Raw genomic sequence first — 57671 nt, 5'->3', positions numbered from 1 at the left:
CCATCGTCCTTTCCAGCGAAGCCTTGACCGCCTCCGCGGTCAGCGGAGAGCCGTCCTGGAACGTCACGTTGTCGCGAATGAGGAACTCCCAGCGCGACGCGTCGACGGCGGTCCAGCTGGCCGCGAGCCATGGCTTGACGCCGAGATCCGCATCCAGCCGCGTGAGCGTTTCCGCGATTCCCGCTTTGACCGTGATGATGTTGTCGGCGGGGTCCAGCGTGCTGCTCTTGACGTGAAAGAGCACGACGGCCCGCTTCGACGCCGCGGCTTCGGCCGCCGTCCGATCCTGATCGCCCGCTTTCGGCGCGGACGCGCCTCCGGAGCAGCCCGCCGACACGATCATGCTTGCCGAGATCGCCGTTGCCAGCGCGTATTTCTTCCATTTCTTCCATGCTGTAAGCGCCATGATGAATTCACCTTATCCGTTTCTGATAGTAATAATTACTGAATAAAACTATCATGAGGAATTCGATCGGTCAATCCTATCGGATGAAAAAAGAAAAAAGACCTTCCGCCTATGCGCGGAAGGTCGGATTTCCATTGGCGGGAGCTTTCTTTACCGCCGCTCCTTCCCGGAAGCCGTATTTCCAGCTGAAATGCTGTCCCGCCAGCAGCAGGACGGCGTAGAGCCATAAGCCGACCGGACCCGCAAGATTGGCGATCAGCACATGGAGCAGGCTTAGGCCGAGCAGCAGGAACATCAGCAGGAACGTGTGCCCCGCCCCGCCGACGTTGTTGCCGGTCGGAAAGGGCTCGGCGAACGGCAGCCGCCGCGGAATGACGCGGTAGCCGATGACGGCGAAGATCGACAGCGCCGGAATCAGTCCGGCCAGATGCGGCAGGATCGCCGTGCCGAAGAAGGCCAGGAACAGCAGCGTCGGCACGGCGAGCGCAGGCAGCCCAAGCCTCAGCAGCACGGCGGCGGCCGCGGCCCGGTGCACCTGCCCTTCGCGCAGGCCCGGAGCGGCGTGGAAGATCCATGCCGCCAGCGGCCGGCTCGAAAAGCGGAGCATCAAGAGCAGCATCGGCACCGCCAAGCCGGTGCCGTACAGCGCCAGGCTCCAATTCGGACTCAGCTCGTCCGTGCGGAATTCGTTGCTGGACAGCGTCGGCAGCACGAACAGCACCGGGATGATGACGGCGTAGCCGAGGCTCGGGTACACCTTGAGCTTGAAGTCCCGCTCCCGCGACAGCGACGCCAGAGAGAAGTCGAGCAGCGCCCGCTCGCGCGGGTCCCGCAGCAGCAGGCGGCCGAGCCGCGATGCCATCGGCATGCGGCGCCGGCGCTGCCGCGGACGGTCCGGGGCGTCCTTGGACGCCAGCTTGTGCAGGCTGCGCTCGAACGACGGCAGCAGCCGGAGGTAGAGCAGCAGGCCGAGCAGCGGCGCGGCCACGGACAGGACGGTACAGGCGATCAGCCAGCCGCCTCCCTGCCCGTCGATCAGCCCGTGCGGAGCGGCGAACCAGAGCGGCGGCACGAGCGTCCACCACCACTGCGCCTGCAGCGCCTGCTCGGCCAGGCTGAAGTTGAACAGCCGGACGGCGAGCTGGCTGCCGCCGAGCACGACGGCCGCGAGGAAAATCTGCACGTAGTTGATCATGTCTTTCAGCCGCTCGCCGTCCCACAGCCTCAGCACTCCGTAGTAGACGGCTGCCGTCAGGCTCATCAGCAGCGCCGCCTGCAGCGCCGCGTGGACCGCATAGACGGCCGCGGATGCCGGGCCGTGCGCCAGCAGCACCGCCAGCAGCGGCAGCGCCGTCAGCGCCGAGACCGTCCAGCCCAGATAGACGGCGGCGTGGAGCAGCCGCGCCATGCCCGCCGTCTTGGGCGAGACCGGCCGTACGCCGAGGATCGTCCGGTCCCGCGTGTCGAGCAGCGTGGTGGAGAAGTCGGACAGCAGCAGCGACGAGAGCAGCAGCATCTGGACCGCGGACAGCATTCCCATGCGCAGGATCGGCTGCTCGAGGAAAACCGCCATCGGGACGAGGAACAGGCTGATGCCGACGTAGATCCAGAGCGAGGAGAAGAACGAGCTGCGCAGCTCGTCTCCCTCCGTCTTCCTGGTCCCGCTGAACGCGTTCATCAGGCCGGTCGGCCGCCGCCGGCCCATCGTCAGCTTGGCCTGCAGGATGACGCGCAGCGCCGGGAAGTCATAGCCCGCGCGGGTGAAAGCGCCGCGGAAGCGGTCGAGCAGGCGGATCGAGAGGAACTCCTTCATAGCCACTTCGTCTCCTCGGACGCTTCTGCGGCGAGCTGCTCCGGCGTCATCGCGATCGTGCTGCAGAACTGCTCGGCGATCGCCTCCTGCTCGTCGAAGCCCGTCATCCGGTTGAAGATCCGCTCGAGGCTGCCCTCCTCGCTGCGGGCCTGCAGCTCGGCGAAGCTGCCGTCCGCCGCCACCTGGCCGTCGTGGAGCAGGACGATGCGGCTGCTGATCTTCTCGACGACGTCCATGATGTGCGACGAGTAGAAGATCGCCTTGCCCCGCGCGGCCAGCCGCGTGAGGATTTCCTTGACGACGGCGACGCTGCCGGCGTCGAGGCCGCTGAGCGGCTCGTCCAGGAAGATGACGTCGGGATCGTGCAGCACGGCGGCGGACAGCATCACTTTTTGGCGCATGCCTTTGGAAAAGGAATCGATCCGGCGGTCGACCATCTCCTCCAGCCCGAACAGCGCGAGCAGCCGCTCGCCCTTGCGCTCGGCCGCCTCGCGCGGCAAGCCGTACAGCTGGCCGCTGAACGCGAGATACTCGCGGGCGGTCAGCATGTCGTAGATCTCGGCCGTCTCCGGCACATAGCCGATGCGGGACTTGTACTCGTAGCTGCCGTACGAGATGTCCTGGCCGAGCACCTCGATATAGCCGTCATAGCCTTGCTCGAGGCCGAGCAGCAGCTTCTGGGTCGTGCTTTTGCCCGCTCCGTTCGGGCCGATGTAGCCGATGATCTGGCCGGGGTACGCCTCCAGGTCGATGCCCTTCAGCACCTGCTTGCTGCCGTACCATTTGCGCAGGTTCCGCACGCGGATGACCGGCTGCGCGGACTCGTCGAGCGGCTGGGCGGCAACGCCGGACAGCGGGGCGGAATCGCCGGACAGGGGAGCGGAGTCATGAGGCTGGCGCGCGGAGCCGTGGGGCGGCTGAGAGCGGTTTTGCCGGCCGTCCTGGACGGAGGATGAGTTCGTAGGATGAGTGTCGAAGGAAGACAAGCGGATACCACCTTTCGGATAAATGCATATCCCTCATTCTACCAGATTAGGCGATGTCCGGGGGATGGAAGTTGGAGCTGCATCGCGGGAAGCAGGGCCGCGCGCGAAAAAAGCGTCCCTCCCGCGAAGCCGCTCGTCAGCATGACGAGCCGCATCGCGGGCGAGGCGCCGGAGGCGGAGCCGCTATTTCATCTGGATGCGGATCTGGTTCGGGCCGGTGCGGCTCAGCACGCGGTAGCCGTTCGCGGCGGTCGTGGCGACGCCTCCGCTGCCCGGCAGGCAGTAGCCGTTCGGCGCGCAGCTGCCGTCGTCGCGCACGAGCAGCTTGCCGATCAGGCCGACCGGCGCCCAGCCCGGCAGCAGGCGCCGGGGCACGAACGGAACGGTCGGATCGTAAACCGGGTCGACGACCGGCTGCTCGACCGCATAGGCCGGCGCGATGACGGTGCCGTCCGGAGCGAGTTCGGCCGGGATCGTCACTGTCTCCAGCACGATCCGCCCCCACTCGTCGCGCAGGTAGGCATCCGGGCTGCGCAGCTCGGCGGCGTCGCCGACGAGCGTCGGCACGGCGCTCGTGACGCCGAGCACGTAGCCGTCGGCCGCCTCGGCCGGACGGATCTGCTCGCCCTCCAGCGTGACGAAATAGCCCGGCTCGATCGGGGCTCCGTCGACCGTCTCGTACAGCTCCGCATAGTCGGCCCCGCCGCTGAAATAAGAGCCGTCGATGTACATGTTGCCCGTCGAGCCCTGCAGGACGGCCGCGAGGCCGGGATTGGCCGCCGACGTGCCGTTGGCGACATGCCAGGAGTACGGATAGAGCGTCGTGCCGTAGCGGCCCATGATGTGGGAGCCGGCCTGGTCGGCCGTCGTCTGCAAGCCTTCGGCATGCGTATAGTTGCCGCTGGCGGTCGTATTGCCGCCCTCGGCATGGGCGCGGCTGCCGGAAGCGACCGTCGAAACGCCTTCGGCGTGGGAGCCGTAGCCCGAGGCTTCCGTCGTCAGTCCTTCGGCATGGGCGTAGCTGGCCGTGGCGGAGGAGCCGCTGCCTTCCGCGTGGGAGGCATAGCCGGATGCGGTCGTCTGATAGCCCTCCGCATGCGTGTTGAACGCGCTCGCCACCGTCAGCGAGCCTTCCGCATGCGCGTAGTTGTCCAGCGCCTGCGTCTGGTAGCCTTCCGCATGCGAGAAGTTGCCGGAAGCGGTCGTGAGCGATCCTTCCGAGTGGGCGGATGTGCCGGAGGCGATCGTATCCGCGCCTTCCGCATGCGAATTGTCGCCGCTCGCCTCCCCGTTGAAGCCTTCCGCATGCGAGTTGATGCCGAGCGCCCGCCCCGTCGAGCCTTCGGCATGGGAATTGGTGCCTTGGGCAAGCGTCGCGTTGCCTTCCGCATGCGAGTTGCCGCCGGAGGCGACGGTCGTGTTGCCCTCCGCGTGGGCGGCGAAGGCGCTGGCCGTCGTCGCGGCGCCTTCCGCATGCGAGTCGTTGCCGGAAGCGATCGTCGCGTTGCCCTCCGCATGGGCGGCGTAGCCGGACGCCTGCGTCTCGTAGCCCTCCGCGTGGGAGTTGAAGGCGGTCGCCGCCGTCAGCGAGCCCTCCGCATGGGCGTACGTGCCGGACGCGGTCGTCTGATAGCCTTCGGCGTGGGAGAAATTGCCCGAGGCGACCGTATTCGAGCCTTCCGCATGCGCCGTCGTGCCGCTGGCGAGCGTGGCCGCGCCTTCCGCATGCGAGCTTTCGCCGCTCGCCTCTGTGCTGGCTCCTTCCGCATGCGCGTAAGGGCCGAACGCGTCCGTCGACCGTCCCTCGGCGTGCGAGGCAAGGCCGGATGCTTCCGTGCCAAGGCCTTCCGAATGGGCTTGGTCGCCGGCTGCCCTCGTGCCGGAGCCTTCGGCGTGCGAGGCGGCGCCGATCGACCGCGTGCCGGTGCCTTCGGCATGCGACGATTCGCCTTCCGCCGAGCTCGATTCCCCCTCGGCATGAGCGGCCGGGCCGCTCGCCGTCGTTCCGGAGCCCTCCGCGTGCGAAGACGGGCCGGACGCCGTCGTTCCCGAGCCCTCCGCGTGCGCCGCATCCAGAGAGGCCGCCGTCCGGTAGCCTTCCGCATGCGAGGCGGAGCCCGACGCCGTCGTTCCCGAGCCTTCCGCGTGCGAGCTGTCTGCGGCGGCCGTCGTCTGGTAGCCCTCCGCGTGCGCCGCCGTCCCGAGCGCTTCCGTACCGCTCCCCTCCGCATGGGACACGTCGCCCGCCGCCAGCGTGCGCGAGCCCTCCGCGTGCGAGGCTTCGCCGGATGCGGTCGCATAGCTGCCCTCCGCATGGGCGGCGTCCGACAGCGCTTCGGTCGTGAATCCTTCCGCATGCGAGGCGGAGCCGGCTGCGACCGTCGTCGAGCCTTCGGCGTGGGAGCTGTCTCCGGCCGCATTTGTCCGGTACCCCTCCGCATGCGCCGCGCTTCCAGAAGCGACCGTCTCGCTTCCCTCCGCGTGCGACGCCGGTCCGCTCGCCGTCGTGTCCGCTCCGCCAGCATCCGAGCACGGTCCTATTGCCTGGCGGTTGCATTGCCCGTCCATATTCGTCTCCATCCTTCCTCAGCGTGTAGCCGCAAGTGAATTGTTGCATCTTATGCGAGTCAGCGTCCGAGGGGACGAAAAATGACGTAAAAAGGAAGCGATGCCGCAGCACGCTCCCTCGCTTGCGCCCGAATGAATGCAGTCCTCGCTCCGCTCCGCGCCTCCAGGCGGCTGCAACCCGATTTTTTCGGGCTGCAGCTTCTGCTTCGCGCCTCCAGGCGACTGCAACCCGATTTTTTCGGGCTGCAGCTTCTGCTTCGCGCCTCCAGGCGACTGCAACCCGATTTTTTCGGGCTGCAGCTTCTGCTTCGCGCCTCCAGGCGGCTGCAACCCGATTTTTTCGGGCTGCAGCTTCTGCTTCGCGCCTCCAGGCGGCTGCAACCCGATTTCTTCGGGCTGCAGCGCATCCCTTATTGCCTACTGGTAGCCCTCCTCGAACCCCAGTTACTCGGTTTTTCCGCGCATCTCCCTCGCCGGGGCCCTCCTTGAACCCCAGTTGCTCGGTTTTTCCGCGCATCTCCCCCGCCGGGGCCCTCCTCGAACCCCAGTTGCTCGGTTTTTCCGCGCATCTCCCCCGCCGGGGCCCTCCTCGAACCCCAGTTGCTCGGTTTTTCCGCGCATCTCCCCCGCCGGGACGCTCCTTGAACCCCAGTTACTCGGTTTTTCCGCGTATCTCCCCCTCCGGGGCCCTCCTCGAACCCCAGTTACTCGGTTTTTCCGCGCATTTCCCCCGCCGGGGCCCTCCTCGAACCCCAGTTGCTCGGTTTTTCCGCGCATCTCCCTCGCCGGGGCCCTCCTCGAACCCCAGTTACTCGGTTTTTCCGCGCATCTCCCCCGCCGGGACGCTCGTCCGAGCCCCGCTGCTGAGCCGCCCGCCCCGGTGGAGGCGAACTAGGGCCCTGGAAGCCCCGAAACGCCTCGCCGCAACGCGCCTAGTCAGACACGGCCGCTCCCAGCATCCCTTTTGGCGGCGGCTCGAACGGTCCGGGCCGCTGCCGGATTTTGGATAATGGCCCTCGCGGCTGGGCACACTTCTCACAGACCAGGCCGCAACGCTGCCTGGACGGAAACGCGTAAAAAGGCGGCGGTCATGGATGAAACCGACATTCAGCTGGGAAGGCACGGAGCCGGGCATGCTGCAGCCGCTGCCGCTCGATCCCGATGCCGGCCGGCTGCTCGAGACGATCCGCCAGGACATGGGCGGGAGCGGCGATCTCGTCATCCGACGGTTCGGCGATCCCGCCGCTCCGTCGCCTCCCGCCGCGCTCGTCTACATCGACGGCATATCCGATGAGGAGACGGCCGACCGCTACATCTCCGACGTGCTGCAGGCGGCCGGAGCGGAGGAGGACGGGCTCGCCCCTCCGGCAGCGGCCGTCGCTTCCGCCGCGCTGCGGCTGCTCGGCACGATCGGCAGCGGCGATCCGGTCCCCGACATGGCGGCGCTTTATGAGCGGCTGCTGAGCGGCAGCGCGATTCTCGTGCTGGACGGCAGCGAGCTCGCCTTTGCGGCTTCCAATGCGAAGTGGAAGAGCCGCGAAATCGCCGAGTCGCCCAACCAGACCGCGATCCGCGGTCCGCGGGAGAGCTTCACGGAGACGATGCGGGTCAACACGGCGCTGCTGCGGCGCAAGATCAAGGACCCTCGCCTGTGGATGGAGTCGATGCAGCTCGGGCGCATGACCAAGACCGAGGTATGCCTCATCTACATCCAGGGGCTGGCCAAGCCTTCGGTCGTGGAAGAGGCCCGCTCCCGGCTGCAGGCGATCGATATCGACGGCGTGCTGGACAGCGGCTACGTGGAAGAGCTGATCGCGGACGACCGGCGCTCTTTTTTTCCTACGATAAAAAACACCGAGCTCCCCGACAGCGTCGCGGGCGAGCTGATGGAAGGCAAGATCGCCATCCTCGTGGACGGCTCGCCGGACGCGTTGATCGCGCCGGCCCCGTTCTTCACGTTCATGCAGTCGGCGGAGGACTACTATCAGGCCGCGCTTTACTCCAGCCTGCTGCGGATGCTGCGCCTGCTCGGCCTGTTCATCGCGCTGCTGCTGCCGTCGATCTACATCGCGATTACGACGTTCCACCGCGACATGCTGCCGTTCACGCTGTTGTTCAGCCTGATGGCGCAGCGCGAGGGCGTTCCTTTTCCCGCCTTCGTCGAGGCGCTCGTCATGGAGATCACGTTCGAGATCCTGCGCGAGGCGGGGCTGCGCATGCCGCGGCCGATCGGCCAGGCCGTGTCGGTCGTCGGCACGCTTGTCATCGGGCAGGCGGCGGTCGATGCGGGCATCGTCTCGGCCGCGATGGTCATCGTCGTCTCGGTGACGGCGATCGCGACCTTCACGCTTCCCTCGTACAGCATCTCGATCCCGATCCGCATGCTGCGCTTCGCGTTCATGGCCGTCGCCGCGTCGTTCGGGCTGTACGGCATCATCCTGGCGCTGCTGCTGCTGCTGCTTCATCTCTCCTCGCTGAAGACGTTCGGCGAAAGCTACATGTCCCCGATCGCGCCGCTGCGCACGCGCGGGCTGGCCGATACGCTGGCGCGGGCGCCGCGCTGGACGGGCTTCCTGCAGCCGATGCTGTCCCGCCGCGCCGGCGCGAGGCGGTACCGGGACCGCCGCCACGATTAAGGAGCGTGATTTTCCGTGCGGAAACGAATGCGAATCTGCCTCGTGCTGTCCTGCCTGCTGCTGCTGAGCGGCTGCTGGAGCCGGCGCGAGCTCAACGACCTGCTCGTCGTGCTGGGCATGGGCATCGATTGGGTTGACGGGCAATACCTCGTGTCGTTCCAGGTCGTCAATCCGAGCGAGATCTCTTCCAAAACCAAAGGCGCGAGCCGGGCTCCCGGCACGCTGTACCAGGGGCGCGGCAATACGATCTTCGAGGCGGCGCGCTCCTTGACGACGCAAGCGCCCCGCCTCATGTACCTCGGCCATCTGCAGCTGTTCGTGCTGAGCGAGGAGATCGCGCGCCGCGGCGTCGCCAGCGTCATCGACAGCCCTTTGCGGGACAACGAGGCGCGCATGGACTACAACGTCGTCATCGCGCGCGGCGCTACGGCCGCGGAAATCCTCGACCTGTATACGCCGCTCGAGCGGCTGCCTACTTACAGCATGCAGCAGTCGCTGCGCACGTCGGAGCGCTCCTGGGCGCCTACGGTGGCGGTCACGATGAGCGACATGATCAACAAGCTGTCGGACGACGGCCAGCAGCTCGTGCTGACCGGCATCGAGATCGAGGGCAGCCGCAAGCAGGCAGGCAGGCCCTCCAACCTGACCGGATTCCGGCCGGCCGCCTCCTACAACTACCGCGGCATCGGCGCCTTCAAGGGCGACAAGCTGATCGGCTGGCTGAACGAAAAGGAGAGCAAGGGCTTCACCGATCTGACCGACAACCTGGACAGCACCTCGATCGAGCTGCCCTGCTCGCCGACCGGCTATACCGGCATCGAGGTGACGTCGTCCGTCACGCGCCTCATGCCGCGATTGCGGGACGGCAAGCCCGAGTTCCTCGTCAAGATCTGGGCGCAGGGCGACGTCGTCGAAAATGCCTGCTCGATGGTGGACTTCAACCGCGACGCGACGTTCGTCGATTTGGAAAAGCGGTCGGAGAACATCGTGCGCAGCAATGCGGAAGCCGCGATCCGCTGGGCCAAGAGGCACGAGACGGACGTGCTCGGCTTCGGCAGCGCGCTCGCCAAGAAGCATCCGGCTTACTGGGAGCGGGCGAGGGACGATGGGAACAGCAGCGGCTTCTCCCAGGCCGCCATTGTCTTCGATATCGACGTCGTCATCCGCAAGACCGGCACGATCGGCAATTCCGTGAAGCCGAAAGAATAGGAGGAACGCGAATATGTACGCCCTGCTGACCGGATGCTTTTGGCTTGCGGCCGCCGCGGCCCTGGACCGGCGCGAGCTGCTGCGGCGCGGCCGCAAAAAGGAGCTCGTCCTGGCCGCAGCCATCGGCCTCGCCGGACTGCTGCTTTTCGCGGCGCACGGCCTGCACGTTCCGCTTCCCAATCCGCTCGATCTGACAAGCCTGTTCCGCGGGGGGAAGACCGGATGAAGCCGATCGGCAACGGACGCATCTCCGCGCGCCAGTTCAAGATCATGATCGTGTTCAGCCTGATCGGCGACTCGATCCTCATCCTGCCCAACCTGATGGGCAACATCTCCCATCAGGACGCCTGGCTGTCTCAGCTGGCGGCAATCGCATGCGGCATGGCGCTCGCCTGGGCGTATGCCGCCCTGCTCGGCCGTCTCGGCCGCCTCAGCTTCGTCGGAGCCTGGACGGCGCTGCTCGGACGCATCGCGGGCAGCGCGCTCGGGCTCGTCTATGCGTACGGGTTTTACGCCATGGTGCTGGCGCTGCTGGCCGAGATCAGCCTGTTCATGCGCGCGCAGATGATGCGCGAGACGCCGGCAGAGGCGATCATGCTCGCTTTCCTGATCGTCATCGCAGCGGGCCTGCGGTACGGCATCGAGACGTTCGCGCGGACGAGCGAGCTGCTGTACCCGATCTTCATCGCCATGTTCCTGTTCCTGTCATTGTGCCTGCTGCCGCAGATCAAGGCGGATCAGCTGCTGCCGATCGCCGGAGCGGGCATGCCGCAGATCGCCGAGGGCTCTTTTCTCTCCTTCGCCTACGGCTTCCTGGAGTCGGCGGTGCTGCTCATGCTGACGCCTTACCTGGAGGATGACCGGAAAGCGGCGCGCTCCGCCATATTCAAGGGCTTCCTGACAGGCGGGCTCATGCTGTTCCTCATCCTGCTGCTCTGCGTGCTGGTGCTCGGGCCGAGCATGATGGAGCTCAAGCATTATCCGACGTTCCAGCTCGCCCAGCGCATCGAGATCGGTCGGTTCCTCGAACGGCTGGAAGCCCTCCTGACCTTTCTCTGGATCGTCACCGTGTTCTACAAGGCGCTGCTCTACAGCTTTTCGCTGCAAAAAACGATAAGCGAGATCGCGCGGCTGCAGGACGACCGCATCCTCGCCATGCCGCTCTGCCTGCTGATGCTGGCGGGAGGCATGATCAGCGTGCCGAACATCGCCGCCTATAACGAGCTGATCAAGGCGCAGTTTCCGTACTACGACCTCATCCTCTACCTCGGCGGGCCGCTGCTGCTCCTGCTGCTGCTCGCCATCCCGGCGGCGCGGCGGCGATTGGAAGCCCGGCAGCCGAGGGCGGGGTGAGTCTGGGGCAGGGTGAGTCGGGTAAGCGCGGCGGGAACGGGCGGGCGAGGGAATGAGCGCACAGGCAGCGAGGCGGGGCAGGAGCGGGGTGAGACGGGGTCCAGGGGCGGAGGCGCCCCCTTTGCCAGCCATGCGGACTCGCACGACAGCCAGACCGTCAGCACGAAGAGCCGCCGCGCAAGCATACCTCGCGCTGGCCTCGACTCGAACGTTGGGCTGGCGCTAACTCGATAAAATCGACTTAACCCGCTCCGAATCGGGCGTGCGGCTGCATTAGCTCGATAAAATCGACTTAACGGGACTGGGCTCGGATCGGAGGGAGCAGAAAACGAAAAAAAGCGTTCCAATCCACATGCAACGTGGATTGGAGCGCTTCTTTAGTTTGACTGCTGACGGGATGCGCCAATTCGAGGGTCTGACTCATTCTAACGACGGCTGAGACGCTTAGAAGGCATGATTGAGCCTGTTCGAAAATTTAACGACGAATCAGACGCTAAGAACTGCGAAATCCTCGGTTCACAGCTTATTCAGGGGCCATTTTCTTCGCTAAGCGCTTCACGCGTCGCTAGATTTTAGAGGGGGATGAAATCTGCGCTTTAACAAGCTGATTCGTCGTTAGCCAGCCGTGAGGTCGCGGGCTCCGCAGCAGAAGCGGAATACGCCTGGTCTGCTAACTCTAACCCCGGCTGGCCACCTCGCTCGCATGATGCTCGCCCAGCTCGTCTACGCACCGGCTCCGCAGCCACCCGCCTGCCTGTGCTCCGCCGTTCGCCGCCTGCTCCGCCCGCCTACCCACCAGCTCTGCCCGCCTGCCTCCGCACCTGCCTCCGCACCTGCCTCCGCACCAGCTCCGCCCGCCTGCCTGCGCTCCGCCGCCTGCTCCGCTCGCCGCTGCTCCCGCCTGCCTCCGCACCGCTTCGCACCTCCGGCTCCGCGCACACCGCGCCGCGCCCGGCTCCACGCCAGCTCCGCCCGCCTGCCTGCGCTCCGCCGCCTGCTCCGCTCGCCGCTGCTCCCGCCTGCCTCCGCACCGCTTCGCACCTCCGGCTCCGCGCGCCCCCGCCTGCCTGCGCTCTGCGCCCGGCTCCGCGCGGCGCTAGCGGCGCGCGGCGCGCTTCAGCAGCGCCGCGCCATGCGCCGGCAGGGCCAGCTCGGCGCCGGCCGGCTCGCCGGACTCGAAGCGGACGAGTCCGCTCTCGCCGAGCCGCACCTGCGCCGCCGCGCCGGAGAAGTTGAGCACGAACACGTAGTCGTGCTCCCCGTCGCTGCGCAGCTGCGCGGTCACGCCCGGCGGCAGCTCCGCCTCCAGCGCGCGCGCCACGCCCGCCTCGCGGACGAGCGCGCCGTACCACGCCCCGTAGAACGCCTCATCGGCCACGCGCGCGGCCAAGTAGTGCACCCGGCCCTCGCCGAAGGCGTGGACCGTCAGCGCCGGCCGCCCGGCGTAGAAGTCTTCGCCGTACTCGCCGACGACGTCCGCGCCTTCGGCGTGGATCAGCTCGCAGATCTCGTGGATCCGCCAGCTGCCACTCAGGCCGAGCGGATTGCCCTCGCGCAGCACGAGGCGGTTCTCCTCGCCGTCGTGCAAGCCCTCGATCTCCTCGGCCCAGACGCCCGCCGCCTTCCGCAGCGGTCCGGGGAAGCCGTCCAGCCGGCACAGGTCATGCTCGTCGACGACGCCGCTCCAGTACGTCATCGCGACCGTGCCGCCGCCGCGCACGAACGCCTCGATGCGCTCGCCGGCGTCCTGCCGCAGCAGGTACGTCATCGGCAGGATCAACAGCTTGTAGCCGTCCAGCGGATCGGCGGAGCCGATGACGTCGACCGGCACGCCCATTTCCCACAGCGCCTTGTAATGCTGCACGACCGTCTGCTCGTAGCGCAGGCCGCCGTTGCGCGGTCCCTGCGCGTCGTTCACCGCCCAGCGGTTGTCCCAGTCGAAGACGATCGCCGTCTCCGCCGGCACGCCCGTGCCGACGAGCTCCGTCAGCCCGGCCAGCTCGCGGCCGAGCTCGGCCACGTCCTGGAACACGCGCGTATGCTCATGCCCGACATGGTCGACGACCGCGCCGTGGAACTTCTCGCTCGAGCCGCGGCTCTTGCGCCACTGGAAATACTGCACCGAGTCGGAGCCGTGCGCCACCGCCTGCAGCGAGCTGAGGCGATGCATGCCCGGACGCTTGAGCTTGCTGACCGGCTGCCAGTTCGTCAGGCTCGGCGTGCTTTCCATGAGCAGGAACGGCTGCTGCTTGAGCGAGCGGAACAGGTCGTGGTTGAACGCGAACCAGGCGGCCGTGCCGGCGTCGCTCGCCTGCGAATGCCACATCGGGTAGGCGTCCCAGCTGACGACGTCGATGACCTTGGCGAGCTCGCGGTAGTCGAGGTCGTAGAACAGGTCCATCAGGTTCGTCGTCGCCGGCAGCTCCGGATTGGCCGCCTTCAGCGGCGCGATCTCGGCGCGGCAGAAGTCCGCCGTCTGATGCGTCACGAAGCGGCGCCAGTCGAGGTTGTGGCCATGCACCATCGTCTCGCCGTGCGGCGCCGGGGACTCGACCTGCTCCCACGACGTGTACGTATGGCTCCAGAACGTCGCCCACCAGGCGGCGTTCAGCGCGTCCAGCGAGCCGTAGCGCTCCTTGAGCCACGCCCGGAACGCGTCCTGGCAATAGCCGCAGTGGCATTCGCCGCCGTACTCGTTGGAGATATGCCAGCCGAGCACCGCCGGATGATGCGCGTAGCGCTCCGCCAGCTTGGCGTTCATGAGGCGCGTCTTCTCGCGGTACGCCGGCGACGTGTAGCAGTGGTTGTGGCGCATGCCGTGCAGGTTGCGCACACGGTTCGCCCCGACGCGCAGCACCTCGGGGTACTTCTCCGACATCCAGGCCGGACGCGCGCCGCTCGGCGTCGCCAGCCAGGCGTAGATGCCGTTTTCGGCGAACGTGTCCAGCAGCCGGTCCATCCAGCCGAACTCGAAGCGCCCTTCCTCCGGCTCCAGCGCCGCCCAGGCGAAGATGCCGACGGACATGACGTTGCAGCCGGCGAGCTTCATGAGGCGGATGTCCTCCTCCAGGACGGCGGGATCATGCTGCCACTGGTCTGGGTTGTAATCCGCTCCGTGCATCATGACGGGCAGCTTCGGGCTGACCGGGGGGAATTTGAGTTTTTTTGCCATAGTAGCCTCTCCTCTCGGTTGAAAAGCCGCGAGCCGCCCCCGCGAGGGGACGGCTGCAGCTGGACGGACGACGGTCGCGGGCTCCTGCAGCCCTGCCGATGAATGAAATCGCGGGACGGCGCTGTGGCCTAGCTCTGTCGCCTTTCCTCAAGGCCAGGAGCCGGGCGGCATGGCCGCCGCTCGTTTCCTTACTTCTGCGCTGCGAGGAACGCGTCCACCTGCGCCTGCATCTCGGCCTGCACCTTGTCGATGCCGGCGGCCTTAAGCTGCTTGATCAGGTCGGCGTGGCCTTTGTCGATGTCCTTGATGAGGCCGTATTCCAGCGGAATCGCGTAGCGCGTCATGACGTTGCCGATGTTGGCGACCTCCGCCTTGACCTTCTCGCCGTTGAACACGAACGTCTCCAGCGGGAAGTGGTAGATCTTGGACTGCCAGCTGTTGAAGATGTCGTCCGCTTCCTTCGGATAGGACGCGTCCTTGCGGTTGAGCGGCGAGTTCCAGCCCCAGTTGGAGAAGCCGGTGTAGTTGCCTGCGGCCGGTCCGGCCGTATACTTGTCGTCGCCCTCCGGCACGTAGTTCTCGCCGGAAATGCCGTACATCGTCAGGTCGTGGATCTCCTTGTCGTTCTGAAGCAGGTCGATCAGCATGAGCGAGCGCTCCGGATTTTTGCTCGTCGCGTGGACCGCCATGCCGTTCTGGGTGGAGATGGCGGCGATCTTCTTGCCGTCCGGCGTGATGTCGGCGATGGCGACCTCGAGCGACGGGTTGTCGCGGCGCATCTCGGCCAGGTTGGAGCCGGCGGTGCCGAGGTTCTGGGCGGCATAGGAAGCGACCTTGCCGGCCTTGATGTCCTGCCAGACGTCGTTTTTGTTGCTGACGACGTTTTTGCTCCAGACGCCGCTGTCCGCCAGATCCTTGTAGTACACGAGCAGATCCTTGAACTCCTGGGTGTCGTAGATGTTGAAGATCTGGCCCGTGGCATCGTCCATCTTGTAGGCGAGCGGCAGCGTCGTGTCGACGAGGTTCCAGTCGTTGTGCTGCTCCAGCGTCGCCTGGTCCATCTCATGCCATTTCCAGCCGTCGCCGGCCTTCGCGCCGTAAGGGATGATGCCCTTCTCGTTCGCCGCAATCGCTTTCAAATACTGGGCGTACGTGTCGAGGCTGTTGATCTCCGGCAGGTTGTGCTTCTTGCGCAGGTCCTCGCGGTACAGGACGACCTTGTCGTTGACCTCGACGTTGTTGTTCGGCACCATGTACAGCTTGCCGTCCACCTTGGCCTGGTCCCACGATACGGCCGGCATGCTCTCCATCGTCTGCGGCGCGTACTTCTTCAGCATATCCTCGGTCAGCTCCAGGAAGCCGCCCTTCAGCGCCTGGTCGTTGTAGTACGCCCAGTTCGCCGTGTACACGAGGTCGAAGTCCTCGTTCGCCGCGAACTTGAGCGGGTACTTCTGGTTCCAGTCGGACCAGTCGAGGAACTCGACGTCGACCGTCGCGTTGATCTTCTCCTTGAGCTTGGCGTTCAGCTCGCCGAACACCTTGTCGTAGTCGACCGGCTTGCCGCCGACGAGGATCATCTTGAGCTTGACCTCCTGCGACGTGTCGACCGCGCCGGACGACTCGCCCGCCGCTGCGGACGGAGCCGGCGAGGCGGTCGGAGCCGCGGACGGCTCGGCATTGCCGCCGCCGCTGCAGGCGGAGAGGATGGCGGTCAGCGACAGCGCGGCTGCCAGCGGAAGCAGGGTTGCTTTTTTCGTTTTCATTTTCATGGAATGTTCCCCCTATATGAGTATAAGAAAGGACTAGCCCTTCACGGACCCGATCGTCAGGCCTTGCACGAAGTAGCGCTGGATGAACGGATAGGCCAGCAGGATCGGCCCGATCGCGGTGACGGTCATCGCCATCTTGAGGCTCTCCGTCGGGATGCTGAGGCTCACGACCGCGCCGGAGCTGATGAGCGCCTTGCGCATGCCGTCCATGTTGCCGAGCATCTTGTACAGGTAGTACTGGAGCGGCATCAGGTTGTCGTTCGAGACGAACAGCAGCGCGTTGTACCAGTCGTTCCAGTAGCCGAGCGCCAGGAACAGTCCGATCGTGGCGAGCGCCGGCTTGGCGAGCGGCAGGATGAGCTGCCAGTAGATCCGGAAGTCGTCCGCGCCGTCCATCTTGGCCGACTCGACGATCGCCTCCGGGATGCCGCTCATGAACGACTTCATGACGATGATGTAGAACACGTTGAGCAGCATCGGCAGCACGAGCACGATGAACGTGTCCTTGAGCTGCAGGTAGTTGACGATGAGCAGGTACCACGGGACGAGCCCGCCGCTGAACAGCGTCGTGAAGAAGAAGAAGAACGAGAACGAGTTGCGCCAGCGGAAGTCCTTGCGGGACAGCACGTACGCCGTCATCGACGTCAGGAACAGTCCGGCGAAGGTGCCGAGCGCCGTCACGCCGATCGTGACGCCGTAAGCCCTCAGGATCTGCTCCGGGTACTGGAACAGCAGCGAGTACGCCTCGGTGGAGAACTCCGTCGGCAGCAGCTGGAAGCCGTGCTCGATGATCGAGCTCTCGCTCGTCAGCGAGGAGGACAGCACGAGCAGGAACGGCACGAAGCAGTACAGCGCGAGCAGCGCCAGCACGGCGTAGCCGATGATGCGGAACAGCAGCATGTCCCGGCGGACCGCCTTGCTGCGGACCGCATCGGATGCGGCCGCAATCGCAGCTTGGTTTTTCATGTCGGATGGACCTCCTTTCTAGAACAGCGCCCGGTCCTTGTCGTAGCGGCGGACCGCCCAGTTGGCGACGAGGATCGTGACGAAGCCGAGGATCGACTGGTAGAAGCCGGCCGCGGCCGACATGCCGATGTCGTTGTTCGCCGTCAGCGCGCGGAACACGTACGTGTCGATGACGTCGGTCGTCGAGAACAGGATGCCGTTGGTGCCGACCATGTTGTAGAACATCCCGAAGTCGCCGCGGAAGATGTTGCCGATGGCGAGCAGCATGAGGATGATGAGCGTCGGCATCAGGTTCGGGATCGTGATGTGGATGATGCGCTGGAAAATGTTCGCGCCGTCGATCTCCGCCGCCTCGTACATCTCGCGGTCAAGGCCGGTGATCGCGGCCAGGTACATGACCGTGCCGTAGCCGAGCGCTTTCCACGCCGAGATGAGGACCAGCAGCAGCGGCCAGTAGGCGGCCGTGTTGTACACGTCGATCGGCTCCATCCCAAGCCAGCCGAGCACGGAGTTCAGCATGCCGTAGTCGTAGTTGAACAGGTTGTAGGCGATCGCCCCGACGACGACCCACGAGATGAAGTACGGCAGGAACAGCATCGTTTGGAAAATCTTGCGGAAGAACGGCCGCGCCGCCTCGAACAGCAGGATCGCCGCCGCGATCTGCAGCACGTTGTTCACGATGATGAACGCGATATTGTACAGCGCCGTGTTGCGGGTGACCCGCCAGGCGTCCCCGGATTCAAAGAAGAACCGGAAGTTGTCGAGTCCGTTCCACGGACTGCCGAAAATGCCTCCGTTGTAATTGAACTGCTTGAACGCGAGCACGATCCCGGCCATCGGGATGTAGGCGAACAGCAGGAAGAACAGAACGGCCGGCAGCAGCATGAGCAGGAGGACGCGGTACTTGCTGACGTCCGACCAAAAGCCGCCTCGGTTCATGAGCCCCTCTCCTCTCGGTGTTGCGGTCTAGTCTGGCTTACGGTCCCATTATAGGTCCGCAGGCCCGCTTTTCGACATTGGGAGGAGCAACAATAACCGATACTTTTTCAACGGGAGGGGAAAGGGACGGGAACGGGCGAGCAGTGCGGGCAGAGCGGCAGCGCGGGCAGAGCGGCAGCGCGGGCAGCGCGGTGGAGCGGGCAGCGCGGTGGAGCGGGCAGCGCGGCAGTGCGGGCAGCGCGGGCAGCGCGGCAGTGCGGGCGGAGCGGCAGAGCGGGCAGCGCGGTGGAGCGGGCAGCGCGGCAGTGCGGGCAGAGCGCAGAGCGGGCAGCGCGGGCAGCGGGGCAGCGCGGCAGTGCGGGCGGAGCGGCAGAGCGGGCAGAGCGCAGAGCGGGCAGCGCGGGCAGCGCGGCAGTGCGGGCATAGAAACCGGTATCCGCTTCGCGGAGCGGGGACTCGTTCCGATCTCCCTGGAGCCCAGATTCCTTTGATCCCATTTTCCAAAACGGAAGGAATCCGGCCTCCAAGGGAACCGCTGCCGCTTCTCCACGAGCCCCCGTCCGCTTCGCTCTCTGGTTTCGACGATAGGTTCGCTGCCTTCGCTCATCACCGACTAGCCCTATCACCGATACAATCGGTTAGACGCTAATGCCGCCCCCGCTCCGCTTCGTAGAGACTCGCTCCGATCTCCATGTAACCAGGATTTCTTGATCGCATTCTCCGGAACCCTCGAAAGCTTCTATAACGAACTGAACCCCCGGGAAAATTGGGTTCTAGCTGCCCGCAAGCTCGTCTCTCTGCCCTAACCCGAATAAATCGGCTTACAGCGGCTCGCCAGCCCGGCTTTCAGGCTCTAACCCGAATAAATCGGGTTGCAGCAGCTCACTAGCCCGGCTTTCAGGCTCTAACCCGAATAAATCGGGTTGCAGCAGCTCACTAGCCCGGCTTTCAGGCTCTAACCCGAATAAATCGGCTTACAGCGGCTCGCCAGCCCGGCTTTCGGGCTCTAACCCGAATAAATCGGGTTGCAGCAGCTCACTAGCCCGGCTTTCAGGCTCCAACCCGAATTAATCGGCTTACAGCGGCTCACTAGCCCGGCTTTCAGGCTCTAACCCGAATAAATCGGCTTACAGCGGCTCACTAGCCCGTCTTTTAAGCTCCAACCCGAATAAATCGGGTTGCAGCGGCTCGCCAGCCCGGCTTTCAGTCTCTAACCCGAATAAATCGGCTTACAGCGGCTCGCCAGCCCGGCTTTCAGGCTCCAACCCGAATAAATCGGCTTACAGCGGCTCGCCAGCCCGGCTTTCAGGCTCCAACCCGAATAAATCGGCTTACAGCGGCTCACTAGCCCGGCTTTCAGGCTCCAACCCGAATAAATCGGGTTGCAACGGCTCGCCAGCCCGGCTTTCGGGCTCTAACCCGAATAAATCGGCTTACAGCGGCTCACTAGCCCGGCTTTCAGGCTCTAACCGACACGCCTGCCTACCGGAGTTACTTGATTTGACCTCGCATCTCCGACCAGTTCGGCCCCTGCTTGCCCGAGTTACTCGGTTTTTCCGCGCATCTCCGACCGTTCGGACCTCCGTTTGCCCGAGTTACTCGGTTTTTCCGCGCATCTCCGACCGTTCGGACCTCCGTTTGCCCGAGTTACTCGGTTTTTCCGCGCATCTCCGACCAGTTCGGCCCCTGTTTGCCCGAGTTACTCGGTTTTCCGCGCATCTCCGACCAGTTCGGCCCCTGTTTGCCCGAGTTACTCGGTTTTCCGCGCAACTCCGACCGGTTCGGCCGCGTGCCGAGCGAGCTGCCGTCCCCCAGGTATGCGGGGGACGGCCCACTCTCCCAAAAAATGGGGGAGCAGGCGACGCAGGGACAAGGCAAGCGAAGCGAGACGATGCCTTTCGGAGAAGCGGCAGCGGTCCTCTTGGAAGACGGATGGCCTCCGCCTAGGAGGTCGGGCAATCAGGGCATCCGGCTTCCAGTGGAATCGGAGAAAGGCTCGGCTCGCGCAGCGGGCTTCTTGTCCATCAGAGTGGCTCGGCTCGCGCAGCGGGCTTCTTGTCCACCGGATTGGCTCGGTTTGCGCAACCTCTTTAACGCCAAAAAAAGCGGGCTATATGCCCGCCTTCTTGCGGTATTCGCCCGGCGACATGCCGGTCGCCTGCTTGAACTGGCGGTTGAAGTAGACGATGTTCTTGTAGCCCATCCGATCGGCGATCTCGTAGATCTTGAGCGTCGGCTCCTCGAGCAGGGCGCAGGTGAGCTTCAGCTTGCGCTCGAGCAGATAGTCGCTGAAATGCTGGCCGGTCTCCTCCTTGAACAGATGTCCAAGGTAGTTCGGCGTAAAGCTGAACCGGGCGGCCGTCTCCTTGAGCGTCACCTTCTGCTCCAGCCGCTCCTCGACATAGGCCTTGATCTCGTCGATCAGCTTGCGGCTGTGGCGGCGGCTCTTGATGAGCAGCAGCTCCGACAGCTCGAACAGCCGCTTGCGCAGCCAGGAAAGCAGGTCGTTCATCGTCTCGAACTGGAACATGACGCCGGGCTCATGCGTGTCCCACTTGAGCAGCTCGTACAGGTTCTCGTCCATCGCCTGCAGGTCGGCATGCAGCTTGGACGTCAGGCGCAGCACGAGCGGGTACGCCTCGCTGCGGCGGAGCCGGCCGGAGCCGCCGAACAGCTCCAGCAGGCAGTCGTCGATCTCGACGAGATCGTACTGCAGGATGGCGGCGAGCATCCGGTCGACGACCGCCTCCTGGGCGGCGGACGGACCTTCGTCGCCGAGCGGCTCGGGACTCTCGCGCAGGACGCGGTTTTTGCCGAGCAGCCATTTGGCGCTCAGCGCCGCCTGCGCCTCTCGGTACGACTCCGGCAGCTCCTGCCAGCGCGCCGCCGGACGGCCTACGCCGATCGTGACCGTCAACGGGAAGCGGCGCGCGAGCTCGGCGACGAGCTCCTCGAGCCGCGGGTCCGCGCCCGCCCGCGCGATCAGCACGGCCCGCGCGCCCGGCAGGCCGGCCAGCATGAGCCCGAGCTGCCGGCGCTCCGCGAAGTCGTGCAGGAACGCGCCCATCGCGGCGATATGGCGGTCGCGCTCCGCCTCGCCCAGCGCCGCGGCCTTCCACTCCAGATCGTCGATCTCGATCAGCGCGCAGCTGGCGCCGTGCTCGGCGGCCGGCAGCAGGTAGGGCTGCAGATGCTCCTCCAGCAGCGGCGAGCGGTCCCCGCCGAGCCAGCGCAGCAGCAGCTCCCGCGCCGCCAGCGACAGCGCCTCCGAGACGCTGCGGCTCGCCCGCTTCTCCTGCTCGACGTCGCGGCAGAGCGTGCCGAGCATCGCCAGCAGCTCCTCGTCGTCGACCGGCTTGAGCAGATAGCCGGACGCGCTCAGCCGCAGCGCCTCCTTGGCATAGTGGAAGTCCTCATGGCCGCTGATGAACACGATCTTCACATGCGGGCGGGCCTCCTTCGCGCGGCGGGCGAACTCGATGCCGCTCATGATCGGCATGCGGATGTCCGTCAGGATGACGTCGACCTGCTCGCGCTGCAGCAGGTCGAGCGCGGCGAAGCCGCTGCTCGCCGTGCCCGCCACCTGCACCGGCAGGCCGCTTCCCGCGACGCGCCGGCGCAGCCATTCCAGATCGACGGCCTCGTCGTCGACGAGCAGCACCCGGATCGGCATTGCTTCGTTCATCGGCCTTCCTCCTTTTCTTCCCGCACGATGCCGTCCTCCCACTCGCCCTCGGCGGGGAGCAGGATGCGCACCGTCGTCCCGCCGCCAAAGACGCTGCCGACCTCGATGCCGTAGCGTTCCCCGTAGCGCAGCCGGATGCGCTCGTCGACGTTGCGGAGGCCGTAGCTGCCGCCTGCGCCGGCAGAGCCGGACGCCCGGATCGCGGCTGCCGGAGCGGGAGCGGACGGCTCGCCCGCGAGGCCGGATGCGGCAGGCGCGGCAGCGGAGCCGGCCGTGCCGGAGCGCAGCCGCTTCAGCGCCTCGGCGTTCATGCCGACGCCGTTGTCGATCACCTTGAGCTCCAGATCGGCGCCGAGCCGGCGGGCCGTGATGCGGATGGCGATGCTCTCGCCGTACCAGGCATGCTTGAACACATTTTCCACGAACGGCTGGAGGATCAGCTTCATCACCCGCAGCTCGCCGATGTCCGGCTCCGCGTCCAGATGCACCGAGAAGGCGTCGGCGTACTTCACCCGCTGGATGTCGAGATACGTCAGCACCTGCTCCAGCTCCTGGCCGAGCGGGATGAGCACGCGCCCCTCGTTGAGCGACAGCCGGTAGAAGCGCGACAGCCCCTTGACCATCTCCGTCACCTGGCGCGTCTCGCCCATGTTGGCGAGGCTGCTGATCGTGGACAGCGTGTTGTACAGGAAATGCGGGTTGATCTGCGCCTGCAGCGCCTCGAGCTCCGCCTGCTTGCGCTTCTGCCCTTGCGCGAACACGCTGCTGATCAGCTCCTTGACATGCTCGGCCATCGTGTTGAACGCATCGGCGATCTGCACGAACTCGTCCTTGCCGGAGAAGCGGATCCGCTTCTCGAGGCTGCCGTCCTGGAACGACTGCACGAGCGTCACGATCTTGCGCATCTTGCGCCCGGACAGCCGCGCCACCATGAAGCCGATGAGCGCCATCACGGCGAAGCTGACCGAGCAGACGCCGACGATGACGAGGCCGAGCCGGCGCGCGTCCTCCTGCAGATAGCGCTGCGATACGACCGCCTGGATGACGTAGCCGCTGCCCGGCACCGCCTCGCTCAGCGTCAGATGGCCGGGCGCGTCCGCCTCGTGGGCGTCGCCCTTTTCGTACAGCGTCCGTCCGCTCGGCTGGTCGAGCAGGCGCAGCGTCATGCCCTTCTCCACGGGGAATGCGTCGAACCGTCCGAGCAGGTCGTCGAGCCGCGCCGTGATGCGGATGTAGCCGATCGCCGTCTGATAGTCGCTGTAGGAAAGGAGACGCGTCAAATGCGACAGCTGCCGATGCTCCGCGTCGCTCTCCACCTGCATCCAGCGGCTGCCATCGCCGGCTCCGGCCTGCTCGGCCCAGGCGCTCCCGCGCAGCCTGTCCGCCGACAGCACATAGTAGTCGCTGCGCTCGATCTTCGTCGACGGATCGTCGCCCTCGATCTCGTACAGATCGGGATTCGTCGTGTACAGCTCGATGCGCAGCGGGTTGCCGAACAGCTGCAGCGGCTCCTGCAGCTTGGGCACGATCTCGTCGAGCATCGTGAGATACGCCTGCAGCTCGTCGCCGCGCTTCTGCAGCGCGCGCTGGAACGGCACGCTGCCGAACAGCGTGTCGGAGATGCGCTTGATCTCCTCCATCTGGTAATGCATGTTCGTGCGGGTCTGCTGCATCGCCGCCTGGATGTTCGTGCGCGCGATCTCCGTCCGCGACTCGACGAGCATCCGGTACGAGATCGTGCCGATCAGGGCGTCGGTGACGAGCACGAGCAGCAGGTACGGAATCATCATTTTATAGGAATAAGGGATATAGGACTTTCTCTTCGCTCCTGACATCGCTGCCGCCTCCACCCGGTAGGAGTTTTGAGAACTAATACCCCATTGTACCTTTACCGCCCGCCGGATGCCTACTGCGCGGGGCAACGCTTTTTTATATGTTTTCCACGATGGCGGAAGCGGATACCGCAATCGCTGCGGTCCCCGCCAGAGCCGCTGCCGCCGCCGGTCCCCTTCGTCGTTGAATGTGGATAAGAAATCATGGCTGCGCTCACTGTCGGGAAATCTTGGTAAGCGCTTACGATACAGAGGAATCCACTTCGCAAGGAGGAAGATGAGGAATGAATCGATTGGGACAATCCGGACAAAGGCAGGAAGAAGCGCATGAGACGCCGCTAGGCGGACAGCTGCAGGAAACCCCGGCTCGACTTGGCGAAAAGCATGAGCGGCCTGGCAGCGGACGGCAAGCCTGGAAGCGCAGATGGAAGCAGACGGCCGCCATCCTGATGGCGGCGCTGCTCCTGCTGCTCGCTCCGGCATGGGAGGGCGCCGGCGCTGGGGTCGGCGGCAAGGCGGAGGCAGCGCCGGCCTTCGCCAAAGGAGCCGACATCAGCTGGGTGGCGGCCATGGAGGCGCAGGGCTACAAGTGGAAGGATAAAAACGGCGTCACGCGGGACATCTTCAACATTCTCAAAAACGACTACGGACTGAACTCCGCCCGCATCCGCGTGTGGGTCAATCCGAATATGAGCGACTACGGCAACGGCTACCTGAACGCCGACAAGGCGGCCGAGCTGGCGGCGCGGGCAAAGGCGCAGGGCATGAGCGTCATGCTGTCGCTTCATTACAGCGACTCGTGGGCCGATCCCGGCAAGCAGACGAAGCCCTATGCGTGGACCGGCTTCACCTTCAATCAGCTGATGGACGCCGTCTGGTCGCATACCGTATACGTCATGAACACGATGAAGGCGAAGGGCGTCACGCCGGACTGGGTGCAGATTGGCAACGAGACGAACGACGGCATGCTGTGGCAGGACGGCCGCGCGTCCGTCAATATGAAGAACTACGCCTGGCTCGTCAATACGGGCAACAACGCGGTCAAGAGCATCTTTCCGTCGACCAAGACGATCGTGCATCTGGCCAACGGCTACGACAACGCGCTGTTCGTCTGGAACATCGGCGGGCTGATCGCGAACGGCGCGACGTTCGACTACATCGGCATGTCGCTCTATCCGTCCGTCTCCGACTGGCAGACGAAGGTGACGCAGACCGTCGCCAATGCCAATGACATGATCGCCCGCTACGGCAAAAGCGTCATGATCTGCGAGATCGGCCTCGACTACAATCAGCCGGCCGCGTCGAAGAGCTTCATCGCCGATATCAAGACGAAGATCCGGAACATCTCCGGCGGCAAAGGCCTCGGCGTGTTCTACTGGGAGCCGCAGTCGACGCCGGGCTACAACGGCGGCTACAACAAGGGCGCCTGGCAGGCCGACGGCAAGCCGACGATCGCGCTCGACGGCTTCTTGAACTAGCCGGCGGCCGGGCGCGGCGCGAGCTGCGGCGAGGCAGCTGCGGCGAGGCAGGGCGGCGGGCTCGTGGCCGCGGAGAGGCAGGGCGCGGCCTCGTGGCCGAGAATTCGGCCGCACGCTTATGGCGGGCTCGCTGGGGGCGCTGCAACCCGATATAATCCGGCTGCGCGGCTCCAGCGAGCCCTTCACGTCTCTGTAACCCGATATAATCCGGCTGCGCGGCTCCGGCGAGCCCATTGCGTCTCTGCAACCCGATATAATCCGGCTGCACGGCTCCCGCGAGCCCTTCACATCTCTGCAACCGGATAAAATCCGGGTGCATGGCTCCGGCGAGCCCATCACGTTTCTGCAACCCGATATAATCCGGGTGCACGGCTCCGGCGAGCCCATTGCGTCTCTGCAACCCGATATAGTCCGGCTGCACGGCTCCCGCGAGCCCTTCACGTCTCTGCAACCCGATATAATCCGGCGGCGCGGCTCTGGCGAGCCCTTCACGTCTCTGCAACCCGATATAATCCGGCTGCACGGCTCCCGCGAGCCCTTCACGTTTCTGCAACCCGATATAATCCGGCGGCGCGGCTCCGGCGAGCCCTTCACGTTTCTGCAACCCGGTATAATCCGGTTGCCCCCCGCCATCCGGCGCAGCAGCTTCGCCGCTGTGCGTTCCGGCAAGCCTTCCACGCAAAAACCGCCGCTTCCCGAATCGGGAAGCGGCGGTTCTTTTCGATATAAGCTCTAGCTCGGCTGACCGGCGTAAAGGCGGTCGCGCATCGCCTTTACATCGTCGCTCTCGAGGTACTCCTCGTAGGTCATGAGGCGGTCGATGACGCCTCCTGGCGTGATCTCGATGATGCGGTTGGCGATCGTCTGCACGAACTGATGGTCATGCGACGTGAACAGCACGGTGCAGTCCGTGTCGATCAGGCCGTTGTTGAGCGCGGTGATGGACTCGAGGTCCAAGTGGTTGGTCGGTTCGTCCATGACGAGCACGTTCGCGCCGGACAGCATGATCTTGGACAGCATGCAGCGGACCTTCTCGCCGCCGGAGAGCACGCTCGCCTTCTTGAGCGCCTCGTCGCCGGAGAACAGCATCCGTCCGAGGAAGCCGCGGATGAACGACTCATCCTGATCCTTGGAGTACTGCCGCAGCCAGTCGACGAGGTTCATCTCCACGCCGTCGAAGTACTTGGAGTTGTCCTTGGGGAAGTAGCCCTGGATCGTCGTAATGCCCCATTGGTACGTGCCGGCATCGGCTTCGGACTCGCCCGTGATGATCTGGAACAGCGCCGTTTTCGGCAGCGTGTTCGGTCCGACGAAGGCGATCTTGTCACCCTTGTTGACCGTAAGCGTGAAGTTGCTCAGCAGCTGCTCGCCGTCGACGTTTTTGGAGATGCCCTCGATCAGCAGGATCTGCTTGCCCGCCTCGCGCTCGCCCTTGAAGTTGATGAACGGATACTTGCGGCTCGAAGGACGGATGTCGTCGAGCGTGATCTTGTCGAGCATCTTTTTGCGGCTCGTCGCCTGCTTGGACTTGGACTTGTTGGCGCTGAAGCGCTGGATGAACGCCTGCAGCTCCTTGACCTTGTCTTCTTTTTTCTTGTTGGCGTCGCGCTGCAGCGCGAGCGCCAGCTGGCTGGACTCGTACCAGAAGTCGTAGTTGCCGACGTACATCTGGACCTTGCCGAAGTCGATGTCCGCGATATGCGTACACACCTGGTTCAGGAAGTGGCGATCATGGCTGACGACCACGACGGTGCCTTCATAGGTGGAAAGGAACTTCTCGAGCCATTCGATCGACTGCATATCCAAGTGGTTGGTAGGCTCGTCGAGCAGCAGGATGTTCGGCGTGCCGAACAGCGCTTGCGCCAGCAGGACGCGGATCTTCGCGTTGCCGTCAAGCTCCTTCATGAGCTTGTCGTGCAGGTCCGGCGTGATGCCGAGGCCGTTCAGCATCTCGGCTGCCTCGGACTCCGCTTCCCAGCCGTTCATGTCGGCGAACTCGGCCTCGAGCTCGCCCGCGCGCATGCCGTCCTCGTCCGTGAAGTCGGACTTGGCGTACAGCGCGTTCTTTTCGTTCATGACGTCATAGAGCTTCTTGTGGCCCATGATGACGGTCATGAGGACCGGAACCTCGTCGTATTCGAAATGGTTCTGCTTGAGCACGGCCATCCGCTCGCCCGGCGTGATGTGGACCTCGCCCGTGTTGGGCTCGATCTCGCCGGAGAGGATCTTCAGGAACGTCGACTTGCCCGCTCCGTTCGCCCCGATCAGGCCGTAGCAGTTGCCGGGGGTGAACTTGATGTTGACGTCTTCGAAAAGCGCCCGCTTGCCGTAGCGAAGCGAAATGCCGCTAGTGCTGATCATATGTGGAAATCCCGTCCTTCATCTATGGATTAGGCGGATGTCCGCCTTGCCTCATCGTCTCGGGCAGGGACCGGATCGGCCGCAGCCCCGCTTTCCCTGCAAAAAAACAGACTTCCTTCAGTATAGCATAAGATTCGGAATCGTGGGAAACGAGGGAGGGCTGCAGGCGACATCATAGTTTAGAAACGCTTCGTTTACGAAATCCCTGCTCTTTTAGCAAGATCGCTCTCCTCTCCTACGGGCAGAACCCCTATTCATGAGCCGACTCCATTTCCCCAAAACAACTTCCATCCCTTATCGGTGATGTGGTAAGCATGATGCCGAGCATTTCCATTTCCTTTGGCAGCCAGCCACCCTTGATCCATCAGTCGGCGCGTAATCTTGCGAACGGTATCCTCCTTAAGTCCAAGCCAAGCTTGTGCATCGGGTTGACGGAAGATTCGCCCATTAGCGGCCAGCCTCAGCAACTCTCTATCTTGGATAGGGAGAGCTCGAATTCCTTGATTCGCGTTTCCGTGACCGCAACGCCCTACCAATTCATATACCGCTCTTCGGCACTGCTCCCCTTTTTTATCCAGCTCGTCCCAACTAAACGGCAAATAGCGATATCCGAACAAAGTCATTGTTCTTATCCTTTGCCGCTCCATAGAAAATCGTTCTCTGGTCAACAACTCCGCATGCGGCACATACCCATCACACTCAAAAACCGTCTGAAGCGGTTCGTGGAACAAGTCCGCGTAAAAATTATAGCCGTTCGGACTTTTGAACTCATACTCCAGCCTGAATCCATCCAAGGAACCAAAGACCGGGAAAAGGACCGTTTCTATCAGCTTGATGGTGCCGTGCAAATTTCTTTCCAGCATTTCAAGTCGCTGACCCTTTGCACCGCTTCTCTCCTTCTCAATGAATTCGCTGACCCGCAGATCTACCACTACAACCACTCCTTATTCTAAGAATAAAAAACGCCGCTTGCCCACTGGGCAAGCGGCGTGTTCTTCACGCAGCAACTAGCTTCTATTGAAATCTAAATCCGAATCTACAATAAAAAGGGAAATTTCGCAACCACGAAATCCAAAGCTTTGAAAACGTCCTGTCTACCTGCACAGGGACGCCAACCTGGTTGCAGCAGTCTGGCTCGCTCCGGCAGAGCCTCTAACCGGATTTTTTAGGCTTGCAGCCGTCCAGCTCGCTCCGGCAGAGCCTGTAACCGGATTTTTTCGGCTTGCAGCTGTCTAGCTCGCTCCAGCAGAGCCTCTAACCGGATTTTTTCGGCTTGCAACTGTCTAGCTCGCTCCCGCAGAGCCTCTAACCGGATTTTTTCGGCTTGCAGCTGTCTAGCTCGCTCCAGCAGAGCCTCTAACCGGATTTTTTCGGCTTGCAGCTGTCTAGCTCGCTCCCGCAGAGCCTCTAACCGGATTTTTTCGGCTTGCAGCTGTCCAAGTTGAACCGTCTCAGTTGTAACTCGATCTTTTCGACTTAATACCTGCTGATACGCCTGTTCGAAACAAGTCCAGACCCGCTAGATCGCCGGCATCACGTTGCCGCCGTTCACAGGCAGGTAGGCGCCGGTGATGAACGAAGCGAGATCCGAGGCGAGGAAAGCGACCGCGTTGGCGATCTCCTGGTCCGTACCGCGGCGGCGCAGAGGGACGGAGCTTTCATAGCCTTCGCTGCGCTCGGTGCCATTCTCGCGATCGCGCTCGCTGATCGTCCAGCCGGGCGCAATCTGGTTGACCGTGATTCCGTCCGCTCCGACTTCCTTGGCGAGTACGCGGTAGACGCCGTCCATGCCGCGCTTGCCCGCCGTGTAGGCCGACTGCGTCGGAAAGTTCTGCATCGCGCACTCCGTGTTGATGCCGATCATCCTGCCCCAGCCGCCTTGCTGCATAGCCGGGACGAAGGCTTTGGCCAGATGGACGCTCTGCAGCACGCAGGACTCGAACTGGCTGACATAGTCCTCCACCGGCTGCTCCAGCACGGACGTCCAGCTGTACTGGACGACCGCGTTGGCGACGACGATGTCGACCGGCTTCATCCCGGAAGCCGCGGCCGCGCCCGCCATCGCCAGCACGGAGTCCAGCCGCGTGACATCCGCCTGGGCGATCATGACGCTGCGCCCGAGAGCGGCCAGCTCGGCGTGAAGCTCTCTTGCCTTGGCCTCGTTGCCGTGATAGTGCAGCACGATGTCGGCTCCCGCCTGCGCCAGCGTGCGCGCGATGACGCGGCCGAGCTGTCCCGTCGATCCGGTGACGAGCGCGACATGGCCCGACAAGTCGAGCCGGATGCCGCCCGCTCCGTCAGCGCCGATTTCCGTCTGCGGCTGGCGTTCGGCGCTCATCGTCCCGCCTCTTCCCGCTTGCCGTCAGGACGGGCGGATCGATCCCTTGCCGCGCCAGCTGCAGCGGATCGATCCGTTGCCTCGCCAGCTGCAAGGGAAGCCTCGTCCGCTCCGGCCGAAGAGCTCCCATCCGCATCGACCGAGCGGTCCGAGCGGAGAACGGCTGATTCATCAGCCGCTCCCGCAGCGCCGTCCAGATCGAAGTCGATCTCCAGGAATCGGCTCACTTCCGCCTGCCAACGCTCCTCCACGAACGACACATGCGCCGGATGGGCATTGTACGCATCGTAGTCGGCCTGGCTGTCGAATTCCATGCTGAAGCCGAACCGATAGTCGTTCTTGGCGGATGTCTGGCGGAACGCCCCGAATGCCCGAACGACCGGGATCGAGGTCAAAATTCGCATCCCGTCTTCCAGAAACCGCGCTTCTTCCGCCGAGCCCTCCTCATGCCTTAAATCGAAGATCACCATATGCCGAATCCGTCCCTGCCGCTGCTCCATGCCCGGTCTCCTCTCCATCAGTCAGATCAATGATACGGTTGAAAAAGAAAAAGGCGACGGCTCTAAGCCGCCGCCAATCCGGACGCGCCGAGCCTCGCCGCTCGGCATCGCGTCCAAAACTCGCCTGCAACCGAAACCGGCTTCCCGGTTTCCCGGCTCATCGCGTCCGCGCTCGCTTCCCGTCCGCGCTGCGGCCAAGAAGCGCACGGCGTCTGTTCCAGCTTGCCGTCCGTCCCTTGCCGCTTCCACGCTGCCCGGGTCGCTCGCGCGTCAGTTCCAGCTCAGCTTGACTTCGCTGCCCGTGCGGGACGATTCGTAGATCGCGTCGAGGACGCGGTTGACGGTGAAGCCGGTCAAGGCCGAGCTGATCGGCTCGCGGCCGGTCTGCACGCACTCGATGAAATGGCGGAACATGAGCACGCGGTCCTCCTCGCCCTCGAGCGGAACGATGTCCTGCTCGACTACGCCTTGCTCGTCATGCGTGACGTAGGTGCCCGCGCTGCCGGAGTAGCTGGCTCCGCCCTCGGTGCCCATGAGGTGGATGAACGGATTCTCGCCGAGTCCGGCGGCATGCGCCGCCCAGCTCACTTCGAGCGTCAGCGTCGCGCCGTTGTCCATCTTGATCAGCGCCGTCGCCAGATCCTCGACATCATAGTAGCCGTCCCAGTTGGGCGTGCCCCAGTCGCCGACGCCTTTGCGCTGCGGGCCGAACTCGGCGTAGGTCGTGCCGAAGACGCTGACCGGGCGCGGGTTGCCCATCATGTACAGCGACAGATCGAGCATATGCACGCCGATGTCGATGAGCGGACCGCCGCCGGCCATGTCCTTGCGCGTGAACCAGGAGCCCCAGCCGGGGATGCCCTTCTTGCGCCACCAGCCGGCCTTGGCGTTGTAGATGCGGCCGAGCTTGCCGTCGTCGATCATGTCCTTGATCGCGCGGCTAAGGCCGAGGAAGCGCATCTGATGCGCGACCATGAGCGTCTTGCCCGATGCGAGCTTCGCATCGAGAATCGCGCGCGCGTCCGAGAGGCTGATCGCCATCGGCTTTTCGAGCAGCACATGCTTGCCCTGCTTGAGCGCCTCGATCGCCAGCGAAGCGTGGAACTGGTTCGGCACGCAGACGACGACGGCGTCGATGCTGGCGTCCTCGAGCAGATGCTGCGGGCTCTCATGCACGGTGGCGATGCCGTGCTCTTGGGCGCGCTGCTGCGCCAGCGGCAGGAAAGCGTCGGTTACGGCCGCGATTTCCGCTTCCGGGATTTTTTTGATCGTATCCATATGCACGTTGCCGATCGCGCCAGCGCCGATGATGCCGATACGGAGCGGGGAATGGGTCATAGTAGCTGAGTCCTCCTGTCAATTGAACAAGTCGACTTCAGTATACCACTGGGCACGAAAGCAATCGAGGACGAGTTGTGGCGCGTCTTTGTGCGATCTTGGCGTCGCAGGGCGGGCGGCCGCCGCGCTTCGGGCTCGGCTTTTCGCAGGCGCAGCGGCCATACTTCGCCGGGAACGGATCGTTCACGCTTCGCCATGCGCGCCTCGGTCGAGATCTCCGCGCTCGGTCGCGAGTCCGCTCAGCCGTTCATGCGCCACGTCTCCCCATGCGGCAGCAGCACGAGCCGGCCGGCCTCGAGCCCCGCCTGCCGGCGCGCGTTCTCCAGCCGGTCCAGCGCCTCCTGCGGCGTGTCGTCGGCGAGCTTGAACGCGCCGTAGTGCATCGGCACGAACAGCCGCGCCCGCGTGTCGAGGAACGCCTGCAGCGCCTGCTCCGGCGTCGTATGCTGCGGTCCCATGAACTCCTCCGGATCGTACGCTCCGATCGGCAGCATCGCCACGTCGATGCGGAACTTGCGGCCGATGTCCGCGAAGCCGCGGAAATAGCCGCTGTCTCCGGCGAAATAGACCGTCGGATACAGTCCGGCGCGAGGCCGTTCGGCGTCCGGATGGAACGGATCGAACGGCCCGGCGTCCGCGGCGGAAGCGCCATTTTCCGCTGCTGCTCCTTCCTCCAAGCCGCCGGGCCCGCCTGCCTCATCCGGACGCGGCGGATGGGAGCGGACGCCGCCCAGCGTGCCCTCGCCCGGCTCGTGGTCCAGCCCGTGCTCGGGCTGGATGACCCAGCCGCCCCAGTGAGAGGCGTTCATGTCCCACGGATTGCGGCGCGTCCAGTGCTGGCTCGGCACGAACGTCAGCTTGAGGCCGCGGAAGTGATAGCTTTCCCACCAATGCAGCTCATGCACGCGCGGGAAGCCCTTCGCCTTGAGCTTCGCCCCGAGGCCGGCCGGCACGAGGATCGTCTTGGAGCCGCCGAGACGGCGCAGCGACGCCATATGCAGATGGTCGTAATGCGAATGCGAGACGAGCACCAGATCGACCGGCGGCATCGACTCGAGCGGCACGCCCGGCGGCGTCAGCCTGCGCTGGAACGCCATCTTGCCCGCCCAGACGGGGTCGGTGACGATGTTGACGCCGGCCAGCTGCAGCAGGAACGTCGAGTGGCCGATCCACGTCATGGACGGCTTGCTCCGGTTATGATGAAGGAACTCCAGATCCGGCGGGCTGTTCGGGACGCAGAACGAGTAGTCCTTGCCTTGACGGTTCCAGATCTTTTCCTGCCTCCAGCGCTTGAAGTGCTTGGACGTCTTTTGCGTCGAGACAGGATCCATGTTGCCGAATTTGGACTTGGCCATGTTGGTCACCCTTTCGCCGGCTGCGGAAAATCGGTCGGTCGAGCTTCTGTTCCCTAACGATACAATTCGAGCCTGGTGAATGCAATGCTCAGGAGCGATGCGAAGCAACGCTCGGGAGCGATGTAAGGCAACGCTCGGGAGCTTTGCGCCCCCAGCGCTCAGGAGCTTTGCGCCGGTTCGCATCGCCCAGGCGAATGCGCTACACTAGAAGGACAGAGCTTGCTGAATACTTACCCTGAGGCGGGAGGAACGAAAAATGAACTTGATCTCCATCGAACCGACTCCGAGTCCGAACTCGATGAAGCTGAACGTCGACGAGACGCTGCCCCGCGGGCATCGCCATACGTATGTGCCGGCCGAGCCGGACGCCGCGCCGGAGCCGCTGCGCAGCCTGCTCGCCATACCGGGCGTGCGCAGCCTGTTCCGCACGGCGGACTTCATCGCGCTCGACCGCAAGCCGAGCGCCGACTGGGCCGCGATTCTCGCGGAGGCCCGCCGCATCCTGCAGGCGGAGGACGGCGGCGCGGCCGCGGCGTCGGATCCGGCCAGCGGCTTCGGCGAGGCGCATGTGCTCCTCCAGATGTTCCGCGGCATCCCGATCCAGGTGCGGGTGCGCCTGGGCGACGGCGAGACGCGCGCCGCGATGCCGGCGGCGTTCACGGACGCGGTCAGCCGCGCCGCCGGCTCGACGATGATCCGCGAGCGGAGGCTGGAGGAGTTCGGCGTCCGCTACGGCGATCCCGAGGAGATTGCCGCCGAAATCGTGCGCGAGCTCGAGGCCTCTTACACGCCGGAGCGGCTCGAAGCGCTCATCGAGGCGTCGCTGGCGGCCGGTCCCGGCGAGCAGGCCGCTGCGGCTCCGACCGTCAGGCCCGCGCCGCTGACGGCCGCGGAGGCCGAGCCGCTGCTGGCCGCGGAGGACTGGCAGAGCCGCTACGCCGCGCTCGACCGGCTGGCGGTCGACGAAGCCGCGCTGCCGCTGCTGGAGCGGGCGCTCGCCGACGACAACGCCAGCATCCGCAGGCTCGCCGTCGTTTATCTCGGCGACCTGCGGGAGCATCCGCAGGCGCTGCCGCTGCTCATCCAGGCGCTCGCCGACAAGTCGGCCTCGGTGCGCCGCACGGCCGGCGACACGCTGTCCGATCTCGGCGATCCCGCCGCGACCGGCGCGATGGTCGCCGCGCTCGGCGACCGCAACAAGCTCGTCCGCTGGCGGGCGGCGCGCTTCCTGTACGAGGTCGGCGACGACAGCGCGCTGGAGGCGCTGCAGCAGGCGGCCGAGGACAGCGAGTTCGAGATCCGGCTGCAGGCGCAGATGGCGCTCGAGCGCATCCAGCGCGGCGAGGAAGCCGCCGGCTCCGTCTGGCAGCAGATGACGGCGGCGCGCCGCCGGGAGACCGGCGAGGCCGAGCCGGGCTGAAAACGCCTTTGATCCGGAGCGCGATTGCCGCAACGCCGAAGCAACGGCAAAAAAGGGGAGGAAGCGAGCAGCTGCTCGGCTTCCTCCCCTTTTTGCGCTGCCGCTTGCGGAGCCGGGCAGCTACCGCATTTCAGACGATGCTCCCCTGGACGGCAGCCGGCGGATAGCCTCTAGCGCTTCCGCACTGCCGGAAGGCTCTCCGGCGCTTCCGGGTAAGGCTTCGTCCACTCGTGGTCCTGGCGCATCTCCTCGTCCGACAGCAGATAGTACCGGCGGCTGACCTCGTCGCCGCGGTCCGGCAGCGGATCGTCCCAGGTCACGTCCATATGATGCCAGCTGCCGTCGATGCGCACCAGGTTCCAGGCGTGGTCGCCGGTGTCGACCGTGCCTTCGGCGATGCGGGCATCGAGCCCTGCGTCGGTGAGCATGCGGTAGGCAAGCAGCGCGTAGCCCTGGCATACCGCCGAGCGCAGCTCGAGCGCCTCGTAGGCGGTATACCGCGTGAGCGACTCATCATACCGCACATGGCGCACGATCCAGTCGTGGATCGCGCCCGCCTTCTGCTCCTCGCTCATGCCCGGGCGGACCAGCGAGGCGACGATCTCCTTGGAGCGGCGGGCGACCTCGGCGGTCTGCTCCGGCGTCTCGCGGTACTTGGCCGTCATCGTGATCGTCGACGTGCCGGCCGCCGAGCGGATCTTGTAGGCGTACGATTGGAGCACATAGGCCGTGTAGTCGTCCTGGTAAAGGCCCTGCTGCACCAACTCCGGCATCAGCTCGACGAGCTGCTCGTGGCCGCCCTTGAAGGTCAGCCTGAACTCGGGGCTGCGGCTGCGAAAGCCTTCGGCCAAGCCGTCCACCAGCCTGGCGCGGGCTTCATCCGCCGCGGCCGAGATATCCGATCGCGGCTGGGCGGAGGCTTCGCCGGGCTGGCCGGGGGTTCCCGCCGCCGCCGAGCCGGCACTCGGCTTGGCGCCTTGGCCCGGGCCGCTTTCGGAGACGGATTCAGCTCCAGCGCCGGCCGGACCGCCGCTAGGCTCGGCTGCATCCGCCTGACTTTTCCCGAATCCAACCGCGCCGCTCCCCGGCTCTACCGCCGCGACCGTCGCCGCATCCGTACCCGCCAGGCCGTCCGCCTGCGCCGGACTGCCGACTCTCGCCTCCACCACGTAGATCGATACTGCCAGCGACAGCGCCAGCAGCAGGTTCGCGATCCGGTGCCTCATCGTCCATCGCCTCCCGGTTGTACGTCCGCATCATGTAACTATATGTGGACGAACCGGCGATTCATGAATCAATGGACTCGCGAAGCGGCATCGTCTCCCTGCCGCTCTGGCCGCTTCGGCTGAAGCGGTAGCGAAACGTCAGCGCAAGCAAGCCGACAACGACGAACAGCCCCGCATAAATGAGGCCGAACACCGGAAAAGCCCCAACGCCCGTTCCGCCGCCGAAGCTATCCAGCAGACGGCTGAACGCCGCTCCCGCCGCGGCTCCGGTCAGGAAGTTGAGCAGCGAGACGAGCCCCATCCCGGCGCCCGCCTGATCGGACGGCAGCGTGCGGGAGACGGAGTTCATGAGGGAGATCTGCAGCATCGTCTGGCCGAGCTGGCCAAGCACGAGCGCCCCTCCGGCGATCCAAGGCGATGCTCCGGCGAGCAGCGCCATCAGGCCGAAGAAGGTCAGCAGCAGGCTGGCGGCGACGTAGAAGACGTACGCGTTGCCTTTGCGGTCCGCGAGCCGCCCGGCGGCGCGGCCGAGCAGCGCCGCGAGTCCGGCCGCCGGCACCATCGCGAAGCCGATGACGCCGGGACTGAGCTCATGCACGGAGGAGAGCAGCTGCGGCGTCAGGAAAGGCAGCGCGTAGCCCGAGACCATCGCCAGCATCATCAGCAGCAGCCCTTGGCGATAGGCAGGGATGCGGAACAGCGCCGGCCGCAGGAACGGCTCCCGCGCCGTGCGCAGCCGCAGCGCCAGCAGCAGGGCGAGGACGAGGCCGGCCGCGGCGTACCAGAGGCTCCATTCCGTCAGCGCGAGCAGCAGCGAGGCGCTCGAGCCGGCCAGCAGCAGGCCGCCGGCGAGATCGAGCGAGCCGCCTTTGGCCGGCTCGTCGACGAGATAGCGGCGGAACAGCGGAAGCGTGAGCAGCACGAGCAGCGGCGCGCAGAACAGCCAGCGCCAGTGCAGCGTGCTGACGACGAGCGCGGCGAAAATCGGTCCGATCGCGTTGCCGAGCGCGAGCGCGGAGGCGGTCATCCCGAGCGCGCGGCCGCGGACGGCCGGCGGGAAGTAGCGGATCGGGATGATCATCGCGGCGGCGGGCACGACGGCCGCGCCCGCCGACTGGATGAGGCGGCCGGCCAGCACCGCCCCGTAAGAGCTGGAGACGAGGCCGATGAAGGAGCCGATGATGAACAGCGAGAGGCCGAACGTGAGCAGGTTCTTGAGGCGGAACAGATCCGCCAGCTTGCCGTAGATGGCTGATCCGATCGCGTAGATCAGCATGTAGCCGGTCATCATCCAGCTGACCTGGGACAGCGACAGGCCGAATTCGGCCTTCATCTCGGGCAGCACGATCGTGAACATCATCGCGCTCATCGACGAGATCGCCATCGTGAACGCGAGCACGCCGATCAGCCGCTCGGCGCCTGGCCGGGGCTCGGTTTCGGCAGACGTTGGCGGGACGGACGGAGCGGCGGGCCGTTCGGTGGCGGCTGAGTTAGACGCAGCGGCGGCGGCACGTTCGTCGGCGGAGCGCTCGTCAGCCGGACGTTTATCGGACATAATCCATCATCCTTTCGTTGTAAGCAAGCGCACGCTTGCATTAAGGGCGAATAAAAGGCTAGAGCTTGAGCGCTCTAGCATACAGCTCGACCGAATGGCGGATCACCTCGCGGGATTCCGCGTCCGGCTCGGCCAGGTCGGAGTGAAGGCGGCTGATGAAGCAGCCGTAATTGACGTACATGAACGACAGCGCGAGCGTATCGGGCGGCTCGGCGCGAATGAGGCCGCGACGCTGCTGGTCGGTGAAATAGTCCCGCAGCAGCTCGCGCAGCTTTTCCCGATGGCGCGTGTGGGCATGCTCGCCGATCGGAAGCGATGCACCTTCCTTGTGCACGATCCGAATCAGCTTCTTGTTGCGGAACATCGCTTGCTGATACGTCTGGGCGATGAGGTGCAGGTCGCGCTCCAGCTCTCCCGTCAGCCGCGTCGCGAACAGCTCCGTCATGATGTCCGCATAATGATAGCGGTCGAGCGCCGCCTCCAGCAGGTTCGACTTGCAGCCGAAATGCCGGAACAGCGTCACCTCGTTGACGCCTGCGGCTGCGGCGATTTCCTTCGTCGAGGCGCCGAGATAGCCTTTTTCCGCCATCACCTCGATCGCCGCCAGCAGCAGCTTCTCCGCCGTCGATCTGTTCGTCTCCACTTCCCGCACTCCTCCCTTCCCTTGTGGTCGCTGTAAATGATGCTGGCTAGCACTCGTCGATTGCGTCGTGAGTGGGTGTGACTACGCTCATGTGACCGCTCGTTTTACTCTCGATGCTCGTGTGGCGTTCACGATTATTTATTTCGATGCTGCGCGCCTGATGCAAGTGTTCACTTGCATCTATTGGAGCTAGTATATGCCTTCCCCATTCGTCCAGTCAACGATTGAATAGCAGGCTGTTGCTTCGTGTGGCCGAGGGAGAGCCTTCCCTCGTTTTCACGCTGCTCGCCTGCAAAACCGATCCGCTCTCCCCCAACTGACCTCCCCTGTGGCGGCGCTACGCGGAAAAACCGAGCAACTCTGCTCGAACAGCGGCTCCAGCGGGGGCGTTGCTCGGATAAACCGAGTAACGCTGATCTACCTGCCCTATCCCGGTCGGCGTTAAGTCGAAAAATTCGACTTAATGGCCTCTACTCCGCTCCCCCCCGCCCATCCGGGCTTGGCGCCGGGCGATGCGCCGTCCCAGGCCGGCCCCGGCCGCAAGCCCGCAACGCAAAAAAGCGCCCGCACGGCCTGATGCCGGGCGGACGCTTCTTTGAGCAACAGGAGAACTGGCCTACAGCTCCCAATCCTCGCGAACGGCGAGGTAGAGCGCGGCCAGATAGGGCCGCGAGTCGGGGTAGGCCGCCCGGCTATGGCCGAGCTTCTCGGTGAAATGCAGCCAGATGCGCTGCTCCAGCCCCTGCGCGCCGACCGGCGGCTTCGGATCAAGCCGCTCGGCCCAGCCGGACAGCAGCTGCCAGTCGCGCTCGTCGAGCAGCGCGCGCTCCGCCGCGCCGAGCTCGCCGGCCAGGTCCGGCAGCAGCAGTCCCTTGGCCTGCAAGCGGGCGATCCGCTTGTCGATGCGCGCGCGGCGCTTCCGCTGCTCCGCCGTCGCCTCCGCGACGACGATCGTGCCGGCGACCATGTCGCCGAAGCGCTTGTCGGCGCGGCTGAAGAAGATCGCCGTGCTGCCGGCGAAGTAGCCCATCGGCAGGAAATCGAGCAGCCGGAACAGGTTGCGGATGACGACCGGCAGGATCGTCGCCGACTGGCCGCTCGCCTGGAGCACGCGGAGGCCCATCGCTTTTTTGCCGAACGTCTGCCCGCCGCGGTACGCCTCCATCACGATGAAGTAGCCGACGTTCATGACGATCAGCAGCAGGAACATGCCGGCGAACAGGTAGTCGTAGCCGTCGTTCGGGAACCAGGACGAGGACAGCAGGTAGATCGAGCCGGCAGTCCCGAACACGACCAGCGCCGACGCTGCGAGCAGCAGCAGCGCGTCGATCAGATGGGCGATCGCCCGGCTGCCTAGGCCGGCGGTCCGCAGCTGCAGCCGCACCTGCTCCGGCGTGACGAATGTCGTCTGTCTTTCGGAATAAGGATCTCTCATCGTCATGATCGGCCTTCCTTTCGAAATCGGGAGGCAGGCAGGCTCAGCGATCCTCGCGCGTCTCCGCCTCCGCTCCCGCCGCCCTGCTCGCGCTCGCCGCGCTTCGCGCCGTAGACGCAGTAGGCCGCGAAGGCGGCCAGCGTCAGGCCGGCGACGCCGTACTTGAGCTCGAGCGGCAGCGAAGCGGGCGTGATGTAGCCTTCGATGAGGCCGGCGATGACGAACAGCGGGATCGTGCCGAGCAGCAGCAGCGCGGATTCCTTGGCGGCCTGCACGAACACGATGCCGCGCGGCAGCTCGCCGGGCACGAAGAACTTGTAGCCCATGTAGAAGCCCGAGCCGCCCGCGATGAAGATCGCCGCCAGCTCGATGATGCCGTGCGGCAGGATGTAGGCCCAGAACGTATAGGTGTACCCGGCCTGCGCGAACACGGCGGCGAGCCCGCCGACGAGCATCCCGTTGAAGGCCATCAGGTAGATCGTGAACAGGCCGAGCGTGACGCCGCTCAAAAAGGCAAGCACGGCCACGCGGATGTTGTTGGTCATGATCTCGGCGGAAACGATCGCGCTGTTGATGTCGCCGCGGTCGTCGGCCGTGCGCGCCGGATCGATGCGGTCGGCCATGCCTGCTGGCAGCAGCGAGTGGACCGCCGCCGAATTGTCGCGCACGGCCAAGTAGCCGAGCAGCATGCCGAGCAGCAGCAGCGCCCCCGCCAGCGCGATGAACGGCAGCCGCCGCTTCAGCAGCAGCGGGAAGCCCCAGAGCAGGAATTCGAGCGGCTTGCTGCGTCCGGCCGCGCCGCCCGCATACAGCTGGTTGTGCGCCCGCGACACGAGGTCGCCGAGCAGCAGCGCCGCCTCGCTCGCGGGCGCATGCGTCTGCAGATAGGCCAGATTCGCCGAAGCGCTCCGGTACAGCTCCGCGAACCGGTCGAGCTGAGCGGCGTCCGGCCGCGCCTTGCGCCGCCCGAGCTGGCCGAGCAGGCCCTCGAGCTCCGCCCAGGCCGGCTTGTGCCGCCGGATGAATGTCGTCGTGTCCATGTTGGCTCCTCTCCTGACCTTTGCCGGATCAGATCTTGTCGCGGATGTCGAGATAGGCGCTCACCGCGCTGGTCGCCAGCTGGTCCGGAGAAGCGTCGAGCATCGGCACGCCGCCGCTGCCGAGCCGCCGCACGAGCAGCTGCCGCTCCAGCGCGTAAGACGCCGCCATGCTCCGCACATAGGCGTCGCCGGCCGTCTCGGGAGGCCGCTCCTCGAGCTCGCGCAGCGCCGGATTTTGCAGCGACATCAGCACGAGATGATGCTGCTTGCGCAGCTTGGCCGCGTACGGCAGCAGCTCGGCGTCATGCAGGTAATGATCCATGTCGGAAAAAAGCACCGCGAACGAGCGCCGCCGCACGCGCTGCAGCAGGAAGCCGAGCCCTACGGCGGCCCCCGCCTCGGCGTAGTCCGGCGCGATGTCGCTCGCCGCGCGGGTCAGCGTCTGCAGCTGCTCGAGGCCGCGGCCGGGCGGGATGAACAGCTTGACGCGGCTCGAATAAGCGATCAGCGCGACGAGATCGCCCTGCCGGAGCGCGGCGGCGGCCAGCGTCAGCGCCGCCTCCAGCGTCCGGTCGAGCTTGACCCGGCCGTCCATCTCGACGCCCATCTGGCGGCCGCAGTCGAGCAGCAGCACGAGCGTCTTGCCCTTTTCGGGCCGGTACAGGTTGGTCAGCAGCCGTCCGGAGCGCGCCGTCGCCCGCCAGTTGACCTCGCGGATGTCGTCGCCGGCCGCATACTCGCGGATCGCGTCGAACTCCGTGCCGCCGCGCTGGCGGCGGTGGATCCGCTTGCCGTCGACGAGCAGCGAGTCCTGCGCCGAGGCGAGCACGCCGCGCACGCCCGACAGGTCGGGATCGATGCGGATGCCGTCCTCGACGGCGAGCTGCGCCTGCTTGCGCCACAGGCCGAGGCCGCCGCTCCAGCGCAGGTCCACCTCGCGGAAACGAAACCGCCCGCGCTCCAGCGCGCGGAGGCGGTACGACGCCTGCAGCCGGCCGCGCTCCAGCATGCCGGCCGCGCTCCGCCCGTCCGGACGGTCGAAGCGGTCCGGGATGTCGTCGGCAAGCTCCACGCGCAGCGGCAGCGCCGTGCGGCAGGTCAGCTCCAGCCGGACCGCGAACTCGCGGCCGATCTCGGCGCTCTCCGGCAGCTCGCGGCGCGCCGACCAGGCGGACGCACGCGGCAGCCGCGCCAGATCGGCGGCCGACAGCGCGGCGAGCGCGGCCAGCCAAAGCGCGGCGGCCTCCAGCTCGCGGCCGGCCGCTCCGGCAAGCGCGGCCGCAGCCCCGCCGCCGGCCGTCCACCAGGCTAGCCGCGGCGTCGGCAGAGGCGCGCGCCGCAGCAGCCGGTCAGCGAGGGACCGGAACCGATGCCAGCGTTTGCCGGATGATGCTTTCACCGGTCATCCCCTCCAGTTCCGCCTGCGGCGTCAGCAGCAGCCGGTGGCGAAGCACCGGAAGCGCCATTTCCTTGATGTCGTCCGGCGTCATGTAGTCGCGTCCTTCGAGCAGCGCCCAGGCGGACGCCGCCCGCAGCAGCGCGATGCCCGCGCGCGGACTCGCGCCGAGCTGCACGCCGTCGGCGTCGCGCGTGGCGCGCACGAGCGCGGCGACGTAGCCGTAGATGGCGTCCTCGACGACGACGTCCTCGACCCGGCGCTGCAGCTCCAGCAGCTCCTCCGGCGAGACGGCCGGCTCCGGCGCCGCTTCGCGGATGCTGCCGGCCCGCCGATGCGAGCGCAGGATGCCGATCTCCGCCTGCTCGCCCGGATAGTCCAGCACGAGCTTGAACAGGAACCGGTCGAGCTGCGCCTCCGGCAGCGGATACGTGCCGTCGTACTCGACCGGATTTTGCGTCGCGACGACGAAGAACGGCTCCGGCAGCGCGTAGGTCGTGCCCTGGATCGTCGTCTGCCGCTCCTCCATCGCCTCCAGCAGGGCGGCTTGCGTCTTCGGCCCGGAGCGGTTGATCTCGTCGGCGAGCAGCACGTTCGTGAACACCGGCCCTTTGACGACGGAGAAGCTCTGCTCCTGCATGCTGTAGGTCACGCTGCCCGTAATGTCGCCCGGCAGCAGGTCCGGCGTGAACTGGATGCGCCGCCAGCCGCAGCCCGACAGCGCCGCCAGCTCGCGCGCCAGGCTCGTCTTGCCGAGTCCCGGCACGCCCTCCAGCAGCACATGCCCGCCCGCGACGAGCGCGGTGACGAGCAGACGGACGTTGCGGCTCTGACCATGGATCCGCCGCTCCAGCGATTCGACCAAGTGATTCATCTTCTATGTCCCCTTCCCGGCTCGGCGCCGCCTCGCAGCAGCGCCGCCAGCTCGCTTGCTTCCTTGGATCTTGCCGTAAACTCGCGCCGCGCCGCCTTGCGGCCGGCGGCCTGCAGCGGCCGCTCCTCGAGCGCCCGCCGCAGGCGCAGCGCGTCCTCCTCGCTCCAGCGGCTGCGGGCGGCCGCGGCCGCCTGCTCCGGCGACGCCGCCGCAGGCAGCCCCCAGCGCTGCGCCAGCTGCTGCCGCAGCCGCCGCCGCTGCCGCTCCAGCGCCTCGTCCATGAGGCCGAAGCGCTCGTACCAGGCGGCCAGCGCCCGCACTGTCTCGTCGCCGCGCCGCACCGTCCACTCCCGCGGCACGCGCGTCGGACCGAAGCGCTTGCCGGCGCTCCAGAGCGCGAGCAGCAGCGCCAGCAGCAGCAGCGCGCTCGCCAGCAGCAGCGGACGCGGCAGGACGGCGAACGCCCCCGGCGCGGACGTATAGCCGTGATGCTGCTCGTCGAACAGGATCTCCGTCCAGCTTCCCGCGAGCAGCGCGGCCATCAGCTCGGCATGCGAGCCGCTGAGCGCCGTGCCGTTCTGCATCCAGCGCGGCTCGACGACTAGCGTCGCGGAGCCGGAGCCGACGCTCTGGCGCGCCGCCAGCGTGCCGCGCTCGTCGGTCACGAGCGCTTCGCCCTCGCCGTCCAGAACGGCGATCCGCGGCGACGCCTCGGCCTGCGCCTCATCGGCGCCCGGGCCGAGCAGCGCCGACGCGTCCACGGCGAAGAGGGGAGCCTCTTCGTCCGTCCCGGCCTCTTGGTCGCCGCTTACCTTTTCGTCCGATTCAGCCTGTTCATCGGACCCGGTTGCCTCGGACGGCTCGCCTTCATCCGGCGTCGCGCTCCAGCCTTCCGTCAGCTCCCAGAACGGCTGATCCGGCAGATCGCCGAGCAGCAGCACGGAATTCCCCGTCTTCAGCCACTCGTGCAGCGCCTGCCATTCGACCCCGCTGACGCCGGCCGGCTCCGCGGCGATCAGCAGCCGGCCCGAGCCGGCCGGCAGCTCGTCCCAGCGCTGCCGCCACTCGCCGACGAGCGGATGCCGCTCCTGCAGCAGCTCGCGCCATGCCTTGAGCCCGTCCGTATCCGACGAGAAGCTCAGGTTCGGCGGCTCGTCCCGCAGCTGCGGCCGGCCCAGCAGCAGGCCGAGCAGCAGGAACAGCGCCGCAAAAAGAGCCAGCAGCCAGACGCTGCGCTTGCTCCCCATCCTCATTGCGGCACCTCCTTGCCTTCGGCCTCAGCCAGCAGCGCCTTCAGCTCGTCGTACTGAGCCTGCGACGCTTCCAGCCGGCCGTACCAGACGCGCTCGAACAGCCCCATCGCTCCGCGCAGGGCGGGCGCATGCGCAGAGCCGGCCGCAGCCAGCTCCTCCAGGTACTCGCGGTTCGTCTTCCACGCTTCGACCCTCAGCTCTCCGCGCTCCTCCAGCCGGAACAGGAAAGCGAGAAAGACGGCGCGCACGCCGTCCCTCCACTGTCCGCGCTCAGCGAAGCCTTCGCCGAGCCGGGCGTAATGCCGCCAGGAGCGGCTGTCATCGCCCGCCTCCATCCAGACGCCGGAGCGCAGCCGGCCCGCCGGCCCGAAGCGGCGCAGCAGCAGCCAGCCCATCCAGCCGAGGAAGGCGGCGAGCGCGACGACGATCAGGATGGACAGCAGGCTGATCGTGCCCGGTCCGGGCTTCAGGTCGGGGAAGATCGCGGCGAGCAGCCGTCCGAGCTGCTCCACGATCCAGTCCCACAAGGAAAAGCCCGGCTCCTTGCGGTAGGCGGTATATTCCTCGCGGGAGAGGATCTCCTCCAGCTGCCCCCTTTCCGTCATGGACGAGGGCCGTCCCCGGAGCTGCCGCCCTCATCGGAGCGGTCCGTGCGGTCCGGAGCGCCGTAGCCGCCGCCCCAGCCCGCCGGAGGAGGAGGCGGCGTCTGTCCGCCGTAAGGCTGCGCTCCGTCGAGCAGCGTCTCCAGTCCCCAGCCCTCGCGGCGCACGCGCAGGTCGAAGAACGCGATCGCATACGGCAGCACCCACAGCGATCCGATCAGGATCGAGACGAGCGAGTCGACGAGCGAGTTCAGCACGCCTCCGCCGAAGATCGCGGCCGAGCCGAGGCTCAGCACCCCAGTGAAGATGGCGAGCAGGATCCAGAGCACGAGGTAGAGCAGCAGCAGGCGCCAGAAGCTGCCTTTGGTCAGGCGCCAGCTCGCGCCGACGCCCGTGCCGCTCTCGTTCAGCGCGACGAACGGCAGATAGAACGCCCAGCGGACCGCGAAGAACGTGATCAGCAGCAGGACGCCGATGACTGCGGGAACAAGCAGCAGCATGGCCGGCCCTGCCCCCGCGTCCGTGCCGGACAGCGCCGCGGCGAACAAGATTCCAACCGCGAAAGCGAACGCGACGACAACGAGCAGATACAGCCCGAGCATGATGATGCCGTACAGCAGCGTGCTGCCGGTCAGCGGCCAGAGGCGGCGGAAGCCTTTTTTGAGCAGCTCGCCCGCGCTCGGAATTTCCTCGCCGCGCAGATGCGCCTGCACGAGATGCACGATCGCCGCGACCGAGACCGGTCCGAGCAGCAGCATGAGCACGAAGCCGAGCAGCATCGCCAGCACGGCGCCTCCGCTCAGTCCGGCTCCTTCGCCTGATTCGATCGACTGCAGGTAGCCGTCGATGCCGCCATTCCGGATGGTATCCATGAGTCCGGAGGTCGTGTTGGACGAATCGGTGGCGAGCGCCATCGAGACGATCGCCATCGGGCCGTACAGCGCCAGCATGATGATCGCCAGCGTCGTGAAGTGGGTGCGGTACAGCTGGAAGCTGCGGTCGAGAATGCGGCCGATCCCCATCGGCCTCAGTTGTTGCGGTTGCTGCATGAATGTCCACCCTCCCTATGTATGAAGCCATGCCAAGTGCTGCCCGCCTGCAGGCGCACCACGATTATTATACTACGGATCGCAGGCCCGAGACGGTTCCTTTTTCCTTATGCTCCCAAAAGAATAAAAATTCGGGCGGTCCGCAAGGAACCGCCCGCCAGAGGGGCTTTCGCGCGCCAGCCCGTGCCGCCGGCAAGCCCGTCGAATGGCTTCAGCGCCGGCCCGTGCCGCCGGCAAGCCGGGCGAGCTGCTCCAGCACCGGGCTGCCGGAGTCGAGCGTGATGCGGTCCATGCGCTCGGCGAGCCGCTCCAGCATCTCCAGCTCCTTGAGCCGGTAAAGCGTCTCGTTCTCCTCCATCAGCTTGGCCGTGTTCAGCAGGCTGCGCGTCGAAGCCGTCTCCTCGCGGCGGGTGATGAGGTTCGCCTGCGCCTTCTTTTCCGCCAGCAGCACGGTATTGAGAATGTCGCGCATCTCGCCCGGCAGAATGACGTCCTTGATGCCCGCGCCAAGGAATTCGACGCCGCTCGCGGCCCCGACCGTCCGCAGCCGCTCCAGCGCCTCGGACGCCGCCTCGTCGCGCGCGGCGAGCAGGCGGTCGAGCGTCCTGCCGGCGACGATGTCGCGCAGGATCAGCTGCAGCGAGGCGTGCAGATGCTCGGACAGCGAGCGGATCTCGAGCGTGCGGCGCGGGTCGCTGACGCGGTATGCGCTGACGAAGTTGAGCCGCAGCGTCACCTTGTCGGCGGTCATCATCTCCTGGCCGTGCAGCTCAAGCTGCTGGCGGCGCAGATCGACCTTCTGGACCGACGCCTTGACCGGACCGCGCCAGAACCGGTAGCGGCCGGGACCGAGCTCGCGCTGCAGCTCATGGTCGTAGAAAAGGAAGCCGCGCTCCCAGCTCTCCACCTCCAGCGTCTGCGCATATGGCCCGATCCGCTCCGCGAGCTCCGGCTCGAGCGCCGCCGAAACGTCCGGCTCGCGCATATCGATGCGCTGGAACTCGTGGCGGCCGCCCGCTTTCCAAAAAGCATGCAGGCCCGGGGGCAGCAGCCGTTCGAAGCGCCCGTCGATGCGGTGAGCGGCGTATTCGCCGTCGCCGACCTCTACGACGTCGAGCTCCGCGGCGAGCCTCGCATCCTGCAGGTAGACGGCCAGCGGACCGTCCGGCGGCAGGAACGGCTCGTCGACGCGGCAGGCGACCGCGGTCTCGCAGCGCAGCCGGATCAGCCGCTTCGTTCCAGGCAGGAGCAGTCCTGCATAGCTTCCTCTCCGGTACAGCAAACCGCGCTCGGTCGGCTTGATCGTGACGATTTCGAACATATCGATCATCTCCTTGTATGAGGGCGTGTTTGCATCCTTCGAAGGAAGCCGAATATGGCCGAATTTTTGATTCCTGCGAGGAACGTAGGCGAAAGCGTACCGGGGGTACGTCGAGCCTGCGTGACGAAGCAGGGGGCAAAAAGGCGGTGATAGACGCTCCTGAGCGGGGTTGCAAACACGCCCTAAGTAAGCCGCGAGCCGCCTGCGGCGTCGCGCCGCTCGGCAGGCTGCTTCGGCTCGGAATGGCCGGGGTCGGGCGGCATCCGTCCGCTCGCCCGCGCCCCGGAAGCGTCGGCGGAGCGCCTGCGGGCAGGCGGCCTCCAGACAATTTCCCGCTGCCGTCCCTTCGCGCTTCCCTCCTTGCGCCATGGCGCAAGGAGAGTCGCGAGCGGGCGATCGCTGCGGGGGGAATCGTCCTTCTTGCCGCCGCCGGCGCATGGCGCTGCATGGCCTGCTTCCGGCACCGCCCTTGGAGGCGCGGCCGGCGCGGATCGGCGGGATCGGATGCCGGTCCCTCGGGTACTGCGCTCGTAGGCTCTTCGCCGTTTTGAATTCATCAACCATGAACGCCCCTGATAGAGCGTCCGGGATTCGAACCCGGTGAATGAACGAGGAGAAAGGACGGCCGTAGCATGCCTGTCGGATCAGCGTCCCGGCACTGCGGAACAGGGCCTGCGGCCGAAGTTCCCGCCTGTCGCCTGACCTTTCCGCTTCATCATAGCCTCCTGCGGACGGGCGGAACAGGGCGGAAGTATGGCGAAGGCGTCCGCTTGGCGGAAAAAAGCGGCAATCCGGCGCGGAGCCGCCCGGGCAGGAAATCAGGCGTGCCGTCCCGAATAAAGCAGGTTCGACAAAAAAGGCTGGATCGAGCGGGAGGAGGAAGCGAGGATGGCGAGAGAAAGCTTCGACAAGGAGATCGAGCTGCTGCGGCTGCTCGTGCTGACGGGCGGCGCGTTCAGCCGCAAGGAGTCGGCGGAGCGGCTCGGCATCTCGGTGCATACGCTCGACAAGGCGCTGCGAAGGCTGCGCGAGGCCGCTTCGGCCGCTGGCGCGGACGGCGAGCTTGGGCTCGGCCGGCTGCTGCAGGCGAGGCGCGAGCGGGGCGGCGACCCGCTGCTGCTGTTCCTTTTCCGCTCCCGCTCGCTTAAGGAATCGGAAATCGCACGGCTCTCGCTGTTGCAGGGTGAGCTTGGGAAAGGCGGCCGAACGGCCGCGGAGCTGCTCGACGCCTGCTGCGGCGGCTGGCCGGAGGCGTCGCCGTGGCCGGACGAAAAGACGATCCGCTCCGACCTCGCCTACCTCGAAAAAGCCGGCATCGTCGCGCGCGCAGGCGGCCGTCCGGTGCGCTACCGGCTGCGCGACGAGCTGTGGGCGGCGCTGGAGCCCGAGGAGCTGCGGCGGCTCGAGCTGTTCGTGCATGCGATGGCCCACACGCGGGTGCCGTCGGTGCACGGGTTCCTGCTGCAGGACAGCCTGCGCCGCCTGCTCGGTCGGGACGGCGCGCTCAGCGCCGGCGTCGGCTTCGCCTACCGCTACGACTGCCGCATCCTCGACGAGGCGTACCTGCATCCGCTGCTGGCGGCGATCGAGGAGCGGCGCACGGCGAGCTTCGAGTACTTGACGCCGAAGTCGGAGCATCGCTACGCCGCGCGCGGCACCAATCCGCTGCATGCGCGGACCAGCCCGGCGCGGCAGATCGCGATGCTTCCGCTCAAGGCGGTCTACGACCACCAGTACGGCCGCTGGTACGCGCTCGGCTTCACGCGCGTCCACGGGCTGAGCGCCTGGCGGATGGAAGGAATGAGCGGCCTGGCGATCGGCGGGGCCGCCGATCCCGAGCTGTTCGCCCGCAAGCGGGAGCAGCTGGACGCGCGGCTGCGCACGAGCTGGCTCGTCGATCTGGGCGAGCCGACGCGCGTTTCCGTGCGGTTTTTCCGTCCCGAGGGGGCGGAGTACGACTTCGTCCGCGAACGGGTGCTGCTGCAAGGGCAATGGGGCGAGACGACGGAGGAAGGACCGGATTCGTTCCGGTACGACATCGAGGTGAACGGGACGAGGGAGATCCGCCCGTGGCTGCGCAGCTTCGGCTCCAGCTGCGAGGTGCTGGAGCCGGAGGAGCTGCGGCAGGACATGATCGAGGAGTGGAAGGAGCTGGCGGAGACGTATGGAGCTGCTGTTCGACAAGGCGCACAATCATGAGCTGAGCCGCCGCATGGCGGAGGCGGGCGCCGTCGCCGTGACCGGGCGCGAGCGCGCCTGGCTGAAGCTCATGCTGGAGCATCCCGCCGCAGAAGGCTTCCTCGGCTCGGCGGCGCGCGCCAAGCTCGCGGAGCTGCTGGCCGAGGAGCCGCCGCTGCCGCTGGGACATCTGGACGAGAAGGCGCGCAGCCGGGAGCGGCGGCTGTATTCGCCGCTGCTGCCAGAGCTGGCGGCGATCATTGCGGGCCGCAGCGGCATGCGGCTCGCCTACAGCGCCAAGGGCGGCGGCGAGCTGCGCCATGCCGAGGGCTACCCGTACCGGCTCGACTACGCGATGTCGACCAAGCAGTGGTACCTGCTCTGGCACCGGAGCCAGGGACGGCCGCTCATGCGCACGCGGCTCACCCATGCGCATGGCGTGGAGGAGCGGCCGCTGCCGCCGGGCGAGGCGGATCGGCTGGACGCGGCGATCGCGCGGCTGACGGCGCGCTCGCAGGAGGAGGTCGAGCTGGAGCTCCTCCCCCGCTACAACCGCGAGCTGTCGCGCATCCTGTACGCGCTCTCCTGCTTCCGCCAGGAGGTGCGCTTCGACGCCGCCGAGGGCGTCTACCGCATCGCGCTCCGCTATCCGCGGGACGAGCGCGGCTTCCTGCTGCAGAAGCTGCGCTTCCTCGGCAAGCGGGTGCGCGTCGCCGATGGCGCTGCTAGCGCTGCTCTGCAGGAGCAGATGAGAGCCAGCGCGGCGAAGGCGCTGGCCCGGTACGGGATTCGGCTGGAGGCCGTTGCCGAGGCGAAGGCGGAGGTTGAGGCGGGCGAGGCGGAGGCTGGGGCGGGCGAGGACGGGGCAGAGGTATAGGCGGCAGCCGAACGCATCCAAGGCACTTTTATGCCTCCCTCATAATTAAGAGGTTTTCTCACGAATGCTCACTCGTTCGCAGGATTTCACACGATTCTCTTTCGAGACGGTAGGCTTGAAACCGAAGAAGATGGACCGAGAGACGGTTGTGGGCCGCTTTTAGGGCAGGCGGGAACAGAAGTCCGTGAATCACGAACCTCGGCAGGAGCGGTTTTGTCGCACCCTCTTCCACTTGTCCTTTGGCGGTTCACCCTCCCAGATCTCTACGGGTCTATGCCCTCACATTCCTTCGTTTCACCTGGCCAAAGCGTGGAGGCCGATTCGTTTTGGATAACGGGTCTGGGCCCTATTGCATAAAAAACTCGGTTCTCTCGGTGCGTTTCCGTGTAAAATCCCGCGAACGGGTCAGCATTCGTAAATGACAATGGTGTGGCGTGTGGAGGAGCTCGCCTGCTGGTTCGACTAGGCTGCGTTCGACTCTAGGTTGGGGCGGTATCGTTCCCCTTTATTTGCCATTGCGACGAGCATTCGAGCCAGTTTGCCGATCAGACAAATAATGGATTTCTTTCTGGCCATTCCTCGAGCCTGGTTTCGTTCATGGCAGGTTTTGAATTCCGGATGGTCTTTCACCAGACAGAGCACGGCTAGAAACAGGACTTTTCGCAGTAGGCTGTCGCCTCGTTTGGTCAGCTTGACTTGTCCCTTGTACGTGCCGGAACGTTGCGTCGCCAAACTAAGACCAGCGCGGTTCAACAGCTGATTGCCGTGGCGGTAGGAGCTCAAGTCGCCCGCGAGCCCAAGTAGGGCTGCTTGAACCGTTGGTCCCATGCCGCTGCCCAGACTGGCCAGCTGCTCGGCCTGCGGCAGGTCGCGCAGCAGCTCTTCCAGACGCTGGTCGACGGCTTCGATCTGGCGCTTGCCCAGCTCGTACATCTCCAGCAAGTGGCTCAGCGTCAAGATGGCCTCCTCCGGCGCTCGACAGTCGCCAATGCTGCCAGAGGCCGCTTGAATCAGCTCTGCTGCCCGTTTTCGCCCGCTGACGCCCCCAGGCCGCTGCAAGCCTTGCTCGCCCCAATGCCGGATGAAATCGTCCACGCTCCATCGGCGAAGTTCTTTCGGCAGCTGGAGCGACTTGAGCGTAGCTAGAGAACGCACGCCGTCCCAGTTCTTGAACACCGTCGAGTATTCAGGAAAGTACAGGTCGATCCAGCGCACGATCCGGTTTCCCGTCTGCGTCTGATTCCGAACCAGCATGTCACGATGAAGAACGGCGCTTTTCAACCGACCAAACCTCTCGTCCTGCGGCGTATACTCGGTGTAGTACCCTCGTGTTACGACATCCGCGATGACGAGCGCATCTTTCGGGTCGTTCTTGGCGGGACTGTTGTCGCGGTCTTCCTTGTGCCGACGGGTGAGGGCGGGATTGACCAGAACGACCTTGATTCCGCGCTCCAGCAGCCAATGAGCCAGATTGAACCAGTAGTGTCCCGTGGGCTCCATGCCGACGATTGCGGTGGAGAGGCAGTGCTTCTGCATTGCTTGATTCAACCATTGCAGCAGCTGCTCGAATCCGTGGGCGTCATTGGTGAAAGCGTAATGGCGTGGTGTCAAGGTCCGACCACGGAAATTGGTCATCCGGGCGGCATGCTTGTCCTTCGCGATGTCAATGCCGACGATAACATGCTTTTCGGTCATTTGATCCAAACGTTGATCAACCGAGTGCTTTCGAGTAAACTTCATAGTGGAACGTCTCCTTTAGATGAGTTATTAGGGCTCTGACCCGTCGCAACCTCATCTTATAGGAGCGTTCCTTTTTGTGTCCAAGCTCATTTCTTAGCTTATACAGGAATGTTTGGTTGGGCCGGTTCGGCGGGTTTTGAATGCAACCAAGGCACTTCTATGCCTTGGTTGGGCAGGTTCGGCGGGTTTTGAACGCAACCAAGGCACTTCTATGCCTTGGTTGGGCAGGTTCGGCGGGCTCGCGCGATACTACAGCATATAAAGAAGGGGCAGACCAAGGCCGATCCGCTCGGCCTTGGTCTGCCCCTATCTATTGCTGCCTTCACTCTGGCAGCGGCTGGTTGAACGCGCGGAAGACGACCGTCGGCTCCGTCGGCACGTCGCCGGCACGAGTCGCCGCATCCGTGCCGACACTCTCCACATCCGCGGCACGTCCCGCCTCATCCGTGCCAACTCTTCTCGCATCCGTGCCGACACTCTCCGCATCCGCGCCGCGAATCGCCGCATCCGTGCCGACACTGCCCGCATCCGAGGCGCGGATCGCAGCTCCGGCGCCGAACAGCTCGCCGCGGCGAGGCGCGCAGGAGAGCTCCACCCGGCGCGACTCTCCCGGCAGCAGCGTGAAGTACGCCTCGCTCGCCTCCATCCACCAGCCGTCGGTCGTCTCCTCGGGCCGCACATGCAGCGCGGCTTCCGTGCCGTCGTTGGCGACGACAAAGGCTCGGCGCAGGCGCGGACTGGCTGCCGGTCCGCCCGCTTCGGGCGGCGCCTGCTCCCATCCGCCCAGCGGCTCGGCCCGCAGCGCGGCGGCCATCGGCTTCAGCGCGGCAGCATATACCTCCGGCGACCGCGTGGAGAAGAAGTAGTCGACGGGAGGAGGCGCATCCATCCCCTCGATGCGGAGACGGACGAGCAGCAGGCCGTTGTAGGTGTCCTGCACGACCCAGTCCAGCGTTCCGATTCGGAGCGAGCCGCTTCCAGCGCCCGTTTCCCCGCCGGCCGGCGCATCGAACGTCTGCTCATGCAGCAGCGCTCCACGCAAGTCCCTCACTTCGGCACGTACGCGGAGAAGCGGCGTCACATTCGCCTCGAGTCCCTCATTCATCGCCTGGCTCGACTGGCCCGCATCCAGCTCGCGCCCCTCGCCGCTCGCCCTTCCCGCCTGGCTCGCCTCTCTCTCGTCCATCTGCAGATTCGACTGGCTCGACTGGCCCGATGCCAACCCGCCGCCTTCGCCCGTCGCCTGGCTCGCGCCTCTCTCCATCATCGCCGTACCCGCCAGGCCCGCATCCAACCCGCGCCCCTCGCCCGTCGCCAGGCCGGCCACCGGCTCGGGCCCTCTGTGCAGATGCACCGCCGCCTGCAGCCGGCTGCCCGCCGGCGCGTCCAGCGAGCGGTAGTCGAGCGATGCATGCGTGCCCTCAAAGGCGGAGCGGGTCCAGTAGTAGGCCATCTTCGGCTCCATGTAGTAGTCGACGAGATTCGTGCAGCTGGCGTTCGGCCACGGCTCGTTGAGCTGCCAGATGATGCTGCCGCTCTGCCGGCCCTGGCGGCGCCGGTTGGCCTCGAGGATGAAGCGCAGCCCTTCCGCCTGGATCCACTGGCTCGCGTCGGAGAACGCCTGCAGGTCGGCGAAGCCGCCGAACAGCTCCGTATCGCGGCCGAACGTGTCCCACCATTCGCCATGGTGGCGCCAGACGAAGCTCTCCTCCATCGACACCGGCTTCCGATGAGGCTCCGACAGGAACTTGCGCAGGCTTTTCACGCTGCTGACGCCGTCGACGCCGAACTCACTGTGGAACAGATGGTCCGCCTCGGCGTACAGCGGGTAATGGCCCGGATTGCCCATGTACTTCCAGTGGCCGTGGACGTCGTGGCTGACGCCCTTCTCGCTCGTGATGTACTGCCTCGGACCGGACGCCGACGTCGGCAGGAACAGCCGCTGCGGATCATGCTCGGCGACGAGCGCCCGCAAATAGGCGAGATTGGCGTCCTCATAGGTCGAAGGCCGGTCGGGCGCGCTCATCAGCTCGTTGCCGCCGCTCCACACCGCCAGCGACACATGGTTGCGCCGCGTCTTGAGCGCCTGCACGGCGCTGCGGCCGAGCAGCTCGAGGAAGCGCGGCTTTTGGGACGGCTCGTTGTCGATGCCGGAGCTGGACTGGATGAACTCCTGCCAGACGAGGATGCCGAGACGGTCGCACAGGTCGTACAGCTCTTCCTTTTCGATAAGGCCGCCGCCCCACACCCGCAGCAGGTTGAGATTCGCCCGCCGGGCGAGACGCGCGAGCCAGCCGTAGCGCTCCGCTCCGACGTTGCCGTACAGATGGTCGAGCGGCGTCAGGTTCGCGCCTTGAATGTAGATCGGCTGTCCGTTGACGACAAACGTGTACGGCAGCGCGTCGTCCGGTCCGCCCGGGTTGCGCCGGTACTCGATGCGGCGGATGCCGGTCCGCCGAGTCGTCTCCTCCGTCAGCCGGCCTTCCGCGAACAGGCGCAGCCTCAGCTCGTAGAGCGGCTGCTCGCCGTATCCGTTCGGATGCCACAGACGCGGCTCCGGCACCTCCAGCTCGGCCCGGACCGCTCCGTCCACGACCGGACCGCTCCAGCGGGCGGCCGTCCGGCCGTCCGGATCGAGCAGCTCCAGCTCCGCCGCGGCCTCGTCCGTCCCTTTCTCCACGCGCGCGAGGGCCGCCACCGACACGACTCCCGTACCGTCCTCGCGCACATCCGCATGCAGCGCCAGCTCGTCCAGCGAGACGGCGCGGCGGACGCGCAGCGAGACGGTGTCCCAGATGCCGACGTTGACGAGCCGGGTCGAGAAGTCCCACTTGTAGTTGAAGCGGCTCTTCTGCGTGAACGTCTCGCTCGTCTTGCCGATCTGGCCCATCTCGTCCGGCGCCTGCTTGAGGATGATCTGCAGCTCCGCCGTCTCGCGCTCGCCGAGCAGATCGGTCACGTCGTAGACGGCCGGCTCGTACATGCCTTCATGCTCGCCGAGGCGGCGGCCGTTCAGCGAGACGATCGCCTCGTAGTCGAGTCCGGCCAGCACGAGCTCGGCCCGGCAGCCCGGCTCAAGCTCCGGCGGCGCGAAGCGGCCGCGATACACCCACCAGCGGTTCTCCACCCATTCGACTGCCAAGCTGTTCGTATCGACATACGGATCGGGGATGAGCCCCGCCCGGTACAGATCCTCATGCACGCCGCCCGGCACCGTCGCCGGAATCCACTCCGTCACGCCGAGCAGCTCATTGCCGATCTCCATGCTCGTGCCCTTCAGCGGCACCCACGGCCAGAATCCCTTTACTTCCCATGCCGCATCCAGCTTCCGCATCTCCATGTCGCACCCAACCTTCCCTTATTCGAAAGCAAAAGCAAACCTGTTCCTCCATCGTATCAACGCCTTCAAATTAATTCAACTGTTTCGTTTTGTTAAATCCGAATTCGGATCGACGCAAAATCCGATGGCAAAGGAAAAGGGCCGCCCCGCTCGTCGATGGCTCGACGTGCGGGACAGCCCTATTGGATTGCCGTCATTCATATGGCCGGATGGTGCGGATCCGGCCGTCCTCTTCATAAAACAGCTCCGTGAACTTGACGCAGCGCTTGTTGTCGGCGCCGCCGGAGAGCGAGCTGTCGTGGTAGAACAGATACCACTTGCCGTCCCACTCCACGATCGAGTGGTGGGTCGTCCAGCCGACGACCGGCTCCAGGATCGTCCCCTGGTAGACGAACGGGCCGAGCGGATGGTCGCTCGTCGCGTACACGATCTTGTGCGTCGTGCCGGTCGAGTAGGACAGATAGTAACGCCCCTGATGCTTGTGCATCCACGGCCCTTCGAAATAGCGGCGCTCCTCGTCGCCGGCCGCGATCGGCCGGCCGTCTGCGTCCACGATTGACAGCTCCGCAGGTGCGCTCCTCAGCGACAGCATGTCGTCCGCCAGCTCGGCGGCGCGAGGTCCGAGCGCCGGCTCGTCCCCGGTCGGCCCTGCGGCGTCCGGATCGAACGCACCGGCCTGCCATTTTTCCAGCTGTCCGCCCCACAGGCCGCCGAAGATCAAATAGGCGCGGCCGTCGTCGTCGACGAACGCCGCCGGGTCGATGCTGAACGTGCCGTCGATCCAGCTCGGCTCGGCCCGGAACGGACCCTCCGGCCGCTCGCCGACGGCGGCGCCGATGCGGAAGATGCCGTCCTCGTCCCGCGCCGGGAAGAACAGATAATACTTGCCGTCCTTGCAGGCGGCGTCCGGCGCCCACATCTGGCGGGACGCCCACGGCACGTCGCGCACATGCAGCGCTTGGCCGTGGTCGACGCAAGGCGCGTCCGCGGCGTCCATCGACAGCACATGGTAGTCCTCCATGTCGTACTGGTCGCCGTTGTCGTTGGACACGCGCTCGTGGTCGAGGTCATGGGACGGATAGACGTACAGCTTGCCTTCGAACACATGGGCCGACGGATCGGCGGTGTAGATATGGGTGACGAGCGGCTGGTTGAAGCTCGGTTTGGCGGTCATCGTACCATCCTTTCTGGAGTCGCAAGTCGCAGGGGCAGGGGCAGGCTCAGGTGCGGGCTCAGGCGGATCAACCCTTCACCGAGCCCGCCGTCATGCCCTCGACGATCTGGTTGCTGAGCGCGAAGAAGGCGATCAGGATCGGCAGGATGCTGATCATGAGCGTGGCGCCGATCGCGCCCCAGTCGGCCGAGTACTGGCCGATGAAGTTCTGGATGCCGACGGTCAGCGTCTTGAGCGTGTCGCTGCTGATGAACGTGTTGACGAAGACGAACTCGTTCCAGTTGTAGATCATGTTGATGATGACCGTCGTCGCCAGCACGGATGCCGTCATCGGCAGCACGATCTGGAAGAAGATGCGGTTGACGGAGCAGCCGTCCATGACGGCCGCCTCCTCGACCTCGCGCGGCAGCGTCTCGTAGAAGCCGAGCAGGATCATGATCGTCAGCGGCAGGTTGAACGCGGTGTACGCCAGGATGATCGAGAGCGGATGGTCGGTCAGGCCCGCCTTCATGAACATCTGAAACAGCGGGATGAGCGTCGAGTGGATCGGAATCATGATGCCGACCATGAACAGACCGAGCACGGGCTTTTTCCAGCCCCACTTCATGCGCGTCAGCGCGAATGTGACGAGGCTCGCGAGCAGCACGGTCGCGGCGACGGCGGCGACGGTGTACCAGACGCTGTTGAAGAAGTACTGGCCGATGTTGCCCTCGGTCCATACCTTCTCGTAGTTCTCCCACTTGGGGCTGGCCGGCAGCGAGAGCGGAGACTTCGTGAAGATCTCCTGCGTGTCCTTGAGGGAAAAGACGGCGAGCCAGAGCAGCGGGAACACCTGCGCGACGGCGATGAGGGCCAATGCGGCGTACAGGAGCGTCTTCAGGACCGGGCTGGCGGCAGAGCGCCCGGCAGGGCCGGCTTCTGCGCGAGCCGCGGCGAGTCGTTGCGACATGTCGGTTGGCTCCTTTCGCTTACGAGTATTGGACCTCTTCGGACGAGGTGAGCTTGCGGATCAGCCAGGTGACGGCGAGGCAGATGAGCAGCAGGAAAAATCCGATCGCGCTGCCGTAGCCGAAGTCGTAGCTGCTGAACGCCTGCTTGTACATGTAGGAAGCCATGACCTCGCTCGCTCCGTTCGGCCCGCCTCCGGTCATGACGTAGATCAGGTCGAAGTACTTGAGCGAGCCGACGACCGCCAGCACGACGGTCATCTTGGCGACGCCGGCGATGAGCGGCAGCTTGACGCGCAGCGCGATCTGCAGCGGGCTCGCGCCGTCGATCCGCGCCGCCTCGACGAGCGAGGACGGGATGTTCTTGAGCGCCGCGTAGTAGATCAGGATGTAGAAGCCGGCGTACTGCCAGATGATCGGGATGAAGATCGACAGCAGCACGAGGCTCGTGTCAGACAGCCACTCGACCGTGTCGGGCAGGCCGACCGCGCCGAGCAGCGTGTTGAGGATGCCGTTCGTCGGGTGGTAGATCTTGGCCCACAGCTGGGCGATCGCGACCGAGCTCAGCAGCATCGGGATCAGGTACAGCTTGCGCAGCAGGTTCGCGCCCTTGATCTCGCCGGCGAGCACGAGCGCCACCGCCAGATAGCCGAGCAGGCTGAGCGCGGAGAACGCCGCCAGCAGCAGCGAGTGGCCGGCGCTGTCCCAGAACGCCGCGTCGCGGACGAGCTTCGCGTACTGGTCGAGCCCGGTGAACGCCATCTCGCCGATGCCGTCCCATTTCATCAAGCCGTAGTAGCCGGTGAGCACGATCGGCACGTAGATCAGGACGAGCACGAGCAGCAGCGCCGGCAGCACGTAGAGGGCAATCATCTTCTTGTTGGACATCACTTTATC

39 protein-coding genes and 1 pseudogene (2 of these 40 only partly in view) are annotated in these 57671 nt (G+C 65.7%); 8 read left to right on the top strand and 32 right to left on the bottom strand.

Annotated features, from left to right (window positions below):
* The 4 genes from nikA to NYE40_RS06335 form a co-directional block, all read right to left on the bottom strand.
* Positions 1-406, bottom strand: the beginning of a protein-coding gene (nikA, locus tag NYE40_RS06350) for a nickel ABC transporter substrate-binding protein (RefSeq protein ID WP_339279580.1). 1169 nt of this gene lie to the left of the window's left edge; 406 of the gene's 1575 nt are visible here — the first part of the coding sequence; the start codon lies at positions 404-406; its stop codon lies beyond the left edge, outside the window.
* A 109-nt stretch (positions 407-515) separates the two neighbouring features.
* Complete coding sequence (locus tag NYE40_RS06345) at positions 516-2219, bottom strand: hypothetical protein (protein WP_339279578.1); 1704 nt, start codon at positions 2217-2219, stop codon at positions 516-518.
* Positions 2216-3073, bottom strand: a complete 858-nt coding sequence (locus NYE40_RS06340; RefSeq protein ID WP_339280026.1) for an ABC transporter ATP-binding protein — start codon at positions 3071-3073, stop codon at positions 2216-2218. Before NYE40_RS06340 ends, NYE40_RS06345 begins: the two co-directional genes overlap by 4 nt.
* 315 nt (positions 3074-3388) lie before the next feature.
* Positions 3389-5773: a peptidase G2 autoproteolytic cleavage domain-containing protein gene (locus tag NYE40_RS06335; RefSeq protein WP_339279576.1), complete on the bottom strand. Its 2385-nt coding sequence runs from the start codon at positions 5771-5773 to the stop codon at positions 3389-3391.
* A 1094-nt stretch (positions 5774-6867) separates the two neighbouring features.
* Here NYE40_RS06335 and NYE40_RS06330 point away from each other — a divergent pair.
* Genes NYE40_RS06330 through NYE40_RS06315 form a run of 4 tightly spaced genes read left to right on the top strand, consistent with a single transcriptional unit; the run spans position 6868 to position 10971 of the window.
* The gene (locus tag NYE40_RS06330; RefSeq protein ID WP_084137555.1) at positions 6868-8409 is read left to right on the top strand and encodes a spore germination protein; all 1542 of its coding nucleotides are present in this window, start codon (positions 6868-6870) and stop codon (positions 8407-8409) included.
* A 15-nt stretch (positions 8410-8424) separates the two neighbouring features.
* Positions 8425-9618 (top strand): Ger(x)C family spore germination protein, encoded by a 1194-nt coding sequence (locus NYE40_RS06325; RefSeq protein WP_028600403.1) that lies wholly within the window; start codon positions 8425-8427, stop codon positions 9616-9618.
* A gap of 13 nt (positions 9619-9631) precedes the next feature.
* The gene (locus NYE40_RS06320) at positions 9632-9844 is read left to right on the top strand and encodes a hypothetical protein (protein ID WP_028600402.1); all 213 of its coding nucleotides are present in this window, start codon (positions 9632-9634) and stop codon (positions 9842-9844) included.
* Positions 9841-10971, top strand: coding sequence for an endospore germination permease (locus tag NYE40_RS06315; protein WP_028600401.1), 1131 nt, complete (start codon positions 9841-9843; stop codon positions 10969-10971). Before NYE40_RS06320 ends, NYE40_RS06315 begins: the two co-directional genes overlap by 4 nt.
* Before the next feature lie 1096 nt (positions 10972-12067).
* Here the strand turns inward: NYE40_RS06315 and NYE40_RS06310 are convergent.
* From NYE40_RS06310 to NYE40_RS06285, 6 genes are all read right to left on the bottom strand, one after another.
* A complete protein-coding gene (locus NYE40_RS06310; RefSeq protein WP_101808687.1) occupies positions 12068-14143 on the bottom strand; it encodes a beta-galactosidase in 2076 nt (691 codons plus the stop codon).
* A 188-nt stretch (positions 14144-14331) separates the two neighbouring features.
* Entirely contained in the window at positions 14332-15912 is a 1581-nt protein-coding gene (locus NYE40_RS06305) for a DUF3502 domain-containing protein (RefSeq protein ID WP_339279572.1), read from the bottom strand.
* 33 nt (positions 15913-15945) lie between these two features.
* The gene (locus NYE40_RS06300; RefSeq protein WP_052333593.1) at positions 15946-16812 is read right to left on the bottom strand and encodes a carbohydrate ABC transporter permease; all 867 of its coding nucleotides are present in this window, start codon (positions 16810-16812) and stop codon (positions 15946-15948) included.
* A gap of 84 nt (positions 16813-16896) precedes the next feature.
* Positions 16897-17817 (bottom strand): ABC transporter permease subunit, encoded by a 921-nt coding sequence (locus tag NYE40_RS06295; RefSeq protein WP_028600397.1) that lies wholly within the window; start codon positions 17815-17817, stop codon positions 16897-16899.
* A 2110-nt stretch (positions 17818-19927) separates the two neighbouring features.
* On the bottom strand, positions 19928-21502 hold the full coding sequence (locus NYE40_RS06290) for a response regulator (protein WP_339279569.1): 1575 nt from the start codon (positions 21500-21502) through the stop codon (positions 19928-19930).
* Entirely contained in the window at positions 21499-23337 is a 1839-nt protein-coding gene (locus tag NYE40_RS06285; protein WP_339279567.1) for a sensor histidine kinase, read from the bottom strand. The genes NYE40_RS06290 and NYE40_RS06285 overlap by 4 nt, the downstream gene beginning before the upstream one ends.
* Before the next feature lie 446 nt (positions 23338-23783).
* On the opposite strand from NYE40_RS06285, the gene NYE40_RS06280 reads away from it, so the two are divergent.
* Positions 23784-24812 (top strand): glycosyl hydrolase 53 family protein, encoded by a 1029-nt coding sequence (locus tag NYE40_RS06280; protein ID WP_043111029.1) that lies wholly within the window; start codon positions 23784-23786, stop codon positions 24810-24812.
* 732 nt (positions 24813-25544) lie between these two features.
* Here NYE40_RS06280 and NYE40_RS06275 read toward each other — a convergent pair.
* The 6 genes and pseudogenes from NYE40_RS06275 to NYE40_RS06250 form a co-directional block, all read right to left on the bottom strand.
* On the bottom strand, positions 25545-27173 hold the full coding sequence (locus NYE40_RS06275) for an ATP-binding cassette domain-containing protein (RefSeq protein ID WP_028597923.1): 1629 nt from the start codon (positions 27171-27173) through the stop codon (positions 25545-25547).
* A gap of 254 nt (positions 27174-27427) precedes the next feature.
* The gene (locus NYE40_RS06270) at positions 27428-28105 is read right to left on the bottom strand and encodes a hypothetical protein (protein ID WP_028597922.1); all 678 of its coding nucleotides are present in this window, start codon (positions 28103-28105) and stop codon (positions 27428-27430) included.
* Between the two features lie 587 nt (positions 28106-28692).
* The gene (locus NYE40_RS06265; RefSeq protein ID WP_028597920.1) at positions 28693-29457 is read right to left on the bottom strand and encodes an SDR family oxidoreductase; all 765 of its coding nucleotides are present in this window, start codon (positions 29455-29457) and stop codon (positions 28693-28695) included.
* A gap of 254 nt (positions 29458-29711) precedes the next feature.
* Positions 29712-29981, bottom strand: a pseudogene (locus tag NYE40_RS06260) (Dabb family protein); the annotation flags it as partial.
* 300 nt (positions 29982-30281) lie between these two features.
* Positions 30282-31349, bottom strand: coding sequence for a Gfo/Idh/MocA family oxidoreductase (locus NYE40_RS06255; protein WP_028597919.1), 1068 nt, complete (start codon positions 31347-31349; stop codon positions 30282-30284).
* A gap of 239 nt (positions 31350-31588) precedes the next feature.
* A complete protein-coding gene (locus NYE40_RS06250; protein WP_028597918.1) occupies positions 31589-32704 on the bottom strand; it encodes an MBL fold metallo-hydrolase in 1116 nt (371 codons plus the stop codon).
* A gap of 256 nt (positions 32705-32960) precedes the next feature.
* Between NYE40_RS06250 and NYE40_RS06245 the strand changes: the two genes are divergently transcribed.
* Positions 32961-34124, top strand: a complete 1164-nt coding sequence (locus tag NYE40_RS06245) for a virulence factor (RefSeq protein WP_028597917.1) — start codon at positions 32961-32963, stop codon at positions 34122-34124.
* A 170-nt stretch (positions 34125-34294) separates the two neighbouring features.
* On the opposite strand, the gene NYE40_RS06240 is transcribed toward NYE40_RS06245, so the two are convergent.
* From NYE40_RS06240 to NYE40_RS06190, 11 genes are all read right to left on the bottom strand, one after another.
* The gene (locus tag NYE40_RS06240; protein ID WP_052333029.1) at positions 34295-35350 is read right to left on the bottom strand and encodes a transglutaminase domain-containing protein; all 1056 of its coding nucleotides are present in this window, start codon (positions 35348-35350) and stop codon (positions 34295-34297) included.
* Positions 35351-35411: 61 nt separating this feature from the next.
* On the bottom strand, positions 35412-36905 hold the full coding sequence (locus tag NYE40_RS06235) for an MFS transporter (RefSeq protein WP_084136751.1): 1494 nt from the start codon (positions 36903-36905) through the stop codon (positions 35412-35414).
* Between the two features lie 58 nt (positions 36906-36963).
* Positions 36964-37548, bottom strand: coding sequence for a TetR/AcrR family transcriptional regulator (locus NYE40_RS06230; protein WP_127464574.1), 585 nt, complete (start codon positions 37546-37548; stop codon positions 36964-36966).
* Between the two features lie 616 nt (positions 37549-38164).
* Positions 38165-38989, bottom strand: coding sequence for an RDD family protein (locus tag NYE40_RS06225; RefSeq protein WP_339279564.1), 825 nt, complete (start codon positions 38987-38989; stop codon positions 38165-38167).
* Positions 38986-40023: a stage II sporulation protein M gene (locus tag NYE40_RS06220; protein ID WP_339279562.1), complete on the bottom strand. Its 1038-nt coding sequence runs from the start codon at positions 40021-40023 to the stop codon at positions 38986-38988. Before NYE40_RS06220 ends, NYE40_RS06225 begins: the two co-directional genes overlap by 4 nt.
* A 28-nt stretch (positions 40024-40051) precedes the next feature.
* A complete protein-coding gene (locus NYE40_RS06215; RefSeq protein WP_339279560.1) occupies positions 40052-41422 on the bottom strand; it encodes a DUF58 domain-containing protein in 1371 nt (456 codons plus the stop codon).
* Complete coding sequence (locus NYE40_RS06210; protein ID WP_028597913.1) at positions 41373-42293, bottom strand: MoxR family ATPase; 921 nt, start codon at positions 42291-42293, stop codon at positions 41373-41375. The genes NYE40_RS06215 and NYE40_RS06210 overlap by 50 nt, the downstream gene beginning before the upstream one ends.
* Positions 42290-43546 carry a DUF4350 domain-containing protein gene (locus tag NYE40_RS06205; RefSeq protein WP_339279558.1) on the bottom strand — a complete coding sequence of 419 codons (1257 nt, stop codon included), beginning with the start codon at positions 43544-43546 and terminating at the stop codon, positions 42290-42292. Before NYE40_RS06205 ends, NYE40_RS06210 begins: the two co-directional genes overlap by 4 nt.
* Positions 43543-44151, bottom strand: coding sequence for a DUF4129 domain-containing protein (locus tag NYE40_RS06200; RefSeq protein WP_101808680.1), 609 nt, complete (start codon positions 44149-44151; stop codon positions 43543-43545). The genes NYE40_RS06205 and NYE40_RS06200 overlap by 4 nt, the downstream gene beginning before the upstream one ends.
* Positions 44148-45197, bottom strand: coding sequence for a glycerophosphoryl diester phosphodiesterase membrane domain-containing protein (locus NYE40_RS06195; protein ID WP_146000507.1), 1050 nt, complete (start codon positions 45195-45197; stop codon positions 44148-44150). Before NYE40_RS06195 ends, NYE40_RS06200 begins: the two co-directional genes overlap by 4 nt.
* 211 nt (positions 45198-45408) lie before the next feature.
* A complete protein-coding gene (locus NYE40_RS06190) occupies positions 45409-46518 on the bottom strand; it encodes a slipin family protein (RefSeq protein ID WP_339279555.1) in 1110 nt (369 codons plus the stop codon).
* An 888-nt stretch (positions 46519-47406) separates the two neighbouring features.
* Here NYE40_RS06190 and NYE40_RS06185 point away from each other — a divergent pair.
* Positions 47407-48717 carry a WYL domain-containing protein gene (locus NYE40_RS06185; protein ID WP_153783042.1) on the top strand — a complete coding sequence of 437 codons (1311 nt, stop codon included), beginning with the start codon at positions 47407-47409 and terminating at the stop codon, positions 48715-48717.
* The gene (locus NYE40_RS06180; RefSeq protein WP_339279554.1) at positions 48683-49573 is read left to right on the top strand and encodes a WYL domain-containing protein; all 891 of its coding nucleotides are present in this window, start codon (positions 48683-48685) and stop codon (positions 49571-49573) included. Before NYE40_RS06185 ends, NYE40_RS06180 begins: the two co-directional genes overlap by 35 nt.
* 462 nt (positions 49574-50035) lie before the next feature.
* On the opposite strand, the gene NYE40_RS06175 is transcribed toward NYE40_RS06180, so the two are convergent.
* From NYE40_RS06175 to NYE40_RS06155, 5 genes are all read right to left on the bottom strand, one after another.
* Positions 50036-51313: an IS110 family transposase gene (locus tag NYE40_RS06175; RefSeq protein ID WP_339279552.1), complete on the bottom strand. Its 1278-nt coding sequence runs from the start codon at positions 51311-51313 to the stop codon at positions 50036-50038.
* A gap of 322 nt (positions 51314-51635) precedes the next feature.
* Entirely contained in the window at positions 51636-54653 is a 3018-nt protein-coding gene (locus NYE40_RS06170; RefSeq protein ID WP_339279550.1) for a glycoside hydrolase family 2 TIM barrel-domain containing protein, read from the bottom strand.
* 193 nt (positions 54654-54846) lie between these two features.
* Complete coding sequence (locus NYE40_RS06165) at positions 54847-55827, bottom strand: glycoside hydrolase family 43 protein (protein ID WP_339279549.1); 981 nt, start codon at positions 55825-55827, stop codon at positions 54847-54849.
* A 67-nt stretch (positions 55828-55894) separates the two neighbouring features.
* Entirely contained in the window at positions 55895-56776 is an 882-nt protein-coding gene (locus NYE40_RS06160; RefSeq protein WP_028597903.1) for a carbohydrate ABC transporter permease, read from the bottom strand.
* Positions 56777-56795: 19 nt separating this feature from the next.
* On the bottom strand, positions 56796-57671 hold the 3' portion of the coding sequence (locus tag NYE40_RS06155) for a sugar ABC transporter permease (protein WP_339279548.1). 3 nt of this gene lie beyond the right edge of the window; 876 of the gene's 879 nt are visible here — the last part of the coding sequence; the start codon falls outside the window, past its right edge; its stop codon occupies positions 56796-56798.

Origin of the sequence: Paenibacillus sp. FSL W8-1187 (genome assembly GCF_037965485.1) — a bacterium.
GTDB lineage: Bacteria > Bacillota > Bacilli > Paenibacillales > Paenibacillaceae > Paenibacillus_O > Paenibacillus_O pasadenensis.
Note: the sequence above shows the minus strand (reverse complement) of the source record. Positions and strands in the feature narration are given on the sequence as shown.

Excerpts from the sequence above, each read along its gene's own strand:
- NYE40_RS06345 (WP_339279578.1), bottom strand. The coding sequence starts at position 2,219 with ATGAAGGAGTTCCTCTCGATCCGCCTGCTCGACCGCTTCCGCGGCGCT.
- NYE40_RS06335 (WP_339279576.1), bottom strand. The coding sequence starts at position 5,773 with ATGGACGGGCAATGCAACCGCCAGGCAATAGGACCGTGCTCGGATGCT.
- NYE40_RS06330 (WP_084137555.1), top strand. The coding sequence starts at position 6,868 with ATGAAACCGACATTCAGCTGGGAAGGCACGGAGCCGGGCATGCTGCAG.
- NYE40_RS06320 (WP_028600402.1), top strand. The coding sequence starts at position 9,632 with ATGTACGCCCTGCTGACCGGATGCTTTTGGCTTGCGGCCGCCGCGGCC.
- NYE40_RS06315 (WP_028600401.1), top strand. The coding sequence starts at position 9,841 with ATGAAGCCGATCGGCAACGGACGCATCTCCGCGCGCCAGTTCAAGATC.
- NYE40_RS06310 (WP_101808687.1), bottom strand. The coding sequence starts at position 14,143 with ATGGCAAAAAAACTCAAATTCCCCCCGGTCAGCCCGAAGCTGCCCGTC.
- NYE40_RS06305 (WP_339279572.1), bottom strand. The coding sequence starts at position 15,912 with ATGAAAATGAAAACGAAAAAAGCAACCCTGCTTCCGCTGGCAGCCGCG.
- NYE40_RS06300 (WP_052333593.1), bottom strand. The coding sequence starts at position 16,812 with ATGCTGCTGTTCCGCATCATCGGCTACGCCGTGCTGGCGCTGCTCGCG.
- NYE40_RS06295 (WP_028600397.1), bottom strand. The coding sequence starts at position 17,817 with ATGAACCGAGGCGGCTTTTGGTCGGACGTCAGCAAGTACCGCGTCCTC.
- NYE40_RS06290 (WP_339279569.1), bottom strand. The coding sequence starts at position 21,502 with ATGAACGAAGCAATGCCGATCCGGGTGCTGCTCGTCGACGACGAGGCC.
- NYE40_RS06285 (WP_339279567.1), bottom strand. The coding sequence starts at position 23,337 with ATGTCAGGAGCGAAGAGAAAGTCCTATATCCCTTATTCCTATAAAATG.
- NYE40_RS06280 (WP_043111029.1), top strand. The coding sequence starts at position 23,784 with ATGGCGGCGCTGCTCCTGCTGCTCGCTCCGGCATGGGAGGGCGCCGGC.
- NYE40_RS06275 (WP_028597923.1), bottom strand. The coding sequence starts at position 27,173 with ATGATCAGCACTAGCGGCATTTCGCTTCGCTACGGCAAGCGGGCGCTT.
- NYE40_RS06255 (WP_028597919.1), bottom strand. The coding sequence starts at position 31,349 with ATGACCCATTCCCCGCTCCGTATCGGCATCATCGGCGCTGGCGCGATC.
- NYE40_RS06250 (WP_028597918.1), bottom strand. The coding sequence starts at position 32,704 with ATGGCCAAGTCCAAATTCGGCAACATGGATCCTGTCTCGACGCAAAAG.
- NYE40_RS06245 (WP_028597917.1), top strand. The coding sequence starts at position 32,961 with ATGAACTTGATCTCCATCGAACCGACTCCGAGTCCGAACTCGATGAAG.
- NYE40_RS06240 (WP_052333029.1), bottom strand. The coding sequence starts at position 35,350 with ATGAGGCACCGGATCGCGAACCTGCTGCTGGCGCTGTCGCTGGCAGTA.
- NYE40_RS06235 (WP_084136751.1), bottom strand. The coding sequence starts at position 36,905 with ATGTCCGATAAACGTCCGGCTGACGAGCGCTCCGCCGACGAACGTGCC.
- NYE40_RS06225 (WP_339279564.1), bottom strand. The coding sequence starts at position 38,989 with ATGACGATGAGAGATCCTTATTCCGAAAGACAGACGACATTCGTCACG.
- NYE40_RS06220 (WP_339279562.1), bottom strand. The coding sequence starts at position 40,023 with ATGGACACGACGACATTCATCCGGCGGCACAAGCCGGCCTGGGCGGAG.
- NYE40_RS06210 (WP_028597913.1), bottom strand. The coding sequence starts at position 42,293 with ATGAATCACTTGGTCGAATCGCTGGAGCGGCGGATCCATGGTCAGAGC.
- NYE40_RS06205 (WP_339279558.1), bottom strand. The coding sequence starts at position 43,546 with ATGAGGATGGGGAGCAAGCGCAGCGTCTGGCTGCTGGCTCTTTTTGCG.
- NYE40_RS06200 (WP_101808680.1), bottom strand. The coding sequence starts at position 44,151 with ATGACGGAAAGGGGGCAGCTGGAGGAGATCCTCTCCCGCGAGGAATAT.
- NYE40_RS06195 (WP_146000507.1), bottom strand. The coding sequence starts at position 45,197 with ATGCAGCAACCGCAACAACTGAGGCCGATGGGGATCGGCCGCATTCTC.
- NYE40_RS06190 (WP_339279555.1), bottom strand. The coding sequence starts at position 46,518 with ATGTTCGAAATCGTCACGATCAAGCCGACCGAGCGCGGTTTGCTGTAC.
- NYE40_RS06185 (WP_153783042.1), top strand. The coding sequence starts at position 47,407 with ATGGCGAGAGAAAGCTTCGACAAGGAGATCGAGCTGCTGCGGCTGCTC.
- NYE40_RS06180 (WP_339279554.1), top strand. The coding sequence starts at position 48,683 with ATGGAGCTGCTGTTCGACAAGGCGCACAATCATGAGCTGAGCCGCCGC.
- NYE40_RS06175 (WP_339279552.1), bottom strand. The coding sequence starts at position 51,313 with ATGAAGTTTACTCGAAAGCACTCGGTTGATCAACGTTTGGATCAAATG.
- NYE40_RS06170 (WP_339279550.1), bottom strand. The coding sequence starts at position 54,653 with ATGGAGATGCGGAAGCTGGATGCGGCATGGGAAGTAAAGGGATTCTGG.
- NYE40_RS06165 (WP_339279549.1), bottom strand. The coding sequence starts at position 55,827 with ATGACCGCCAAACCGAGCTTCAACCAGCCGCTCGTCACCCATATCTAC.
- NYE40_RS06160 (WP_028597903.1), bottom strand. The coding sequence starts at position 56,776 with ATGTCGCAACGACTCGCCGCGGCTCGCGCAGAAGCCGGCCCTGCCGGG.